This is a genomic window from Pelomonas sp. Root405 (assembly GCF_001425165.1).
Taxonomy (GTDB): Bacteria; Pseudomonadota; Gammaproteobacteria; order Burkholderiales; family Burkholderiaceae_C; genus Pelomonas.
The window spans coordinates 56,180-111,832 of the sequence record NZ_LMDU01000018.1 but is presented as its reverse complement, the minus strand read 5'-3'; the positions used below and the strand labels follow the sequence as shown (position 1 = coordinate 111,832).

The 55,653-nt window shown below is 67.5% G+C and carries 51 protein-coding genes, 1 tRNA gene and 2 pseudogenes (2 of these 54 only partly in view); 30 read left to right on the top strand and 24 right to left on the bottom strand.

Translation table 11 applies throughout. The features are described 5' to 3' along the window. A protein-coding gene (locus ASC81_RS25910) for an ATP-binding protein (protein ID WP_056274248.1) crosses the window boundary here: on the bottom strand, window positions 1-1,361 show its 5' portion. Its footprint begins 493 nt before the window's first position; only the first 1,361 of its 1,854 coding nucleotides appear in the window; it begins with the start codon at window positions 1,359-1,361; the stop codon falls past the left edge of the window. Between the two features lie 298 nt (window positions 1,362-1,659). Between ASC81_RS25910 and ASC81_RS25905 the strand changes: the two genes are divergently transcribed. Genes ASC81_RS25905 through ASC81_RS25890 form a run of 4 tightly spaced genes read left to right on the top strand, consistent with a single transcriptional unit; the run spans window position 1,660 to window position 5,202 of the window. Next, on the top strand, window positions 1,660-2,583 hold the full coding sequence (locus ASC81_RS25905; RefSeq protein WP_056274245.1) for a branched-chain amino acid ABC transporter permease: 924 nt from the start codon (window positions 1,660-1,662) through the stop codon (window positions 2,581-2,583). A gap of 12 nt (window positions 2,584-2,595) precedes the next feature. Further along, window positions 2,596-3,678: a branched-chain amino acid ABC transporter permease gene (locus tag ASC81_RS25900; RefSeq protein WP_056274242.1), complete on the top strand. Its 1,083-nt coding sequence runs from the start codon at window positions 2,596-2,598 to the stop codon at window positions 3,676-3,678. A 10-nt stretch (window positions 3,679-3,688) separates the two neighbouring features. Beyond that, window positions 3,689-4,474 carry an ABC transporter ATP-binding protein gene (locus ASC81_RS25895; protein ID WP_056274240.1) on the top strand — a complete coding sequence of 262 codons (786 nt, stop codon included), beginning with the start codon at window positions 3,689-3,691 and terminating at the stop codon, window positions 4,472-4,474. A 14-nt stretch (window positions 4,475-4,488) separates the two neighbouring features. Then, window positions 4,489-5,202, top strand: a complete 714-nt coding sequence (locus ASC81_RS25890; protein ID WP_056274237.1) for an ABC transporter ATP-binding protein — start codon at window positions 4,489-4,491, stop codon at window positions 5,200-5,202. Window positions 5,203-5,221: 19 nt separating this feature from the next. Here ASC81_RS25890 and ASC81_RS25885 read toward each other — a convergent pair whose 3' ends face one another. The 6 genes and pseudogenes from ASC81_RS25885 to ASC81_RS25865 all read right to left on the bottom strand — a co-directional run bounded on the left by ASC81_RS25885 (window position 5,222) and on the right by ASC81_RS25865 (window position 10,233). Continuing rightward, complete coding sequence (locus ASC81_RS25885) at window positions 5,222-5,611, bottom strand: thiol-disulfide oxidoreductase DCC family protein (protein ID WP_056274235.1); 390 nt, start codon at window positions 5,609-5,611, stop codon at window positions 5,222-5,224. Continuing rightward, window positions 5,608-6,168 (bottom strand): DUF4166 domain-containing protein, encoded by a 561-nt coding sequence (locus ASC81_RS27610; protein ID WP_200946991.1) that lies wholly within the window; start codon window positions 6,166-6,168, stop codon window positions 5,608-5,610. Before ASC81_RS27610 ends, ASC81_RS25885 begins: the two co-directional genes overlap by 4 nt. After that, window positions 6,154-7,263 (bottom strand): annotated as a pseudogene (locus tag ASC81_RS25880) (saccharopine dehydrogenase NADP-binding domain-containing protein); the annotation flags it as partial. The gene ASC81_RS27610 and the pseudogene ASC81_RS25880, both read right to left, overlap by 15 nt. Before the next feature lie 69 nt (window positions 7,264-7,332). Continuing rightward, entirely contained in the window at window positions 7,333-8,388 is a 1,056-nt protein-coding gene (locus tag ASC81_RS25875) for a Glu/Leu/Phe/Val dehydrogenase dimerization domain-containing protein (RefSeq protein WP_056274232.1), read from the bottom strand. An 85-nt stretch (window positions 8,389-8,473) separates the two neighbouring features. Continuing rightward, window positions 8,474-9,202 (bottom strand): 2OG-Fe dioxygenase family protein, encoded by a 729-nt coding sequence (locus tag ASC81_RS25870; protein ID WP_056274229.1) that lies wholly within the window; start codon window positions 9,200-9,202, stop codon window positions 8,474-8,476. Next, the gene (locus tag ASC81_RS25865; protein WP_056274225.1) at window positions 9,202-10,233 is read right to left on the bottom strand and encodes a CDP-6-deoxy-delta-3,4-glucoseen reductase; all 1,032 of its coding nucleotides are present in this window, start codon (window positions 10,231-10,233) and stop codon (window positions 9,202-9,204) included. Before ASC81_RS25865 ends, ASC81_RS25870 begins: the two co-directional genes overlap by 1 nt. A 74-nt stretch (window positions 10,234-10,307) precedes the next feature. Between ASC81_RS25865 and ASC81_RS25860 the strand changes: the two genes are divergently transcribed. Next, entirely contained in the window at window positions 10,308-11,168 is an 861-nt protein-coding gene (locus ASC81_RS25860; protein ID WP_369820878.1) for an NAD-dependent epimerase/dehydratase family protein, read from the top strand. Here the strand turns inward: ASC81_RS25860 and ASC81_RS25855 are convergent. Together ASC81_RS25855 and ASC81_RS25850 are read right to left on the bottom strand one after the other, a co-directional pair. Beyond that, a complete protein-coding gene (locus ASC81_RS25855; RefSeq protein ID WP_056274218.1) occupies window positions 11,165-11,746 on the bottom strand; it encodes a rhomboid family intramembrane serine protease in 582 nt (193 codons plus the stop codon). The genes ASC81_RS25860 and ASC81_RS25855 overlap by 4 nt on opposite strands. A gap of 97 nt (window positions 11,747-11,843) precedes the next feature. Further along, a tRNA-Leu gene (locus ASC81_RS25850) sits at window positions 11,844-11,928 on the bottom strand. A gap of 93 nt (window positions 11,929-12,021) precedes the next feature. Here ASC81_RS25850 and cysM point away from each other — a divergent pair. Genes cysM through ASC81_RS25835 form a run of 3 tightly spaced genes read left to right on the top strand, consistent with a single transcriptional unit; the run spans window position 12,022 to window position 13,680 of the window. After that, window positions 12,022-12,918, top strand: coding sequence for a cysteine synthase CysM (gene cysM, locus ASC81_RS25845; protein ID WP_056274216.1), 897 nt, complete (start codon window positions 12,022-12,024; stop codon window positions 12,916-12,918). Then, the gene (locus ASC81_RS25840) at window positions 12,915-13,448 is read left to right on the top strand and encodes an NUDIX domain-containing protein (protein ID WP_056274213.1); all 534 of its coding nucleotides are present in this window, start codon (window positions 12,915-12,917) and stop codon (window positions 13,446-13,448) included. Before cysM ends, ASC81_RS25840 begins: the two co-directional genes overlap by 4 nt. 4 nt (window positions 13,449-13,452) lie before the next feature. After that, window positions 13,453-13,680 carry a sulfurtransferase TusA family protein gene (locus tag ASC81_RS25835; protein ID WP_056274210.1) on the top strand — a complete coding sequence of 76 codons (228 nt, stop codon included), beginning with the start codon at window positions 13,453-13,455 and terminating at the stop codon, window positions 13,678-13,680. Window positions 13,681-13,729: 49 nt separating this feature from the next. Here the strand turns inward: ASC81_RS25835 and galU are convergent, their stop codons facing one another. Beyond that, the gene (gene galU, locus ASC81_RS25830; protein WP_056274207.1) at window positions 13,730-14,623 is read right to left on the bottom strand and encodes a UTP--glucose-1-phosphate uridylyltransferase GalU; all 894 of its coding nucleotides are present in this window, start codon (window positions 14,621-14,623) and stop codon (window positions 13,730-13,732) included. Between the two features lie 132 nt (window positions 14,624-14,755). On the opposite strand from galU, the gene ASC81_RS25825 reads away from it, so the two are divergent. Continuing rightward, a complete protein-coding gene (locus tag ASC81_RS25825; RefSeq protein WP_056274204.1) occupies window positions 14,756-15,700 on the top strand; it encodes a D-isomer specific 2-hydroxyacid dehydrogenase family protein in 945 nt (314 codons plus the stop codon). Here the strand turns inward: ASC81_RS25825 and ASC81_RS25820 are convergent. Continuing rightward, complete coding sequence (locus tag ASC81_RS25820; RefSeq protein ID WP_056274201.1) at window positions 15,694-18,522, bottom strand: valine--tRNA ligase; 2,829 nt, start codon at window positions 18,520-18,522, stop codon at window positions 15,694-15,696. The two genes, ASC81_RS25825 and ASC81_RS25820, sit on opposite strands and share 7 nt — an antisense overlap. A 159-nt stretch (window positions 18,523-18,681) precedes the next feature. On the opposite strand from ASC81_RS25820, the gene ASC81_RS28320 reads away from it, so the two are divergent. The 3 genes from ASC81_RS28320 to ASC81_RS25805 are packed head-to-tail and all read left to right on the top strand — an operon-like array spanning window position 18,682 to window position 20,907. Beyond that, window positions 18,682-19,158, top strand: a complete 477-nt coding sequence (locus tag ASC81_RS28320) for a Spy/CpxP family protein refolding chaperone (protein ID WP_056274199.1) — start codon at window positions 18,682-18,684, stop codon at window positions 19,156-19,158. After that, on the top strand, window positions 19,136-19,834 hold the full coding sequence (locus ASC81_RS25810; RefSeq protein ID WP_056274494.1) for a response regulator transcription factor: 699 nt from the start codon (window positions 19,136-19,138) through the stop codon (window positions 19,832-19,834). The genes ASC81_RS28320 and ASC81_RS25810 overlap by 23 nt, the downstream gene beginning before the upstream one ends. Then, a complete protein-coding gene (locus tag ASC81_RS25805) occupies window positions 19,831-20,907 on the top strand; it encodes an ATP-binding protein (RefSeq protein ID WP_056274196.1) in 1,077 nt (358 codons plus the stop codon). The genes ASC81_RS25810 and ASC81_RS25805 overlap by 4 nt, the downstream gene beginning before the upstream one ends. 24 nt (window positions 20,908-20,931) lie before the next feature. On the opposite strand, the gene ASC81_RS25800 is transcribed toward ASC81_RS25805, so the two are convergent. From ASC81_RS25800 to ASC81_RS25790, 3 genes and pseudogenes are all read right to left on the bottom strand, one after another. Beyond that, a complete protein-coding gene (locus tag ASC81_RS25800; RefSeq protein ID WP_056274193.1) occupies window positions 20,932-21,909 on the bottom strand; it encodes a GMP reductase in 978 nt (325 codons plus the stop codon). 528 nt (window positions 21,910-22,437) lie between these two features. Further along, window positions 22,438-23,040 (bottom strand): annotated as a pseudogene (locus ASC81_RS28030) (NUDIX domain-containing protein); the annotation flags it as partial. Between the two features lie 34 nt (window positions 23,041-23,074). Further along, window positions 23,075-24,385 (bottom strand): DUF3422 family protein, encoded by a 1,311-nt coding sequence (locus ASC81_RS25790; RefSeq protein WP_056274188.1) that lies wholly within the window; start codon window positions 24,383-24,385, stop codon window positions 23,075-23,077. 91 nt (window positions 24,386-24,476) lie between these two features. On the opposite strand from ASC81_RS25790, the gene ASC81_RS25785 reads away from it, so the two are divergent. The 7 genes from ASC81_RS25785 (at window position 24,477) to ASC81_RS25755 (ending at window position 31,113) form a co-directional block, all read left to right on the top strand. Further along, window positions 24,477-25,610, top strand: coding sequence for a beta-ketoacyl-ACP synthase III (locus ASC81_RS25785; protein WP_056274184.1), 1,134 nt, complete (start codon window positions 24,477-24,479; stop codon window positions 25,608-25,610). Then, window positions 25,610-27,043, top strand: a complete 1,434-nt coding sequence (sbcB, locus tag ASC81_RS25780; protein ID WP_056274183.1) for an exodeoxyribonuclease I — start codon at window positions 25,610-25,612, stop codon at window positions 27,041-27,043. The genes ASC81_RS25785 and sbcB overlap by 1 nt, the downstream gene beginning before the upstream one ends. A 106-nt stretch (window positions 27,044-27,149) precedes the next feature. After that, entirely contained in the window at window positions 27,150-28,082 is a 933-nt protein-coding gene (locus tag ASC81_RS25775; protein WP_056274181.1) for a GGDEF domain-containing protein, read from the top strand. A gap of 245 nt (window positions 28,083-28,327) precedes the next feature. Continuing rightward, a complete protein-coding gene (locus ASC81_RS25770; RefSeq protein WP_056274178.1) occupies window positions 28,328-28,600 on the top strand; it encodes a hypothetical protein in 273 nt (90 codons plus the stop codon). 120 nt (window positions 28,601-28,720) lie between these two features. Further along, window positions 28,721-29,584 (top strand): hypothetical protein, encoded by an 864-nt coding sequence (locus ASC81_RS25765; protein WP_056274176.1) that lies wholly within the window; start codon window positions 28,721-28,723, stop codon window positions 29,582-29,584. A gap of 25 nt (window positions 29,585-29,609) precedes the next feature. Beyond that, window positions 29,610-30,173 carry a sigma-70 family RNA polymerase sigma factor gene (locus ASC81_RS25760; RefSeq protein WP_056274173.1) on the top strand — a complete coding sequence of 188 codons (564 nt, stop codon included), beginning with the start codon at window positions 29,610-29,612 and terminating at the stop codon, window positions 30,171-30,173. Then, entirely contained in the window at window positions 30,166-31,113 is a 948-nt protein-coding gene (locus ASC81_RS25755; protein ID WP_056274170.1) for an ankyrin repeat domain-containing protein, read from the top strand. Before ASC81_RS25760 ends, ASC81_RS25755 begins: the two co-directional genes overlap by 8 nt. 67 nt (window positions 31,114-31,180) lie before the next feature. Here the strand turns inward: ASC81_RS25755 and ASC81_RS25750 are convergent, their stop codons facing one another. The 5 genes from ASC81_RS25750 to ASC81_RS25730 form a co-directional block, all read right to left on the bottom strand. Next, on the bottom strand, window positions 31,181-33,772 hold the full coding sequence (locus ASC81_RS25750) for a bifunctional aconitate hydratase 2/2-methylisocitrate dehydratase (protein WP_056274168.1): 2,592 nt from the start codon (window positions 33,770-33,772) through the stop codon (window positions 31,181-31,183). A gap of 33 nt (window positions 33,773-33,805) precedes the next feature. Further along, a complete protein-coding gene (locus ASC81_RS25745) occupies window positions 33,806-34,225 on the bottom strand; it encodes a type II toxin-antitoxin system VapC family toxin (RefSeq protein ID WP_056274165.1) in 420 nt (139 codons plus the stop codon). Further along, window positions 34,222-34,482 (bottom strand): AbrB/MazE/SpoVT family DNA-binding domain-containing protein, encoded by a 261-nt coding sequence (locus tag ASC81_RS25740; RefSeq protein ID WP_056274163.1) that lies wholly within the window; start codon window positions 34,480-34,482, stop codon window positions 34,222-34,224. The genes ASC81_RS25745 and ASC81_RS25740 overlap by 4 nt, the downstream gene beginning before the upstream one ends. Before the next feature lie 104 nt (window positions 34,483-34,586). Then, complete coding sequence (locus ASC81_RS25735) at window positions 34,587-35,168, bottom strand: hypothetical protein (protein WP_056274161.1); 582 nt, start codon at window positions 35,166-35,168, stop codon at window positions 34,587-34,589. A 125-nt stretch (window positions 35,169-35,293) separates the two neighbouring features. Beyond that, window positions 35,294-36,295: a CoA ester lyase gene (locus ASC81_RS25730; protein ID WP_056274160.1), complete on the bottom strand. Its 1,002-nt coding sequence runs from the start codon at window positions 36,293-36,295 to the stop codon at window positions 35,294-35,296. A gap of 138 nt (window positions 36,296-36,433) precedes the next feature. Between ASC81_RS25730 and ASC81_RS25725 the strand changes: the two genes are divergently transcribed. Next, on the top strand, window positions 36,434-37,999 hold the full coding sequence (locus ASC81_RS25725) for a methyl-accepting chemotaxis protein (RefSeq protein ID WP_056274157.1): 1,566 nt from the start codon (window positions 36,434-36,436) through the stop codon (window positions 37,997-37,999). A 57-nt stretch (window positions 38,000-38,056) separates the two neighbouring features. Here the strand turns inward: ASC81_RS25725 and ASC81_RS25720 are convergent, their stop codons facing one another. Then, window positions 38,057-39,043: a malate dehydrogenase gene (locus ASC81_RS25720; RefSeq protein WP_056274154.1), complete on the bottom strand. Its 987-nt coding sequence runs from the start codon at window positions 39,041-39,043 to the stop codon at window positions 38,057-38,059. A gap of 103 nt (window positions 39,044-39,146) precedes the next feature. On the opposite strand from ASC81_RS25720, the gene ASC81_RS25715 reads away from it, so the two are divergent. From ASC81_RS25715 to ASC81_RS25675, 9 genes are all read left to right on the top strand, one after another. Continuing rightward, window positions 39,147-39,863: a GntR family transcriptional regulator gene (locus ASC81_RS25715; RefSeq protein WP_056274151.1), complete on the top strand. Its 717-nt coding sequence runs from the start codon at window positions 39,147-39,149 to the stop codon at window positions 39,861-39,863. A 90-nt stretch (window positions 39,864-39,953) separates the two neighbouring features. Beyond that, window positions 39,954-40,382, top strand: a complete 429-nt coding sequence (gene sdhC / locus ASC81_RS25710) for a succinate dehydrogenase, cytochrome b556 subunit (protein ID WP_056274148.1) — start codon at window positions 39,954-39,956, stop codon at window positions 40,380-40,382. Window positions 40,383-40,401: 19 nt separating this feature from the next. Next, complete coding sequence (gene sdhD, locus ASC81_RS25705) at window positions 40,402-40,761, top strand: succinate dehydrogenase, hydrophobic membrane anchor protein (protein WP_056274144.1); 360 nt, start codon at window positions 40,402-40,404, stop codon at window positions 40,759-40,761. Continuing rightward, window positions 40,761-42,548 carry a succinate dehydrogenase flavoprotein subunit gene (sdhA, locus tag ASC81_RS25700; RefSeq protein ID WP_056274141.1) on the top strand — a complete coding sequence of 596 codons (1,788 nt, stop codon included), beginning with the start codon at window positions 40,761-40,763 and terminating at the stop codon, window positions 42,546-42,548. The genes sdhD and sdhA overlap by 1 nt, the downstream gene beginning before the upstream one ends. A gap of 29 nt (window positions 42,549-42,577) precedes the next feature. After that, entirely contained in the window at window positions 42,578-43,279 is a 702-nt protein-coding gene (locus tag ASC81_RS25695) for a succinate dehydrogenase iron-sulfur subunit (RefSeq protein ID WP_056274139.1), read from the top strand. Between the two features lie 24 nt (window positions 43,280-43,303). Continuing rightward, complete coding sequence (locus tag ASC81_RS25690; RefSeq protein WP_369820877.1) at window positions 43,304-43,555, top strand: succinate dehydrogenase assembly factor 2; 252 nt, start codon at window positions 43,304-43,306, stop codon at window positions 43,553-43,555. Between the two features lie 35 nt (window positions 43,556-43,590). Further along, complete coding sequence (gene gltA / locus ASC81_RS25685) at window positions 43,591-44,901, top strand: citrate synthase (RefSeq protein ID WP_056274134.1); 1,311 nt, start codon at window positions 43,591-43,593, stop codon at window positions 44,899-44,901. A gap of 154 nt (window positions 44,902-45,055) precedes the next feature. Further along, complete coding sequence (locus ASC81_RS25680; protein ID WP_056274131.1) at window positions 45,056-45,979, top strand: ribokinase; 924 nt, start codon at window positions 45,056-45,058, stop codon at window positions 45,977-45,979. A gap of 21 nt (window positions 45,980-46,000) precedes the next feature. Continuing rightward, window positions 46,001-47,311: a TRZ/ATZ family hydrolase gene (locus ASC81_RS25675; RefSeq protein ID WP_056274126.1), complete on the top strand. Its 1,311-nt coding sequence runs from the start codon at window positions 46,001-46,003 to the stop codon at window positions 47,309-47,311. A gap of 6 nt (window positions 47,312-47,317) precedes the next feature. On the opposite strand, the gene ASC81_RS25670 is transcribed toward ASC81_RS25675, so the two are convergent. Beyond that, window positions 47,318-50,266, bottom strand: a complete 2,949-nt coding sequence (locus ASC81_RS25670) for a TonB-dependent receptor domain-containing protein (RefSeq protein ID WP_056274122.1) — start codon at window positions 50,264-50,266, stop codon at window positions 47,318-47,320. A gap of 205 nt (window positions 50,267-50,471) precedes the next feature. Between ASC81_RS25670 and ASC81_RS25665 the strand changes: the two genes are divergently transcribed. Then, window positions 50,472-51,518, top strand: coding sequence for a LacI family DNA-binding transcriptional regulator (locus ASC81_RS25665; protein WP_056274119.1), 1,047 nt, complete (start codon window positions 50,472-50,474; stop codon window positions 51,516-51,518). Here ASC81_RS25665 and ASC81_RS25660 read toward each other — a convergent pair. The 3 genes in view from ASC81_RS25660 to ASC81_RS25650 are tightly spaced (at most 5 nt apart) and all read right to left on the bottom strand, a layout consistent with a single transcriptional unit that may run on beyond the window. Further along, window positions 51,510-53,840, bottom strand: a complete 2,331-nt coding sequence (locus ASC81_RS25660) for a GH36-type glycosyl hydrolase domain-containing protein (RefSeq protein WP_056274116.1) — start codon at window positions 53,838-53,840, stop codon at window positions 51,510-51,512. The two genes, ASC81_RS25665 and ASC81_RS25660, sit on opposite strands and share 9 nt — an antisense overlap. A gap of 5 nt (window positions 53,841-53,845) precedes the next feature. Continuing rightward, window positions 53,846-55,201, bottom strand: coding sequence for an MFS transporter (locus ASC81_RS25655; protein ID WP_082536833.1), 1,356 nt, complete (start codon window positions 55,199-55,201; stop codon window positions 53,846-53,848). Then, window positions 55,198-55,653: the 3' portion of a gluconokinase gene (locus ASC81_RS25650; RefSeq protein ID WP_056274111.1), read on the bottom strand. The gene runs 54 nt beyond the window's last position; the window shows 456 of its 510 coding nt (coding positions 55-510); its start codon lies off the right edge, out of view; it ends in the stop codon at window positions 55,198-55,200. The genes ASC81_RS25655 and ASC81_RS25650 overlap by 4 nt, the downstream gene beginning before the upstream one ends.

The following is a 55,653-nucleotide window of genomic DNA, read 5'->3' as shown; positions in this document are numbered from 1 at the left end:
CGCGCGAAGCTTTTGAGCTGCCGCGTGATCTGGCTCATGCGCTCGACCATGTCGTCCATCAGCTGCAAATTGGTGGCGACCGCGTCCTGGCGGCCGGTTTCCAGCAGGCGGATGGAATTGCGCGCCAGGGCGCGCAGTGCCGTCAGCGGCTGGTTGACCTCGTGCGACAGGCCGGCGGACATCTGGCCCAGCACCGCCAGCTTGCTGGCCTGCAGCAGCTCGCCCTCGGTCTGCAGGCGCTGGGCGATCTGGGTCTTCAACGCGTCATTGGTCTGGCGCAGCTCGGCCGTGCGGCTGTCCACCAGCTGCTCCAGTTGTGCGTGAGTCTGGCGCAGGTCGGCCTGGGCCTGCGTCAGCTGCCGCAGCGCACGCCGGCGTGACGACAGATACAGGGCGAGCAGCCCGATGCTGGCGCCGAAGGCGGCACCACCCCAGGCGGCGAGTTGGGCCCGCTGACGCACCTCGGTCAGGTCCGACAGCGCGACAAGCCGCAGGCCCAGCGGCACGATCTGGCGTTGCTGGGCCAGCATGGGCTTGGCACCCGAGGAACCGGGCAGGGGCAGCTTGACCTGCTGGCCCTGGTGCACTTCCAGCGACGCGGGCAGGTCCAGGTCGGGGCCGATGGGCTGCGGATAGCGCGCGCTGGCCTGCAGGGCCTGGCGGCGCGACGGGTCGGCATGGTCGAGCACCGCGTACTTCCAGGCCTGCACCGAACTCATGATGACGACGTCCTGGTCGTCGGCCACGAGGATGCGCTCACCCTGCGAACGCAGGCCGAGGTCGATCCAGGTGGCCTCCAGCGGCGCGAGGTTGAAGCGCACGACGATGACGCCCGCGGCCGCGCCCGTCTGGCGCAAAGGGTGCAGCAGGTAGAAGTCGGTGCTGCCGGTGTTGGGGTCGGCGGCGAAGAAGTGGCTGCGACCCTGGGCCAATGCCTCGCTGAGGCGGGCCGGCGGCGCCAGCGCCTCGCTGGCGGACAAGACCTGGCCCCCGGGCGCGGCGACGAAGATCTGGTGGGTGCCGGCGCGCACATTGACGCGCGCCAGCATCTGGCTCGCGTCGCGGCGGGCCCGTGCGTCGTCTGGGGCCTGCATCAGCGCTTGCAGCGTCGGCGCGATGGCCAACAGGCTGGGCAGCGACGCATGCCGCCCCAGCTCGGCGGCCAGGTTGGACGCGTAAAGCTCCAGTCGCTCGGTACTGAGCGCCGAGAGCTGGTCGCGGCCGCTGCGTTCACTCAGTCGGTGCGCAAGCACGAAGCCGAGCACCATCAACAGGCCGGTCAGGAAGAGATGGAAGCCTGGCCGGCTCAGCAGCCGGAGCAGGCGCAGCGCGCGGGGGCGGAAGGAGTCGGGCACGGCCATGGCAGAGGGGCGTGTAGTTTGCCCACGCCGGGCCGGCCTGGACACGGCCCGAGAGGGTTTTTTAGGGGCTGGCGGAGAACCGCCTGCCGGCCGTGCGGTTTGTGCGGATTTCCGCCCAGCTTGGGCTGCTCCACACTCGTGAAATCCGACCGCTGCTGCCCCCGTGGGCCGGATCGAACGGTTGGCAGTTTCAAGCCGTCGGTGAATACCCTTGAAACGCCGTGATTGGCACGAGGGTTGCGATTTGACCCAGGTCGCGTGGCGCATGCTGCGCCCAACAAAATCTACTGGAGCCCTCATGGAGACTCTGATTCAACAGATCATCAACGGCCTGGTGCTGGGGAGCATGTATGCCCTCGTCGCGCTGGGCTACACGATGGTCTACGGCATCATCAACCTCATCAATTTCGCGCATGGCGAGATCCTGATGGTGGGCGCCATGGTCAGCTGGACGCTGGTCACGCTGTTGGCGGATTCCGGCATTCCCGGCTGGATGCTGATGCTGATCGGGCTGTCCGCCGCGATCATCATCTGCTCGATGCTGAACTATGCGGTCGAGAAGATCGCCTACCGGCCGCTGCGCAATGCGCCACGCCTGGCACCGCTGATCACGGCGATGGGCATGTCGCTGCTGCTGCAGGTGCTGGCCATGATCATCTGGAAGCCGAACCCCAAGCCCTTCCCGCTGCTGCTGCCGACGACGCCGTTCGACCTGGGCGGCCCCGTCATCACCGTTACGCAGTGCCTGATTCTCGGCCTGACGGTCTGCATCCTGGCCGCGCTGATGTACCTGGTCAACTTCACGCGGCTGGGCCGGGCGATGCGCGCCACCGCCGAGAACCCGCGCGTGGCTGGCCTGATGGGCGTCAAGCCCGACTTCATCATCTCGACCACCTTCGTCATCGGCGCGGCGCTTGCCGCAGTCGCCGGCCTGATGTGGGCGGCCAACTACGGCACGGTGCAGCACACCATGGGCTTCATGCCCGGGCTGAAGGCCTTCACCGCCGCCGTGCTGGGCGGCATCGGCAACCTCGCCGGTGCGGTGGTCGGTGGCTTGCTGCTGGGCCTCATCGAGGCCATCGGCGCAGGCTACCTGGGTGACCTGACCGGCGGCGTGCTGGGCAGCCACTACGCCGACATCTTCGCCTTCGTCGCCCTCATCCTCGTGCTGACGCTGAGGCCGTCGGGCCTGCTGGGCGAACGCGTTGCAGATCGCGCCTGAGGAGCCAAGACCATGCAAACCAAGAAAATCATCACCTTCCTTCTCGCGGCCGTGGGGCTGCTCGTCGTGCCGCTGTTCGCGCAGCAGCTCGGCAACGGCCCGGTGCGCATCATCGACCTGGCCCTGCTCTACGTGCTGCTGGCGCTGGGCCTGAACATCGTCGTGGGCTATGCCGGCCTGCTGGACCTCGGCTACGTGGCGTTCTACGCGGTCGGCGCCTACATGTTCGCGCTGATGGCCAGCCCCCACCTGAGCGAGAACTTCGAGGCCATCCGGGCTGCCTTCCCCGCAGGCCTGCATTCGCCCTTGTGGATCGTCATTCCGGCCGCTGCGGCGCTGGCGGCCTTCTTCGGCGTCATGCTGGGCGCGCCGACTTTGAAGCTGCGTGGCGACTACCTCGCCATCGTCACGCTGGGCTTCGGCGAAATCATCCGCGTCTTCCTGAACAACCTGGAGCACCCGATCAACGTGACCAACGGCCCGCGCGGCATCGGTCAGATCGACTCCTTCCGCATCTTCGGCGTGGACCTGGGCAAGTCCTGGGAGGTCTTCGGCTTCACGTTGCCGTCGGTGACGCTGTATTACTACCTCTTCCTGGCCCTGGTCGTGGCGGGCGTGGTGATCTGCTACCGCCTGGAGCAGTCGCGCATCGGCCGCGCGTGGATGGCCATCCGCGAGGACGAGATCGCCGCCAAGGCCATGGGCATCAACACCCGCAACCTCAAGCTGCTGGCCTTTGGCATGGGTGCCACCTTTGGCGGCGTGTCGGGTGCGATGTTCGCGAGCTTCCAGGGCTTTGTGTCGCCCGAGTCCTTCAGCCTGCAGGAGTCGGTCATGATCGTCGCCATGGTGGTGCTCGGCGGCATCGGCCACATCCCGGGCGTCATCCTCGGCGCGCTGATGCTGTCGGCCCTGCCCGAGGTGCTGCGTTATGTCGCCGGCCCGCTGCAGCAGATGACTGACGGCCGCCTGGATGCATCCATCCTGCGCCAGCTGCTGGTGGCCCTGGCCATGATCGGCATCATGCTGGCCCGCCCGCGTGGCCTGTGGCCGGCGCCCGAGCATGGCAAGGCGGCTCCGGCCGCCGCAAAGTGAGGAGGACGACATGAGCCAACATGACAACATCGTTCTCAACGTCAACGGCGCATCCAAGCGCTTCGGCGGGGTGCAGGCCCTGTCTGACGTGGGCATCCAGATCCAGCGCGGCCAGGTCTATGGCTTGATTGGCCCCAACGGCGCCGGCAAGACGACCTTCTTCAATGTCATCACCGGCCTGTACACGCCGGATGGCGGCAGCTTCGTGCTGGGCGGCACGCCCTACACCCCGCAGGCCGTGCACCAGGTGGCCAAGGCCGGCATCGCGCGCACCTTCCAGAACATCCGCCTGTTCCCCGACATGACGGCGCTGGAGAACGTCATGGTCGGCCGCCATGTCCGTACCCACTCCGGCCTGATCGGCGCGGTCTTCCGCACGCCCAAGTTCAAGGCCGAGGAGGCCGCCATCAAGTCGCGCGCCCAGGAGCTGCTGGACTATGTCGGCATCGGCAAGTACGCGGAGTTCAAGGCCCGCACCTTGAGCTACGGCGACCAGCGCCGCCTGGAGATCGCCCGCGCACTGGCGACCGACCCGCAGCTGATCGCCCTGGACGAGCCGGCCGCCGGCATGAACGCCACCGAGAAGGTCGTGCTGCGCGAGCTGATCGACCGCATCCGCAACGACGGCCGCACCATCCTGCTCATCGAGCACGACGTGAAGCTGGTCATGGGTCTTTGCGACCGTGTGACGGTGCTGGACTACGGCAAGCAGATCGCCGAGGGCACGCCCTACGACGTGCAGCGTAACGAGAAGGTGATCGAGGCCTACCTCGGCGCCGGTCACAAGAACCACTGAAGGGAACGAACAACATGGCACAAACCCTTCTCAAGGTCAGCGGCTTGAAGGTCGCCTACGGCGGCATCCAGGCCGTCAAGGGCGTCAGTTTCGAGGTGAACGAGGGCGAGCTGGTGTCGCTGATCGGCGCCAACGGCGCCGGCAAGACGACGACGCTGAAGGCCATCACCGGCCTGCAGCCGCCGGCCGCCGGCAGCATCGAATACCTCGGCAAGCCCATCAAGGGCCAGGGCGCCTGGGACCTGGCCAAGCAAGGCCTGGTCATGGTGCCCGAGGGCCGCGGCACGTTCACGCGCATGACCATCATCGAGAACTTGCAGATGGGCGCCTACAACCGCAAGGATGGCGAGATCCAGGCGGACATGGACAAGGTATTCGGCCTGTTCCCGCGCCTGAAGGAGCGCGCCAAGCAGCTGGCCGGCACCATGTCCGGCGGCGAGCAGCAGATGCTGGCCATGGGCCGCGCGCTGATGGCCCGGCCCAAGGTGCTGCTGCTGGACGAACCGTCTATGGGCCTGTCGCCCATCATGGTGGACAAGATCTTCGAGGTCGTGAACGACATCCACCAGCAGGGCGTGACCATCCTGCTCGTCGAGCAGAACGCCAGCCGCGCGCTGCAGCTTGCCAACCGCGGCTACGTGATGGAGTCGGGCGAGGTGACGATGGAAGGCGAGGGCAAGGCCCTGCTGAACGACCCCAAGGTGCGCGCGGCCTACCTGGGCGAATAAGCGGCATCGCCCGCCCGGTTCAATCCAGGAACCGGGCGGCGTGCTCGGGTGCAGGGCGCAGGCAGACGTCGGAGCGCCCGAACCAGCGATAGCGGTTCCTTGCGACCCACCGGTACAAGGGATCCCGCACGAAGCCCGGCACCAGCCACGTGATCCAGGCCAGGCGCCAGGGCCAGCCCAGGCCGTCCAGCACGCGCAGGATTGCCGCGGTGTGCTGCCAGGCGCGCGGTCCGTCGACCAGCAACAGCGTCTGCAGACCTTCCGGCTTCAAGCCTTCGGCCGCCAGCAGCCGCTGGCCCACTGCACCCTGCATGGAGGCGAAGCGAAAGCTGGCCGCGCGGTTATGGCGCAGGATGAACTGCACCCAGCCATTGCAGAGCAGGCATTGGGCGTCGAAGACGATGATCACGAGGGCGCCTCGCCGAGGTCGAGGTGGCCGCGGTAGCTGGCGACGGTGCCGAGCAGCGGCAGCCTGGCGGCCACCCGGAAGTGCAGCTTGTTCTCGCTGCCGGACTCTTCGGCCACGACCTCGGGCATTAGCCACCGCGGGCAGGGAATGCCCAAGAAGCGCAGGCGTTCGAGCCGCATCTTCAGCGCACCTTCGACGACGCTCAGCCCGAAGGTCAGCCGGGCGGCGCCCAGCTTTTCCTCGATCTTGCCGGCGACCAGGCGCATGCGCGAGGTCATGGTCCGCGTCGGGAAATGGCGCGTCCAGCATTCGCCATGCGGGCTGGCGTCGAGCTCGAACCTGAGTGCGCCGCTGCCCTCCCGCAGTGGCGTGCCCAGGCAGCGCGCCAGCAGCCGCGCCAGTGCCGAGCCGGGCGCCTCGGTCTCCACCCAGCCGTGCAACACGGTATGCCCGGTCAGCCGATGAAACCTCGACAACGCCGGCGGCAACGCCGCATAGCTCGGGCCCAGGACATGTTCGTACAGGCTTTGGTGGTCGACGGGCGGCGCTTCGTTCATGGTGATGTGCAGTCCCTCGGATTCTCGGGCGAAGTCTTGCAGCGACAGCAGGCCCACGCAGGCCCTGGCACCGGTCAGCCCGGCATCGCCCTGCTGCAGCCTGCGAACCAACGCTGCCGCGGCCAAAGTGGGCACGAAGGGGCCGTCGCCCTGCGTCGCGACGAGGTGCCAGGTGCGCGTGCGCCTGATGCCCTCGGGGGTCTCGCCGCTCACGCTGACATGCATGGCGCCGGCGTCCGACCCGAGCGCGCTGAAACGGTCGGCGATGCGCTTGAGCAGCGCGGCGTGGCGCGACCAGTCGGTGACGACGCCGAGCCGGGTCAACAGCGCCATCACATTCATGCCGCGGTGCAGGAAGGGCAGTTCAAGCCCGGCGCCAAAGATGATCGAGGGGCGGCCGGCAAAGCGCGCGGGCAACAGGACCAGGTCCGGCACATCGCAAGGCGACAGCAGCCGGTCGCCCACCGGCGCCGGATAGCTGTGCCGGCGGCTGCCGGTCCAACCAAAGCTCGTGCGGCTGGCCGGTGACGGCAACGGCTTGCCGCAGTAGCTGAGGATGGCGCTGACCGTCGCCAGGCCGCGCTCGGTGCGGTTGCCCGGGCTGATGCCGATGTCGAGATGATTGATGTGGACCAACCCGCGTGCCAGTTCGTTCGCCACTGCATCGGACAGCGCAGGCACCGAACTCGCACCGCTGATGACGCTCAGGCCGCGGGCATGAGCCGCCTCATCCAGGCTGCCGATGCCGTTGACGAACTCACGGCTGTCGGCTAGGTCGATGTAGTGCGAGCCGGCCTCGATGCAGGCCCTGGCGACCTGGTATCCCTGCCCCTGGAACGGCCCCGACGTGTGAATCGTGACCTGGGGTTCCATCGCCTTGAGCTTGTCGGCCAAGGCAGGGGCATGCACATCCAGGGCGGTGCAGCTCAGTTTTGCATGCGCCTGATGGCTTAGCCCATCGATCAACGCCTGGCCACGAGCCACAGAACGGCCGGCCACGGTGATGTGCAGGCCTGGCTGCCCAGCCAGCCGCGCTACAAGCCGGCGCCCGAAGAAGCCATATCCGCCGATGACCAGTACGCGATAGGGAAGCATGCAGCAGTCTAGGCATGCGAAAACGCCCGGGGGGACGGGCGTCTCGATGCGAGGGGCGAGAGGCTGGGCTCAGCCAAGCCGGACCAGCTTGGACCGTGCCCAGTCGTCGGCCACGCGGGCGGGCGTCGAGTCGGCTTTCTGCACGCGTTGCAGCAGCTCTTCGACGCGTTCAGCGATCTTGCTGACCTCGGCCATCACGGCCGTCTCCTCGCCCTCGTTGCGGTACTCGCGGGCGACGCTGATGATGCCGCCGGCATTCACCAGGTAGTCGGGCAGGTAGCAGATGCCCCGGCGCTGCAGCGCGTCGCCGTCGGCGGCCGTGGCGAGCTGGTTGTTGGCCGCGCCGGCAATGAGCTTGGCGCGCAATGTCGGCACGGTCTGCTCGTTGAGCGAAGCGCCCAGCGCGCAGGGCGCCAGCACGTCGACGTCGGCGGCGAGGATGTCCGCCACGCTCACGGCCGTCGCGCCGAACTGCGCCACCGCGCGCTCGACCTTGGCGGCATCGACGTCGGCGACCACCAGCCTGGCGCCGGCCTTGTGCAGGAACTCGGCCAGATGCCAGCCGACGGCGCCCAGGCCTTGCAGCGCGACGCGCACGCCGTCCAGCGAGGAGCGGCCCAGGACCAGGCGGGCACCCGCCTGGATGGACACGAACACGCCCCAGGCCGTCTTCGGGCTGGGGTCACCACCGAAGGCGCCTTCGCGCGGGATGCCGCTCACATAGGACGTTTGCGCCTGCATGCCGCGCATGTCGGCAGTGGTCGTGCCGACGTCCTCGGCCGTGATGTAGGCGCCGTTCAGCGACTGCACGGCGCGGCCGAAGGCGGCGAAGAGGGCAGCGCGGTCGAACTGACCCTCGGGCTTGAGGATGACCGCCTTGCCGCCGCCGAAGGGCAGGTCGGCGAGCGCGTTCTTCAGGCTCATGCCCTGGGACAGGCGCAACGCGTCGTTCAGCGCGGCGAGTTCACTGTCGTAGTGCCACAGGCGGCATCCGCCGAAGGCGGGACCGCGGGCGGTGCTGTGCACGGCGAGGATGGCCTTGAGGCCGGTGGCCGGGTCGGTGGCGAGCAGCACGCGCTCGTGGGCGGCTTGCTCGGGCAGGCCGAAGAGGGAGGTGGGGTTCATGACGGTCGGCGCTTTTGGCGCGGCAGTGAAAGAAGAACGGCCACGCTTTTGGCGCGGCCGTCGACAGTTTATCGGCGCATCGCGGTCAGGGGCCCTGGAAGCCGCCGCTTCGGAGGGTGATGACCAGCGTGTCGCGCCAGCCGCGCTCGCCCGCGGTGATGGGCTGGATGGGCGTGGTCTCGTGGATGACGCGGGCGTCGTCCAGCAGCAGCGTCGTCCACGGTTCGGTCATCGTGAAGCGCTGGCCGGCCGGGCCGTGCGCCTCGAACACACGCGACTCGCCGCCCTTGACGCCGTGGCGGCCAACGAAGAGGACGGCCACCAGGTCCACGCCGTCACGGTGGGCGCCCTCGGGCGTGGGCCGGCCGATGCCGTCGCTGGTGTCGATGCGGAAGGGATGGGCTTCGATGAACCAGGGCTGCTCGCCCTTGAGCGCCGAGGCCGTTTTGGCCAGGCCCAGCAGCAGGGCGGTCCAGGCGGGTGAATTGACCATCTCCTGCGCCAGCGGCACGAACCAGCGCTGGATGCCGCCGTGCAGTGCGTTGTAGTCCAGCGGCTGCCAGTGGGCGCGGTGAGGGCTCAGCGTCAGCATGCCGCCGTCGGCGACGAAGCAGCCATGACGCCGGAAGCGGTAGCGGCCGCCGTCGCGCAGATAGCCGTCGGGCGGCAGGTCGTCCCAGCAGGGCTTGAGCGCGTCGAGGTCGGCGGCGCAGGCGCCCAGCGCATCTAGCGAAGCCGGCGCGAGGACGGCCTCCCCATCGCGCCTGAGCGCGTCGACCAGTTCAGCGGGCGGCGTCCACGGCGGCTCGAACATCAGTGCTTGTCCGCTTCTGACGTGAAGGCGTCCGCATAGAACTCGCTGTCAGGCAACCCGCACTGCGCAACGAAGTCTTTGTGCGCGGAGTCGACCATGATGGGCGCACCGCAGGCATAGACCTGGTGGCCCGACAGGTCGGCCAAGTCTTCCATGACGGCTCGGTGCACGAAGCCAGTGCGGCCCGTCCAGCCCTCGTCGGGCTCGGACAGCACCGGCACATAGGTCAGCTGCGGCCCCACATTGGCAGATTCGGCAGCGATCAGTGCCGCCCAGTCGTTCAGGTAGAGGTCGGCCTGCTTGCGCGCCCCCCAGTACAGCACCATGGGGCGCTTGGACTCGATATGACGCGCGCGCTCGATGATGGCCTTGATGGGCGCAAAGCCGGTGCCGCTGGCCAGCAGCACGATGGGCTTGTCGCTGTCCTCGCGCAGGAAGAAGCTGCCGAACGGACCCTCCATGCGCAGGATGTCCTTCTCCTTGAGGGCGCCGAAGACATGGTCGGTGAACTTGCCGCCGGGCATGTGGCGGATGTGCAGCTCGATCTGGCCCGGCAGCGTGTGCGGCGCGTTGGCCATCGAGTAGCTGCGGCGCGAGCCGTCGCGCAGGATGAATTCGACGTACTGGCCGGCCCGGAACTGGAAGTTCTGGTTCGCCGCGAGCTGCATGGTCAGCACGGCCACGTCGGGTGCCGGCCGCAGCATCGCGGCGACGCGCGTGGGCAGCTTCAGCACCGGGAACTCGCCGGCGCCGGGCACGGTGCGGGCCTCGACGGTGCAGTCGGTCTGGGGCCGTGCGCAGCAGGTCAGCACGAACCCTGCGGCCTCTTCCTCCGCCGAGAGCGCCTTGGGCTGGTGGTTGCCGTGGATGACGGCGCCTTCGAGCAGCTTGCTCTTGCAGGAGCCACAGGCGCCGTCCTTGCAGCCGTAGGGCAGGCCGACGCCGTTGCGGATGGCGGCGGCAAGCAGGGTGTCGTCGCCCTCGGTCTGGTAGACGCGGCCGGCGGGCTGGATCGTGATCTGGTGGGACATGGCTTCCTGAAAAGCAGCGGCCCCGCGCGAGATCCCGGGGCCGTAGACTGCGCCGCATTTTGCCCGAGGCCCGTTTGACCCCACGACTTCTGATCATCGGCTGCGGCGACGTCGGCCTGCGCGTGCTGGGGGCGCTGGCCGGCCGCTGGCGCGTTTTCGCGTTGACCTCCCAACCGGCGCGCGCGGCCGAACTGCGCGCGGCCGGGGCGGTGCCGCTGATCGGCAATCTCGACGAGCCAGCGACGCTGGCGCGGCTGGCCGGCCTGGCGGACCGGGTGCTGCATCTCGCGCCACCGGCCCGCACGGGTGCGTCGGACTCACGCACCCGGCACCTGCTGGCCGCCCTGGCATGCCGGCCGCCGGAAGTCCTGGTCTATGGCAGCACGACCGGCGTCTATGGCGATTGCGGCGGTGCGCTGATCGACGAGACCCGCGCGCTGAACCCGGGCACCGACCGCGCGCAACGCCGCGTCGACGCCGAGGCCCAGCTGCGCGCCTTCGGCCGCCACCATGGCACGCGCGTCAGCCTGCTGCGCATTCCCGGCATCTATGCGCGCGACCGCGAAGGCGGCCATCCCCGCGAGCGCCTGGCACGCGGCACGCCGGTGCTCAGGCGCGAGGACGATGTGTTCACCAACCACATTCACGCCGACGACCTGGCCCGTGCCTGCTTGCTCGCGCTGCTGCGCGGCCTGCCGCAGCGGGCGGTCAATGTCTGCGACGACAGCAATCTGCTGATGGGCGACTACTTCGACCTTGCTGCCGACCTCGCCGGCCTGCCACGGCCCGAGCGGATCTCACGCGCCGAAGCCGCCGAGCGCATGAGCGCGATGCAGCTGAGCTTCTGGAGCGAATCCCGCCGGCTGGGCAATGCCCGTCTGAAGCGTGAGCTGCGGCTGCGGCTGCGCTATCCGACGCCGGCGGAAGGGCTCTAACCGCGGCGGCGCGGCGAGCGCCAGTGACGGATCAGCAGCCAGGCGCCGAGCATGCCGCCGAGGTGTGCGAAGTGCGCCACGCCGCTGCTGCGGTTGAAGCCGAGGATGAGTTCCAGCCCGCCGAAGATCGCGACGAAGTACTTGGCCTTCATCGGGATGGGCGGGATCAGCGGCACGATGATGCGGTTGGGAAACAGCATGCCGAAGGACAGCAGCAGGCCGAAGATGGCGCCCGAGGCGCCCACCGTCGGCGAGCGGGCGCCGATGAACCAGGTGAAGAGCAACTGCACCAGGGCGGCAGTCAGCGCGCTGGCGATCAGGATCTGCGTGTAGCGCTTCGGTCCCCAGACCCGCTCCAGCTCGCCGCCGAACATCCACAGGCCCAGCATGTTGAACAGCAGGTGCGTGAAGTCACCATGCAGGAAGGCATAGCTCAACAGCTGCCAGGGCATGAAGGCGCCCGAGGCCAGCGGCCACAGCTCGAACCAGAAGGCGAGGCTGGGAAAGAGGATGAAGAAGCAGAAGACACCGACGCAAGCCAGCAGGAAGGCTTTGGTGACCGTGGGCAGCGGAGGCATGAGGGTGGGGCGGCGCGCCCTCAGGGGGCGCATGCACCGGGAGAGCCGGCGCTTACCGTTTTGAGTATGCCAGCACATGCCGGCCTGCTGTTTCGCCTGGTGCCCGGGGCCGGACTCGAACCGGCACACCTTGCGGCGGGGGATTTTGAGTCCCCTGCGTCTACCGATTTCGCCACCCGGGCCCGTCGGAAACAGCTTCTCGCTGGAGGCAGCGAGGGGCTGGATTATGCACTCGCCAAGGCTCGGGTTTCGCGTGCGCTGCCACAATCAGCGTCATGAACTATCTGACCCTCGAAGACGTCATCGGTGCGACGCCGCTCGTGCGCCTGCAGCGACTGCCCGGTGACGATGCGCGCGGCAACGTGATCCTGGCCAAGCTCGAAGGCAACAACCCGGCCGGCTCGGTGAAGGACCGGCCCGCCATCAGCATGATCAAGCGCGCCGAGGAGCGCGGCGAGATCAAGCCCGGCGACACCTTGATCGAGGCAACGTCGGGCAATACCGGCATCGCGCTGGCGATGGCCGCCGCGATCCGCGGCTATCGCATGGTGCTGATCATGCCGGAGGACCTGTCCATCGAGCGTGCACAGACGATGAAGGCCTTCGGTGCCGAGCTGATCCTGACGCCCAAGACCGGTGGCATGGAATACGCCCGCGACCTGGCCGAGCAGATGGCCGGCGAAGGCAAGGGCCGCGTGCTGGACCAGTTCGCCAATGCCGACAACCCGCGCGTGCATTACGAGACCACCGGCCCCGAGTTGTGGACGGACACCGGCGGGCGCATCACCCATTTCGTCAGCGCGATGGGCACGACCGGCACCATCACCGGCGTGTCGCGCTACTTGAAGGAGAAGAACTCGGCCGTGCGCATCGTCGGCGCGCAGCCCGCCGAGGGCTCACGCATCCCCGGCATCCGCAAATGGCCCGAGGCCTACCTGCCCAAAATCTATGAGCCCAGCGGCGTGGACGAACTGGTGCTGGTGAGCCAGAGCGATGCCGAAGACATGGCGCGCCGCCTGGCCCGGGAGGAAGGCCTGTTTGCCGGCATCTCGGCCGCCGGCGCGTGCTGGGTCGCGCTGCAGATCGCGCGCCGCGTCGAGAACGCGACCATCGCCTTCATCGTCTGCGACCGTGGCGACCGCTATCTGTCGACGGGTGTGTTTCCCGCATGAAGCCGTATCGCTTCTGCCCCGACTGCGCGACCGAACTGGCCCTCATCACGCAAGCCGAGGATGGCGGCGACAAGGAGCGCCTGCGCTGCCCGGCCTGCGGCTTCACGCACTGGAACAACCCGACGCCGGTGCTGGCCGCGGTCATCGAATGCACGGACCGCAACGGGCAGGTGCTGCTCGCCCGCAATGCAGCCTGGCCGGGGCGCTTCTTCGGTCTGATCACCGGTTTCATGGAATCCGGCGAGACGCCGGAGGAGGGCATCCGCCGTGAGATCGCCGAGGAAACCTCGCTGGAGGTCGACAGCCTGAGCCTGCTCGGCGTCTGGGACTTCCAGCGCATGAACCAGATCATCATTGCCTACCATGCGGCGGCGCGGGGCGACATCCGGCTGTCGCCGGAACTGGCCGAGTACAAGCTGATTGCGCCTGAGGATGTACGCTGCTGGCCGCAGGGCACCGGCCAGGCGCTGGCCACCTGGCTGCGCTCACGCGGCATCGAGCCGCAGTGGATGGATTTGAAGAAAGACTGAAGCGATGGATGTCCAACGCGAAATTGACACCCGGGGCCTGAACTGCCCGCTGCCCATCCTGAAGGCCAAGAAGGCGCTGGCCGAGATGCAGAGCGGCGAGTTGCTGCGCGTCGTCGCTACCGACCCCAGCTCGACGCGCGACTTCCAGGCCTTTGCGCGCCAGACCGGCAATGAATTGGTGGAGCAGAACTCGTCAGGCGACGAGTTCATGCATGTCTTGCGCAGGCGCTGAGCGGGGGGGGCGGTCGGCCGGGAACAGGGCGGGTCTGCCCCGCAATGCCTTAAAGGTCGAGACCCTGCAGGAATTCCTTGAAGCCGGGGCCGAGCTGCGCATGGGCCAGGGCCAGCTCCACATTCGCCTGCAGGAAGCCTTCCTTGCTACCGCAGTCATAGCGCTTGCCGTCATAGCGATAGGCAAACACCTTTTCGCGACGCAGCAGGCCGGCGATGCCATCGGTCAGCTGGATCTCGCCGCCAACGCCGCGCGGCTGGTTGGCGATTTCGTGGAAGACGCCCGGCGTCAGGATGTAGCGGCCGGCCACGCCCAGGCGCGACGGCGCCTCCTCGGGCGCCGGCTTCTCAACGATGCGGTTGACGTCCATCAGGTTGTCGTTGACCTGGGTGCCGGCGACGATGCCGTAACGGCGCGTGTGTTCGGCGGGCACTTCTTGTACGGCGAGGATGGAGGCGCGCCAGTCGGCGAACTGCTCGACCATCTGCTTGAGGATCGGCCGATCCGGGGTCGGTCCCACCATCAGATCGTCGGCCAGCAGCACGGCAAACGGCTCGTTGCCGACCAGTCGTTGGCCGCAGAGCACCGCATGGCCAAGGCCGAGGGCCTGGGCCTGGCGCACATAGATGCATTCCATGTCGTCGGGCTTGACGCTGCGCACGACGTCCAGCAGGTCCTGCTTGCCGGATTTTTCGAGGGCCACTTCGAGCTCGAAGGTCATGTCGAAGTGGTCTTCGATGGGCCGCTTGTGGCGGCCGGTCACGAAGATCATTTCCCGCACGCCAGCGGCATAGGCTTCTTCCACCGCGTACTGGATCAGCGGCTTGTCGACAACCGGCAGCATTTCCTTGGGCTGGGCCTTGGTGGCCGGCAGGAAGCGCGTGCCGAGGCCAGCGACCGGAAAAATGGCTTTGGTGATCGGCGATTTGGGCGAAGAGGCCATGAACGTAAACTCGTTTGACGGGGGGCGCGCGGATTCTGTCATGCAGGGTGTGACGGTCTGCGTAGGACGCCGGCCCTATCCCTGAAACGAACACCCCGGCGCCCGCCCGCCAGTCGGCTGGACGCCACACTCATGACTGTCCTGATCCTCGAACCGCTGGAAGCCGATGTGGTGCAGTGGCTTGCCGAGCGCCACGACGCCCGTTTTGCGCCCGAACTCATCGGAGACACGGATGGCCTGTTCGACGCCTTGCGCGACTCGCGCGCGCTGATTGCGCCGCCCGAGGTCCGCATCGACGCCAAGCTGTTGCGCAGTGCGCCGACACTGCTGGCCATCGGCCGCGCCAGCGGCGGCGCCGAGAACATCGACCTCGATGCTTGCCGCAAAGCCCGGGTGGAAGTTGTGCGCTCCCAGGCCTCAACGGCCAGTGCCGAGGCGGAGTTCGCCATCGGCGCGCTGTTGAGCCTGCTGCGCCGCGTGCCCATCGAGGGCAGCGACGGCCTCAAGGTCGGTCGCGAGCTCGGCTGTTCGACTGTCGGCCTGCTGGGCCTGACGCCGGCGGCCCAGGTGCTGACGCAGCTGCTGCATGCCTTCGGTTCGCGCGTCGTGGGCTACGACCCCGCCCTGCATCCCAGCGACGCGACCTGGGCGCGCTGGGGCATCGAAGCCGTCTCCTTGAGCGAGCTGGTGGCGCAGAGCGACGGCCTGGTGCTGCTGCTGCCTTATTTCGAGCGCTTCCGCGGCCTGATCGGCGAGCGCCACTTGGAAAGCGCCCGTGCCGGCCAGGTCGTCGTCGGCTTGAGCCATTCCGGCCTGATGGACGAGGCAGCGCTGGCCGGGGCATTGCGCAGTGGCAAGCTGCGCGCGGCCTGGTTCGACAGCCTGGAGCCGGGCTGGCTGGAATCCGGCCGGGCGCTGCACGGCATCGCCACGCTGCAGGTCACACCGCGCCTGGCGGGCACGACGCGCGAGTCCCGGGTGCGTGCGGCCTGGGCGGTGGCGCGCTGCCTTGACGAGCTGCTGCGCCCGTCGCCGGCGGGCAACAAGGCCCCCGTGAAAGCAGCCGACGTCTACTGAGCGGGCAAGCGGGCGAGCTGCTCGCGCAGGCGCAGCACCGTCTCCTTGAAGCCGGCCACGCGCGCGCGCTCCTGCTCCACGACGGCGGCCGGTGCACGGGCGACGAAGCTCTCGTTGCCGAGCTTGGCTTCGGCCTTGGTGATCTCGCCTTCCAGGCGCGTGGCTTCCTTGGTGAGGCGGGCGCGCTCGGCCTCGACGTCGATCTCGACCTTCAGCGCCAGCTTGGCCGCGCCGTACACCAAGACAGGTGAGGTGGCGCTCTGCCTGGCGAACTCGGCGTCGTCGGCGATCAGCTCGACGGCGCTGAGCTTGGCCAACACCTTGAGCACAGCAGCTGCTTCGGACAGGAAGCTCAAGTCACCGCCCACCAGCAGAGGCACGCGGTCGCTCGGGCTCAAGGCCATTTCTCCGCGCAGGCTGCGCGTGACGCCGACGACTTCCTTCAACTGGGCCATCCAGGCATCGGCCTTCGCGTCAATGCGCTCGGGTTGGCTGACCGGGTAGGCGGCCTGGCCAATGAAGTCGGTCGCCTTGCGGCCGGCCACCGGCGCGACGGTCTGCCACAGCTCCTCGGTGATGAAGGGTGCGATGGGGTGCAGCAGGCGCAGCGTCGTCTCCAGCACGCGGATCAGCGTGCGGCGGGTGGCGCGCTGCTGGCTCTCATCTCCGGCATCCTTGGCGGTCTGGATCTGCACCTTGGCGATCTCCAGGTACCAGTCGCAATACTCGTCCCAGACAAAGCTGTAGACCGCGTTGGCGACATTGTCGAGGCGATACTCGGCAAAGCCTTGGGCGGCGGCAGCCTCGACACGTTGCAGCTCGCTGCTGATCCAGCGGTCGGCCTGGCTGAACTTCATATAGCCCGGCGGGCACTGGCCCTGCTCGTGCGCGAGGCCGCAGTCCTGGCCTTCGGTGTTCATCAGCACGAAGCGCGTGGCGTTCCAGAGCTTGTTGCAGAAGTTGCGATAGCCCTCGCAGCGCTTGGTGTCGAAGTTGATGTTGCGACCCAGGCTCGCATACGACGCCATCGTGAAGCGCAGTGCGTCGGCGCCATAGGCGGGCATGCCTTCGGGGAACTCCTTCTTCACGCGGGCCGCGACCTTGGGCGCCGTCTCGGGCTTGCGCAGGCCCAGCGTGGATTTCTGGATCAGCGTGTCGAGGTCAACCCCCTGGATCAGGTCCACCGGGTCCAGCACATTGCCCTCGCTCTTGCTCATCTTCTGGCCCTGCGAGTCGCGCACGAGGCCGTGGATGTAGACGTCCTTGAACGGCACCTGGCCGGTGAAGTGAGTCGTCATCATGATCATCCGGGCGACCCAGAAGAAGATGATGTCGTAGCCCGTGACGAGCACCGAGGAGGGCAGGAACAGCTCCTGCTCCAGCGTCTTCTCGGGCCAGCCAAGTGTGGAGAACGGCACCAGCGCCGACGAGTACCAGGTGTCCAGCACGTCGGGGTCGCGCGTCAGCTCGCCCAGGTAGCCGGCGGCCTTGGCGCGGGCCTGTGCCTCCTCCTCGCTGCGCGCGACGAACAGCTCGCCGCCCGCGCCGTACCAGGCCGGGATCTGGTGGCCCCACCAGAGCTGACGCGAGATGCACCAGTCCTGCAGGTTGCCCATCCAGTGGTTGTAGGTGTTGACCCACTGCTCGGGGTGGAACTTGACCGCGCCGGTCTCGACGGCGGCAATCGCCTTGTCGGCGATGCTCTTGCCGTCGGCACTGGGTTTGGTGACGGCGACGAACCACTGGTCGGTCAGCATCGGCTCGATGACCTGGCCGGTGCGCTCGCAGCGCGGTACCTGCAGCTTGTGCTTCTTGACCTCAACGAGCAGGCCTTGCGCTTCCAGATCGGCCACGACGCGCTTGCGGGCGACGAAGCGGTCCAGGCCGCGGTAGGTCTCGGGCGCGTTGTCGTTGATCTTGGCCTGCAGGTCCAGCACCGTGATCACGGCCAAGTTGTGGCGCTGGCCGACGGCGTAGTCGTTGGTGTCATGCGCCGGCGTGACCTTGACGACGCCGGTGCCGAACTCGCGGTCCACGTAGTCATCGGCGATCACCGGGATCTCGCGGTCCGTCAGTGGCAGCTTGACGAGCTTGCCGATCAGCGCGGCGTAGCGCTCGTCCTCGGGGTGGACCATGACGGCCGTGTCACCGAGCATGGTTTCGGGACGCGTCGTCGCCACGACGAGGGAGCCGCTGCCATCCGCCATCGGATAGCGGATGTGCCACAGCGAGCCGTCTTCCTCTTCGCTCGTCACTTCCAGGTCCGACACGGCGGACTGCAGCACCGGGTCCCAGCTCACCAGGCGCTTGCCACGGTAGATCAGGCCTTCCTCGTACAGCCGCACGAAGGTCTCGACGACGACGCCCGAGAGCTTCTCGTCCATCGTGAAGTATTCATGGCCCCAGCTGACCGAGTCGCCCAGGCGGCGCATCTGGCCGGTGATGGTGTTGCCCGACTCCTGCTTCCAGTCCCACACGCGCGCGACGAAGTTCTTGCGGCCCAGGTCATGGCGGCTGGTGCCCGCGGCCTGCAACTGGCGCTCGACGACGATCTGCGTGGCAATGCCGGCATGGTCGGTACCCGGCACCCACAGCGTGTTGTCGCCCTTCATGCGGTGGTAGCGCGTCAGCGAATCCATCACCGTCTGGTTGAAGGCGTGGCCCATGTGCAGCGTGCCGGTCACATTGGGCGGCGGCAGCTGGATGCTGAAGGAGGCTTTTGCCGGGTCCAGCGTCGGCTCGTACAGGCCGGCGGCTTCCCACTTGGGGCCCCACTGGGCTTCCAGGGCGGCGGGTTCAAAGGACTTGGCGAGTTCGGTCACGGGGCGTGGTCGTCAGCGGTGGGAAGCGGCGGATTTTATGGGCGGGCGTCGATACAAAACGAAACGCGGCGATACCGCGTCGAGATGCTCTCTGCAGAGGCGCTCGGAATGATGACGACGTCCCAACCACTGGGCTGAACAAGCCCGCGGAGCCTCCCCATGAACTTCTTTCGTCGCTGGCACGCCCACCATGAATTTCGCCATCACTTTGGGGACGGCCATCACGGCCATCATTTCAGCCGCCATGCTGACGGCTTCGCCCACCTGCTGCTGGCCCGAGTCGGCGCAAGGCTTGACCTGGACGACGCGCAGCGCCGCCGCTTTGCCGCCTGGGTCGAGCAGGTGCAGCAGCAGCGCGACGCGTTGACGGCGCTGGCTCGCGCACCGCAACTGGCCGCCCTGGTCGCGGGTGAGCAGTTTCAGCGCGAGCAGGCACAGCAGCTCCTGCATGCCAGGCTGGATGCAATGCGTGCCGCCGGACCCGATGTGATTGATGCCTTCGCCGAGTTCTTCGATTCGCTGGACGACGAGCAGCGCCAGGCGATGCGCTTCATGACCCAGCGCAGCGGGGCCGCCGGCGCCTCGCAGAGTGCCGGGCAGAATGGGCCGCGACATGCACCGACTGCTGCTGATTGACGATGACGAGGCGCTGGCCGGGCCGCTGACGCAATACCTGGCCCGCTTCGACTTCCAGCTCGAAGCCGTCACGCGGCCCAGCGCCGCGCTGACGCGCTTGGCCGCTGAGCGCTTCGACGCCCTCATCCTCGACGGCATGCTGCCCGAGATGGACGGCTTCCAGTTCTGCAAGCGTCTGCGTGGCGGCAATGACGCCTGGCGCGACATGCCCGTGCTGATGCTGACCGCGCGCGGCGACCTGACTGACCGGGTCGTCGGCCTCGAACTGGGCGCCGACGACTACCTGCCCAAGCCCTTCGAGCCGCGCGAACTGGCGGCGCGCCTGCAGACCATCCTGCGGCGCACCCGGCTGGTGGCGGCCGCTGCGCCTGCAACGAGCGGCAGGCTGAGTTTCGAGGGCCTGGAAATCGACCCGACCCGCCGCGAGGTGCTGGGCGCCAACGGCGCCATCGAGCTGACGGGTACCGAGTACGAGCTGTTGCTGATGCTGGCCCGGGAGCCCGGCCGGGTGTTCTCGCGCGATGACATCCTGAACCGGCTGCGCGGCCAGGAGGCCGAGCTGTTCACGCGTGCGGTCGACATCCTCGTCAGCCGGCTGCGGCGGAAGCTGGAACCGCTGGCGGCGCTGAAGACACTGCGCAATGCCGGCTACTGCTTCGCGCTGCCAGTCAGATGAAGCATCACCCGTATGACCACCGCTGGCGCGAGCATTGCGAGCGCAGGCAGAAGAAACGCGCCCAGCGCTTCAGCCGCGACCGCGCGTGGCGCTGGCGGGCGCATGAGCGCTGGCACCAGCGCTGGCATCGTCAGCGCGCGCAGTTCAAGCATTCGCTGGGCGCCCGCCTGATCGCCGTCTTTCTTGTGCTGGCCGTGGCCAGCAGCGTCATCCTGTGGGGGGCCATGGGCAACCCCTACGGCCTGCTGTGGGCGGTGCCGGCGGTGCTGCTGGTCACCGGCTGCGCCTTCGGCGCCATCCGCCACATGGTGGGCCCCCTGCATGCGCTGGCTGTTGGCGCCGAGGCCTTTGGCCGCGGCCAGTTCTCGCATCGCGTACCGGTCATCCATCGTGACGAGATCGGCGACCTAGCCACGCGCTTCAACCAGATGGCGGCCGACATCCAGGCCATGCTGGACGGCAAGCGCGCGCTGCTGCTGGCCATCAGCCACGAGTTGCGCAGCCCGCTGACCCGGGCACGTCTGCACGCCGAGATGGTCGGCGAAGGCGAGTCGCGCGATGCGCTGCTGGACGAGCTGGCGCAAATGCGCGACCTGATCACGGCGCTGCTGGAAAGCGAGCGCCTGGGCAGCGGACACAGCGCCCTGCAGCTCGTCGACTGCGATCTGGCGGAACTGGCCCGCGAGCAGGCGCAGCCGGGCGTGGTGCTGCACATCGAGGCCGATCTGCCGACCTTGAAGCTGGACCGGCTGCGCGTCCAGCTTCTGCTGCGCAACCTCGTCCACAACGCGTTGAGGCATAACGACTCAGCGCGTGGCGACGTGCAGGTCTCGCTCCGCCAAGAGGGAGGCGGCGTTCGCCTGTGCGTGCGCGACTTCGGCGCCGGTGTGCCGCCCGAAGCCCTGGCGCAACTTGGTCAGCCCTTTTACCGTCCCGATGCTGCTCGAAGCCGGCACGAGGGCGGTGTGGGCCTCGGGCTGTGCCTGTGCCGCCTGGTGGCCGAGGCGCATGGCAGCGGGCTGGCGCTGAGGAACGCCAGCCCGGGCTTCGAAGCGAGCGTGCGTTTTAGCTAGGGCAAGCTGCCGCTTCGCGGGCGGTCACATGAACAGATGTTCGCCGGCGTTTTCCCCGCCGAGGATCACGTAGTTGACCTTCTTCAGGTCGGCCAGCTGCGTGCCGCCCGAGTAGGAGATCGAGCTTTGAAGGTCCTCCTGCATCTCGCGCAGCGTGTCGCCGAACTTGCCCTTCACCGGCTCCAGGATGCGCTTGCCCTCAACGTGCCGGTACTCGCCCTTGTTGAAATCCGACGCCGAGCCGTAGTACTCCTTGTAGAGCTTGCCGTCGACCTCGACCGTCTGGCCAGGTGACTCCTCATGGCCGGCGAACAGCGAGCCGATCATGACCATGCTGGCACCGAAGCGCACGCTCTTGGCGATATCGCCGTGGTGGCGGATGCCGCCGTCGGCCACGATGGGCTTGGTGGCCACGCGCGAGCACCACTTCAGCGCCGACAGCTGCCAGCCGCCGGTGCCGAAGCCGGTCTTGAGGCGCGTGATGCAGACCTTGCCCGGGCCGACGCCGACCTTGGTCGCGTCGGCGCCCCAGTTCTCCAGGTCGATGACGCCCTCGGGCGTGCCGACATTGCCGGCGATGACGAAGGTCTCGGGCAGCTTCTGCTTGATGTGGCCAATCATGCGCTGCACGCTCTCGGCATGACCGTGGGCGATGTCGATGGTCAGGTAGTCGGCGCCGACGCCCTCGGCCGCAAGCCGGTCGACCAGCTCGAAATCGGCCGGCTTCACGCCCACACTCAGGGATACGAGCAGACCCTTGTAGCGCATGTCCTTGGCATAGGCCAGGCTGTCGAGGTCGAAGCGGTGCATCACGTAGAAGTAGCCCTCGCGGGCCAGCAGCTCGGTGATGGGCTCGTCCACGACCGTCTTCATGTTGGCCGGCACGACCGGCAGCTTGAAGCGGTGGGGGCCGAACTGCACCGAGGTGTCGCAGTCCGAGCGGCTTTCCACGCGGCAGCGGCGCGGCAGCAGCAGGATGTTGTCGTAGTCGAAGATTTCCATGTTCAAGATCGCAAGTTGCGGCGCGCGTTATTGCAGTGCGTGCCTGGGCTGCGAGCGCTTGACTGGCTCTGCCGGCTCCGTCGTCCGTTTTTGCAGCGGACAAAAAAAACCGGACGCCAAATTTGGGCCCGGTGATTGATTCTACGCAGGCCGCGCGACCAAGGACGCAATGCCGTAATGCACGGGCAGGCCGCAGGCCAAGGCAGCCTTGACCATCGCGTCGGCGCCGGCCGACTCGCCACCTATGCGCAGCAGCGCATCGCAGCGCTCCAGCACCGCCTGGGCGTGAGGATGGAAGAAGCGATCCCAGACCGCATCGCCGCGCCGGCCGCCGGCGGCCTCGATCAGCGGCAGCGTGACCCACTCGCCCAGCAGCGGCACATGGCCCAGTTCGGCCACCTGCACGGCGGCGTCCTGCATCGCCCGGACGTTCGCGGCGATGGCTTCTTCACGGTCGCCGGTGCCGCTGCGGTAGGGCCCGGCGATGAAGACCAGCGACGGACCCTGTCGCGCCGGCGGGCCGAAGACATGGCGCTCGGCCCAGCGCAGCAGCATGATGGTCTTGGCATCGACGATCACGCCGGCCTCGACCTGGCGCATGGCCTCATCGAAGCCCAGCTCGAAGCGGGCGATGTCCTCGCCTTCGTCGACAAGGCCGCCGCCTTCGCCAACGAGGTCGGTGTCGTCGTACTCGGCCGCGAAGAAATGCAGTTTCTCCGTCACCGAGCCGGGGCTCATGTAGGCCTCGAACAGCGCCTGCGGCTCGCGCAGATGCACGCCGGCCTCCTGCTCTGCCTCGGCGCGGATGCAGCTGACCGGGTCCGCCTCGTCCAGCAGTCCGGCGACCGTCTCCACCATCAGCTGCTGCCAGCCGTTGACGAAGACGGGGTAGCGGAACTGCCGCGTCAGCAGCACGCAGCGGCGCTGGCGCTGGTAGAGCAGGATGGTGGCGCCATTGCCACGGTCGTAGGTCTCGCGGTCCTGCGTCTGCCACTCGCCATTGCTGCGCAGGAAGTCGAAGCGGGTGGTCTTGAGCGTGTACCAGTTGTCGGACAGCAGCTTCACCTGCTGCACGCGCACACGCTCGGCCAGCGGCAGGTCGGTGATGCGGGATTCGGTGTCTGTCGGCATGGGTGGGTTGGGCGGTGTCACTGGCGCGGCTCCGTCAGTGCTGGTTGAAGATCTTGCGATGGATGCGCCGCGTGGTCTGCCAGACGGCCAGCAGCACGATGGGAATCGCCGCGCCGGCTGCCAGCTCGGGGTTGAACGGCAACCAGCCCTCGGCCTTCAGCGCCTTCGCACCATAGAGCAGCAGGCTGACGACGTAATAGGTGATGGCCGCCAGCGACAGGCCTTCGACGGTTGCCTGCATGCGCAGCTGGGTGCGCTGGCCTTCGCCGAGCTGGGTCAACAGCTGCTGGTTCTGCGCCTCGGTGGCGATGTCGACGCGCGTGCGCAGCAGGGCGCTGGCGCGTGAGATGCGCTGCGACAGCCCGGCCAGGCGTTGGGCCGTCGCGTTGACCGTGGCGATGGCCGGCGAGAGCCGGCGTTGCATGAATTCGCCCAGCGACTGCGTGCCCGCCACCTTGCCCTCGTGCAGCTCGGCGATGCGCTGATCGACGATCGCCTGGTAGGCCTGGGTCGCGGCAAAGCGGTATTGGTGCGAGGCCGTCGCGTGTTCTATGCGCGCGGCCGTGGAGATCAGGTCGTCCAGCAGCTCGCCTTCCGAGGCACCGCGCTGCTCCAGCCGCGCGGTGATGTTGGCCAGCGTGGCCTCCACCTCGGCCAGCGTCGCGCCCAGCGATTTGGCCGCGGGCAGGCCGCGCAATGCCATCAGCCGGTAGGTTTCCAGCTCCAGCAGGCGCTGGCAGATGCGGCCGGCGCGGGTCTCGGGCGTGCCAGGCTCGGCCAGCACGACGATGTGCTCGAAGCCGGTGGCGCGCAGGCAGAAGTCGGTCACCACCAGGGAGTGCCCGCCCATGGTCGACGCGACGACGGCATGCGCGCCGAACCAGGCGCGCGCTTCGGCCAATGCGCTGGGCGCGAAGGTCAGCGGCCGCTCGATCATGACGAGCTTGATGGCCGCAAAGGTGCGCCCCGGGATGCGGCCCAGCCAGTCGCTGGCCACGCGCAGCGTCAGCGCGTCCAGCGTCTGCGCGCTGGGCTCGGCATCGGCGGGCAGGGGCTGCACTACCGCGTAGCGCGTGAACTCTGCATGCCGCTCCCACTTCAGCGAGAACTCGCCGCAGCGCAGGCGCAGGAAGTTGGCATTCAACGCATCGGCCGCCAGGGCGTGCTGGCCGGGCAGGCGCTGCAGGTGGGCATGCTCGTCGGCCCGGCTGACACCGTCGTTCAGCACGGCGACGTGGACGATGACGGCCGGCAGCCGGATGCGCGCCGGCGGCCGGGCATGCACCTCGTTGTGCAAGGCCAGACGCAAAGCATCGTCGGGAGGTAGCAGGCTGTCTTCGTTCATGGCCCCAGGCTAGTGCGTAGAGAGGGCGGCAAGCCGTCTCGATAAACTTTCAGGCTTCGTACTTCATCAGGCGGCGGCTTCCGTCTTCAATATGCAAGCTTCATTCCCGGCCGTGGTCATCAGCGGCACCGGCCTGTACCGCCCGCCCCATGTCATCACCAATGCCGAGCTGGTCGAGGCGTTCAACGCCTATGCCGACCTGCAGAACGCCGAGCACGCCGAGGCCATAGCCGCCGGTGAGCGCACCGCGCTGACGCATTCCAGCGTCGAGTTCATCGAGAAGGCCTCAGGCATCAAGCAGCGCTATGTCATCGACAAGGCCGGCGTGCTGGACCCGACGCGCATGTACCCGCGCTTCACGCCGCGCGGCGACGACCAGATCTCGCTGATGGCCGAGATCGCCGCCGACGCCGCCCGCAAGGCGCTCGAACAGGCCGGCAAGACCGGCGCCGACATCGACGCCGTGCTGTGCTCCAGCGCCAACATGCAGCGCGCCTACCCCGCGATGGCGGTCGAGATCCAGCAGGCGCTGGGCGCCGGCGGCTATGGCTTCGACATGAACGTGGCCTGCTCGTCGGCCACCTTCGCGCTGGAGCAGGCGGTCAACGCGGTGCGCTCGGGCGCGAGCAAATGCGTGCTGGTCGTCAACCCCGAGATCACGTCCGCCCACCTGGAATGGCGCGACCGCGATTGCCATTTCATCTTTGGCGACGTCTGCACGGCCGTCATCATCGAGCGTGCCGAGACCGCGACCGGCGCCGATCAGTGGGAGATCCTCGGCACCCAGCTCGCCACGCAGTTCAGCAGCAACATCCGCAACAACTTCGGCTTCATGAACCGCGCCGAGGACCGTGACCCGAGCGACCGCGACCTGACCTTCTACCAAGAGGGCCGAAAGGTCTTCAAGGAAGTCGTGCCCATGGCCGCCGCCCACATCGAGGCCCACCTCGGCAAGCTCGGTCTGGCGCCGGCACAGATGCGCCGCTACTGGCTGCACCAGGCCAACCAGGGCATGAATCAGCTCGTCATCAAGAAGCTGGTCGGCGCCGACGCCGGCAGCGATGTCGCGCCGCTGATCCTGGACGAATACGCCAACACCGCCTCGGCGGGCTCCATCATCGCTTTCCACCAGCACCGCGCCGACCTGGCCGCAGGCGATACGGGCGTCATCTGCTCGTTCGGCGCGGGTTACTCCATCGGCAGCGTCGTGGTGAAAAAGCGCTGATGAGCGACCTGACCTTCTTCTGGCACGACTACGAAACGTTCGGTCGCGTGCCGCGGCGCGACCGCCCGGCCCAGTTCGCCGGCCTGCGCACCGATGCCGAGCTCAACGAGATCGGCGAGCCGCTGATGCTGTTTTGCCAGCCCGCGCCCGACTACCTGCCCGATCCCGAGTCCTGCCTGCTGACCGGCATCCTGCCCCAGCACTGCCTGCAGCACGGCGTGCCGGAACATGAGTTCGCCGCCGCCATCGAGACCGTGCTGGCGCTGCCGGGCACGGTCGGCGTGGGCTACAACTCCATTCGCTTCGACGACGAGGTCACGCGCCACCTGTTCTGGCGCAACCTCATCGATCCCTATGGCCGTGAATGGCAGAACGCCTGCGGCCGCTGGGACCTGCTGGATGTCGTGCGCTGCGCCTACGCGCTGCGGCCCGAGGGCATCGTGTGGCCCAAGCACGAGGACGGCCGCCCCAGCTTCAAGCTTGAACACCTGACCCTCGCCAACGGCGTCGCCCACGAGGCGGCGCACGATGCGCTGTCGGACGTGCGGGCCACCGTGGCCCTGGCGCGCAAGTTGCGCCAGGCTCAGCCCAAGCTGTGGGACTTCTGCGTCAAGCTGCGCGGCAAGCAGGCGGTGTGGGACGAGATCGGGATCGGAAAGCCGTTCCTTCACATCTCCGGCATGTACGGCCCCGAGCGCGGCTGCATCGCCGTGGTCTGGCCACTGGCGCCGCACCCGACGAACAAGAACGAACTGATCGTCTGGGACTGCTCGGTCTCGCCGGAAGAGCTGCTGTCGCTGAACGCCGCCGCCATCCGCGAGCGCATGTTCAGCAAGCAGGACGCTCTGCCGGAAGGCGTGACCCGGCTGCCGATCAAGACCATCCACGTCAACAAGAGCCCCATCGTCATCGGCAACCTGAAGACGCTGCAGCCTGCGATGGCCGAGCGCTGGGGCCATGACATCGAGGCCCAGCTCGTCCACGCGCGGCTGTTGGCCGAGAAAGGCCGGTTGTTGGACGGCCTCTGGGCCGATGTGTTCCAGCGCGAGCCGTTCGAGGCGGCCGATGTGGACGAAGACCTCTACGGCGGCTTCATCGGCAACGAAGACCGTCGCGCGCTCAATCGCGTGCGCACCACGCCGCCGGAGCAGCTCGCCGAGCGCGCCGCCCAGGGCAAGCTGGCCTTCCAGGACGGCCGGCTGGACGAGCTGGTGTTCCGCTGGCGCGCCCGCAACTTCCCGACCACGCTCTCCATCGAAGAGGCCGAGCGCTGGCAGGCTCACATGGCCGCGCGGCTGCATGAAGGCGAGGGCGGCGCTCAAACGCTGGCGGCGTTCATGGAGCGCATCGACCAGCTTGGCGAGGCGGCCGATGAGCGCGGCGAGGAGATCCTTTCGGCGCTGTACGACTACGCCGAGCAGATCGCGCCTTGATGCCGCGCGGCAGCGATGCGTGGCGTCTGACAGCGTGATCAGCGTCATGGCCGAAAGCCGGCAGTCCTGCGATAGTCGGGCCTAGAAGATCGACCCGGAGACTCCCATGAGCAGCGCCGCCCCCGACCGTCAAGTGGACCCCACCGCCGCCCGGCTGCGTGCCTTGCTGGTACGCGCACCCACCGCCGTCGCCTTTGTCGCCGGCCAGCGTTTCGAAGTCGTCAGCGAGGAGTTCAATCACCTATTCGGCTTTGGCGACGACAGTGATCTGTCCGGCCAGGGCACGCGGGCTGTCCACACGACCGACATGGCGCACACCGCTTTCAGCGAACGCGCCGCCGCCGCCTTTGCGGCCGGCCGCCCGCTGGACGAAGAGATCGAGTACGTCAAGCGCGACGGCCACCGGTTCTGGGGCCGGCTGCAGGCGACGCCGGTGCACTGGGAAGCGCCGGCGGGCGAGGCCTTGTGGATCGTCGAGGACGTCACGGCCGCACGCGCCCAACGCCTGCAGCCCACCTGGACGGCCAAGCACGACAGCGTCACCGAACTGGCCAACCGTCGCGAGTTCGAGCGGCGCCTGGGCGAGCATGTGGGGAGCCGCCGCGGCGACCCGGTGTCGGTGCTGTGGCTGGACGTGGACAGGTTTGGCGACGTCATCAAGGACATGGGCACCGAGGTAGGCGACCATTTCCTGTATGGCCTGGGGCAGATGCTGATCAGCAAGGTGAGGGCATCGGACCTGGTCGCGCGGCTGGAGGATGACCATTTCGCCATCCTGCTGCCCGACTGCGACCAGCACTACGCCCAGATCATTGCCGAGAAGGTTCGCTCCGCCGTGGCCGGCTATCGGCTGCGCTGGGGTTTGCACCGCACGCGGGTCAAGGCGTCGCTGGGCGTCGTGCAGATCCACTCGACCCTGACGACGGTGGACGCCGTGCTGGGCGCTGGTGCGCTGGCTTGCACCGAGGCCAAGGCGGCGGGTGGCGACAGCGTGCGGGTCTTCGTCTCAGCCGGCGGTTTCGAGGAACTGGCGGGCTGATCGGCGGCCCCTCGTCCAAGGCGTACCTTGGCCGGTCCCCCGAGGGGACGGCGATGCCTGCGGTGTTGAGCCGCTCGCACATCGCCAGGCGAGCCGGCTTGGGAGCGGCCCAGCGCTCGGCCCGGAACAACTGCACGCTCGGCGCCGCGGCGGTCCCCGGAAATGCGGGGTTTTTTGCCGAATGTTCTAAAGTTCGCTCCACCCCGGCCGATGTAGCGGTCAGAGCGCTTGAAAGCTGAATCCCGATGAACGTCGCTATGTCCACCGCCCTGTCCGGCATTTCTGCCGCGAACGAGCGCCTGCGTGCCTCGGCGTCCAACATCGCCAACCTGGCGGCCGGCAACCAGTCGCGCCCCAGCGTCGAGCCGACGAATGTCGACAAGATCCCCCAGCGCGAGATCAACCCGGCCAACGAAGTCGTGGAGCAGCAGTCCGCTGCCTACGCCTTTGTCGCCAACCTGAAGGTGCTGCAGACGCAGATCAACACGACGGGCGCGTTGCTGGACATCAAGGCCTGAGCGGCCCGCCACCAACGACACAAGCGGCCTCGGGCCGCTTTTTCTTTGTCTGCCAACTTTGTTCACCCCGTTGGCGGTGCCGCTCCGTACAAGCAGAGGTCCCCACCCCAAGGATTCGCCATGAGTTCGCTGCATCGCCCGCGCCGCCGTATCGCCTTGCTCCAACTGGCAGCGTTGACGGGCCTCGCCGGCCTGCACGCCAGCTGCGCCGCCGTCGTGTCACCGCCGCTGCTGGACATGCAGCTCATCGACCGCGACAGCGGCGCTGCGCTGGCACGCTACGCCAGCCGAGGCCGGCAGTTCAGTCCGGGCGCGCCCGGCGCGCGCTATGCCATCCGGCTTAGCAATCGCAGCGCGGAGCGGGTGCTGGTGGTGCTGGCGGTGGACGGCGTCAATGCGATTACCGGCGATACGGCGGCATGGAGCCAGTCGGGCTATGTGCTGGACGCGGGCGAGAGTCATGACATCACCGGTTGGCGCAAGAGCGACAACCACATCGCGACCTTCGAGTTCACGTCGCTGGCCGACTCCTATGCCGCACGCACCGGGCGGCCGGCCCACGTGGGAGTGGTCGGCGCGGCGGTGTTCCGGGAGTTGGTGGTCGCTGCGCCGGCCCTGCAGAATTCCGTGGCCCCGCCCGCCGCTGCAGCGCCCAGCCTCTTGAGCCGGCTGAACAGTGCCGCGGCCGATGCCGCCCAGGCCGCGCCAGCGCGCGAAAACGCGGGGCGTGCCGAGGCCGAGCGCTCGGCGAGCGCCAAGCTCGGCACCGGTCATGGCGCGTCGGAGTGGTCGCCCATCCGGCACACCGGCTTCAAGCGCCGCACCAGCCGGCCCGAGCAACTGCTGGAGATCCACTACGACAGCCAGGCCAATCTGATCGCCGCGGGCGTCATGCCGAGGTCGTTCGCCACGTCGCCTGGACTGCCACACGCCTTTCCCAACAGCAGCGCTGGCTATGTGCCGGACCCGCCGGCGCGTTGGTGAGGGCGGGGCGTAGCATCCGCGCCGCATGGCCGAGAGTGAACCCGCCGATGAAGTGCTCATCGCCAGCTATCTGCGCGGCGACGTGCGGGCGTTCGACCGGCTCTATCGCCGGCACGACCGCAGGACTTTCGCGTTCGTCCGCCAGATGCTGCATCCCACGGACCGCGCCACGGTGGAGGACCTGCACCAGGAAGGCTGGCTGGCCGTGGCAGCCAAGGCCGGGAGCTTTGCGCCGACCAAGGCCAGGTTCTCGACCTGGCTCTACACCGTGCTGCGCAACCGGGTGCTGGACCATTGGCGGGCCCACCCGAAAGCTGGAGACGACGAGACCGACATGGATCAACTGGCTTCACCTGCGGCGGGGCCCGAGCAACGTCTGGTCGACAAGCGTCTGGTGCAGGCCGTGGAACGCGGCTTGCTGGGCTTGTCGGTCGAGCAGCGCGAAACCTTCCTGCTTTTCACCGTGGTCGAACTCAGCCTGACCGAGATTGCCGACGTGACCCAGGCCCACCCCGAAACCGCCAAGACCCGGCTGCGCTATGCGCGCGAGGCGCTACGGCATCGTCTGCGTGAGTGGTGCGATGGCTGAGTTCGATCCCATTCCGCCCAAGGACGCGGATGAGGCCGCGTACGCCCAAGCCCTGCTCGACGACGACGCGAGCCGCGCGCATCGCCGCGCTCGGCTGATGGCGGCGCTGCCTCGGCCGGAGGTGGCCGCAACGGTGCTGGTCTCCGACAACAGCCTCGCCTGGCGGTGGCGCCCCTATGCGCTAGGCGTGCTGATGACGGGACTGCTGGTGGCGGCCGTGCTGGTCTTGAAGGGGCACAACGCCGAGCCGCGACAGGAAGCCGATCCGCGGCTGGCGGCCGCCCAGCCCGCGTCGACCGCCGCCGTGGTGGCTCAAGCCGACCCGGTGGTCGCGCCGCCGCCGGCGCCCGCTGCCGAAGCGCCCCGGGCGGTGGCCAAGGGCAGCCCGGCCAAGCCAAGTGCCGTGCAACCCGCGCCCGTGATCGTCGCCGATGCAGCTTTGCCGCATGCGCAGCGAGAGATTGAGGCGAGCGCCGCCGCCGGGGCCGAAGCTGATGCGCGGCCGGCCGCGCCGGTGATCGCTGCGGCGTCAGCCGAGGCGTCCCACCAAGCCGCAACCTTGGCGCGGTCCGGTGCGCTTTCAAACAGAATCGCCGCCCAGCGAAGCTCGGCGCCTCACATCGTGCAGAGCCTGGCCGCTTCAGACGCTGCGGCATCGACGAAGGCCATCACGTCAGCCAATGCCTTGCTGCTGGCGGCAGTCCAACGCGCCGATCTGTCAACGGCACGCTCCGCCCTGCAGGTGGGCGCCTCGGTCCACCGGCGCGATGCGCAGGGTCACACGATGCTGATGCTGGCCGCGCGCAGTGGCTCACGTGCGATGGTGGACTTGCTGTTGTCCGCCGGCGCCCGCCAAAACGACCGCGATCCTCAGGGCTGGACGGCCGCCGAGCATGCGCTGGCGCAAGGGCACAGCGACCTGATCGACGCGTTGCGCTGAGCGCTGCGAAGGCAACAAAAAGCCCGCCGGGCTTGCGCGCGGCGGGCTGGCTTGAAGCCCTTCAGGCTCAGGCCGTCACGGCCTTGGCGGCGTCGGCGTACTCCTCGATCTGGTCGAAGTTCAGGTACTTGTAGACGCTGGCCGTGTCCTTGTTGATGATGCCCATCGCCTCGTGGTACTCCTGCACCGAGGGGATGTGGCCCAGCTTCGAGGCAATGGCCGCCAGCTCGGCCGAGGCGAGGAACACGTTGGTGTTCTTGCCCAGGCGGTTGGGGAAGTTGCGGGTCGACGTGGACACCACGGTCGCGCCCTCGCGCACCTGGGCCTGGTTGCCCATGCACAGGCTGCAGCCCGGCATCTCGGTGCGCGCACCGGCCGTGCCGAAGGCGGCGTAATGGCCTTCCTTGATCAGCTCGCTCTGGTCCATCTTGGTGGGCGGGGCCACCCACAGCTTGACCGGAATGTCGCGCTGGCCGCCCAGCAGCTTGGCCGCGGCGCGGAAGTGGCCGATGTTGGTCATGCACGAGCCGATGAAGGCCTCATCGATCTTGGTGCCGGCGACTTCGGACAGCGTCTTGGCGTCGTCCGGGTCGTTGGGGCAGCAGAGGATGGGCTCCTTGATGTCGGCCAGGTCGATCTCGATGACGGCGGCGTATTCGGCGTCCTTGTCGGCTTCGAGCAGCTCGGGCTTGGCCAGCCAGGCCTCGACCTTCTCGATGCGCCGCTGCAGCGTCTTCGCGTCGGCATAACCGTCGGCGATCATGTTCTTCATCAGCACGACGTTGCTGGTGAGGTATTCCTTGATCGGCGCGGGGTTGAGCTTGATCGTGCAGCCGGCCGCCGAGCGTTCGGCGGAGGCGTCGCTCAGCTCGAAGGCTTGCTCGACCTTCAGGTCAGGCAGGCCTTCGATCTCGAGGATGCGGCCCGAGAACACGTTCTTCTTGCCAGCCTTGGCCACGGTCAACAGGCCGGCCTTGATGGCGTACAGCGGGATCGCGTGCACGAGGTCGCGCAGTGTCACGCCGGGCTGCATCTGGCCCTTGAAGCGCACCAGCACCGACTCCGGCATGTCCAGCGGCATCACGCCCGTGGCGGCGCCGAATGCGACAAGGCCCGAGCCCGCGGGGAAGGAAATGCCGATGGGGAAGCGGGTGTGCGAGTCGCCGCCGGTGCCGACGGTGTCGGGCAGCAGCAGGCGGTTCAGCCAGCTGTGAATGACGCCGTCACCCGGGCGCAGTGACACGCCGCCGCGGTTGCTGATGAAGGCCGGCAGCTCGCGGTGGGTCTTGACGTCCACGGGCTTGGGGTAGGCCGCGGTGTGGCAGAAGGACTGCATGACCAGGTCGGCCGAGAAGCCGAGGCAGGCCAGGTCCTTCAGCTCGTCGCGGGTCATCGGGCCGGTCGTGTCCTGCGAGCCGACCGTCGTCATCTTGGGCTCGCAATAGGTGCCCGGGCGCACGCCGTGGCCCTCGGGCAGGCCGACGGCGCGGCCCACCATCTTTTGGGCCAGCGTGAAGCCGGCCTTGGTCTCGGCGGGCGGCGCCGGCAGGCGGAACAGCGTGGACGCGGGCAGGCCGAGGAACTCGCGCGCCTTGGCGGTCAGTGAGCGACCGATGATGAGGTTGATGCGGCCGCCGGCGCGCACTTCGTCGAACAGCACGTCGCTGCGCAGCTTGAACTCGGCCACGGTTTCGCCGTTCTTCACGAGCTTGCCGTCGTAAGGCAGCACGTCGATGACGTCGCCCATCTCCAGCTTGCCGACGTCGACCTCGATGGGCAGCGAGCCGGAGTCTTCCTGGGTGTTGAAGAAGATCGGCGCGATCTTGCCGCCGAGCGTGACGCCGCCGAAACGCTTGTTCGGCACGAAGGGAATGTCCTGACCCGTGGCCCAGACCACCGAGTTGGTGGCCGACTTGCGCGAGGAGCCGGTGCCGACGACGTCGCCGACATAGGCGACCAGATGGCCCTTCTTCTTCAGGTCCTCGATGAACTGCATCGGGCCGCGCTTGCCGTCTTCCTCGGGCTTGAACGCCGCGTCGGGCCGCGTGTTCTTCAGCATTGCCAGGTAGTGCAGCGGGATGTCCGGGCGGCTCCAGGCGTCAGGCGCGGGGGACAGGTCGTCGGTATTGGTCTCGCCGGGCACCTTGAAGACGGTGACGGTGATCTTCCTCTCGACTTCAGGGCGCGAGGTGAACCACTCGGCGTTCGCCCAGGACTGCATCACCTCCTGGGCCTTGGCGTTGCCGGCCTTGGCTTTGGTGGCGACGTCGTTGAAGAAGTCGAACATCAGCAGCGTCTTCTTCAGGCCTTCGGCTGCGACGCCAGCGACTTCGGGGTCGTCCAGCAGCTCGATCAGCGGATGCACGTTGTAGCCGCCCACCATGGTGCCCAGCAGCTCGGTCGCCTTGGCCTTGGAGATGAGGCCGACGCTGACGTCGCCATGCGCGACCGCGGCCAGGAACGAGGCCTTGACCTTCGCGGCATCGTCAACGCCCGGGGGCACGCGGTGAGTCAACAGGTCCAGCAGGAATTCGCCTTCACCGGCCGGCGGCGCCTTGATCAGCTCGATCAGTTCGGCCACCTGCTTGGCTTCCAGGGGCAGGGGCGGAATGCCGAGGGCGGCGCGTTCAGCAACGTGTTGGCGGTAGGCGGTGAGCATGGGAGAACTCCTGAAACGGGGGACGAAAAGGAATCAAGCCTTGGGCGCGATGACGCGCAGGCCCTTGAAGTAATCACGAAAGAAGCCGGCGTCGCGGGTGATCAGTCCCTGGCATTGCAGCAGGGCATGGGCACCGATGAGGAAGTCGGGGACGGTACGCTTGATGTCGTGGGGAGTGGCGGTCGTCGGCAGCCGCTGACGGTAGCGCCGCTGCATTTCGCCGGCCCGCAGCGCGGCGCGCAGTTCCAGCGGCGAAAAGCCGATCCCGATGGCTTCCAGCGTCTCCAGGACGATGTCGCTGTGTCCGAGTCCGGCCACCACCTCGCTGACGACGACCTCGCAAGCGACGACAGGGCCAGTCGACAGCGCGCCGCGCAGCAGTCGCTCGGCTTCATCCGCGGATGGCCCGTCGCCGATGTAGTCGACGAGGATGGAGGTGTCGACTGCAATCACTCAGTCTCGTCCGGTGGGGGATAGGGGTCGCCGGGGGCACGGCCGCGCAACTCGCGCATGACGTCATCCGTCGTCGTGCCGGCGGGCAGCTTGATGCGGCCGCGCATCTTGGACAGCGCATCACCCACGTCCTTGCGCAGGATGATGCGGCCGCCGTCCAGCTCGACCTTGAGCGTCGTGCCCTTGGTCAGGCCGAGGGCATCCCGGACGGCCTTGGGCAGGGTGATCTGCCCGCGTTCGGCAACAGTGGCTTCCATGGCGCCTCCAGCGGCTGAGCCGCTGCGAAGGCGCGTCTCAGGTATGCATCAGAAAGTATGCATTCATTCTACATACCGGAGGCTAGGGCATCAACCCGGATGAGTCACTTGGCTGCCGGCGCGATGCCCAGGCTGCTGCGTGCGGCGGCGGCGGCCTGCGCTTCGGGATCGTTGATCAGCGCGGCCTTAGCGGCGGCCATCTGCTTCTCCTGCTCGGGGTGGATGCACTCGTCCACCAAGCGCTGGCCGATCTTGGTGTCCAGCAGCATGGATTTGTTGGCGATCTGGATCATCAGCGTGCGGCCAGTCACGTCTTCCAGGCGCAATGCGCCGGTGGACGACAGCACCGGTTTCATGGTGAAAACCTGCTTTTGCCAGGCCACGTTGACGTAGCCCGCAACCTCGGGGTGCTTCTCGATGTGGATGTTCTGCTTGAACTCGCAGGCGTAGTCGCCCAAGTGGGCGCGCTCGGACGCCGCCAGCTGCGCTTCGTCAGCGTCGATGAGCACCGGCGCCGGCGGGGGCTCAGGCGCCTTCTTCGGGAGCGGCTTGGCTGCAACTGTCTTGGGCTTGACCGCAGGCTTGATGGGTTTGACAGGCTTGGCGGGCGCCGTCTGGGCCAGAGCGGGGAGGGTGGCGCAAAGGATCAGGGCAGCGGCGCAGCCGCGAAGCGAGGAAAGCAGCATCGGGTATGTCGGGTGGAGAGGTGAAAGGTGGCGGGTGCGGCGCATGGTGGCTGCAATCCGGCCGCGCAACGGTGAAGAGTTGTTGGGATTGTCCGGCGTACCGGACGCCCCCTTCGCTCCGTGCTTTACCCGATGGATACGGGGAAAAACGCCGATCGGGCTTCGGCCGGCAGCGCGCGCCCCGTGCGTTGTGCGCGTTCGAGCACGGTCCAGAAATACCGATAACTGGCGCGGTCGTGCAATCGGTCACGGAAGGAAATCGGCGCCCATTGCTGGCTTTGCGCCGCCAGCAGCAGTTCGGCCGCCTCGGCGATCTCGTCGGCGGCCGGCGCGAAGGCTTCGACGATGGTGCGGATCTGGTCGGGGTGGATGCTCCACATGCGCGTGTAGCCAAACTCGCGCGCGGCGCGGCGGGCCGCGCCGGCCAAGGCGGTGGCATCGCGGAATTCGGTGACGACGCAGTGCGAAGGTGTCTTGCCAAAGGCATGCGCGGCTGCAGCGATTTCCAGCTTGGCGCGCACGACCAGCGGGTGCTCGAACTGGCCGGGCAATTCCATCGCGGCCTTCGGGATGGCGCCGCCGTGGGCGGACACGAAGTCCATCAAACCGAAGGACAGCGACTCGATGCGCGGATGGGCGGCGATGCGGAAGACCTCCCGCAATGCGCCGTGGGTCTCGATGAGCACCTGCAGCGGCAGCTTCGGTTGGCCGTGGCGTTCGCAGGCAGCGTCGATGGCAATGGCCGCGCGGTCCACGTCGGCGGCGCTCTCAGGCTTGGGGATCATCAAGTAGGCCAGGCGCTGGCCGGCCTTGCTGAGCAGCGTGTCGACGTCGGCCTCGAAAGCCGCATGGCCGAACGGGTGGACGCGCGCGCCGACGCGGCCGAAGCGGTTGGCGGCGCTGGTCGCCAACTCGGCAATCAACAGCGCGTGCTCGGCCTCGCCACCGACCGGGGCGCCGTCCTCGGCGTCCAGCGTGATGTCGAAGACCGGGCCCAGCTCGGCCTGCAAGGCCAGGCTTTTGCGCATGCGGGCCTCGACGCCGCAATAGTGGTCGACGACTGGCAGCGCGGTGCGCGGCGTTTCATTGCCGAACAAGGCTTTGCTTGGGTGGAGGAGGGCGCTCATCACGCCACTGTACTCAGCGCAGGAGACGCATCAGCGTGATGGTGGTCGCGGATTCGCGAGGTTCTAAAGGCTTCATGCACTGTTCCGCCTGAGCCATGCGTGACAGCATGAGCGACCAACGACACGTGGAGACACCCCATGATCAAGCTCGAATCGCTCAGCTGTTCCCGCCGCCTGGCGTTACAGACCTTGGGCGCAGTGCTGGGCGTGCTGCTGGTGGCCGGCTTCCTGCTGTTCTCGGAGCGCGCCCTCATCATGAACGAGCGTCAGCAGGCGGTTCGTCAGGCGGTGGAAGCCGCGCATGGCGTCGTCGCGCATTTTCACGCCCAGGTGGCCGCCGGCAAGCTGGCGGATGACGACGCCAAGAAGGCGGCTCTGGCCGCCGTGAAGGGCCTGCGCTACAGCGGCAACGAATACTTCTGGATCAACGACAACACGCCGGTCATGGTCATGCACCCCATGAAGCCGGAGCTTGACGGCAAGCCGCTTTCGGCCAGCAAGGACCCGACCGGCAAGGCGCTGTTCGTCGAGATGGTCAACATCGTCAAGGCGCAGGGCGGCGGCTTCATTCCCTACATGTGGCCCAAGCCTGGCAGCGACCAGCCGGTGCCGAAGGAGTCCTACGTGAAGGGCTTTGCGCCGTGGGGCTGGATCATCGGCTCGGGCGTCTATGTCGACACCGTCAACGACGCCATCCTGCAGCGCGTGTGGAAAGTGGGCCTCGGCGTGCTGGCGCTCGTCGCCCTGCTGCTGACCCTGGGTCTGGCGATCACCCGCAGCATCACCCGACAGTTGGGTGGCGAACCTGCCACGGTCAACGCGATCACGCGCCGGCTGGCCGAGGGTGATCTCGGTGTCGACATCGAACTGCAGGCCGGCGATCACGCCAGCGTGATGCAAGGCGTCAGCGCGATGCGCGACAGCATGGCCAGCATCGTCAAGCAGGTGCGTGACGGATCGGAGTCGGTCGCCAATGCCAGCTCGGAGATCGCGAGCGGCAATCAGGACCTCAGCGCCCGCACCGAAAGCCAGGCCAGCGCGCTTCAGCAGACAGCGGCGTCCATGGATGAGCTGGGTGCGACGGTGCGCAACAACGTCGACAACGCCCAGCAAGCCAACCAGCTGGCGCAGAACGCCTCGCATGTGGCGGCCGAGGGCGGTCAGGTCGTCAAGCAGGTCGTCGACACGATGAAGGGCATCAACGACAGCTCGCGGCGCATCGGCGACATCATCTCGGTCATCGACGGCATCGCCTTCCAGACCAACATCCTGGCGCTCAACGCCGCCGTCGAGGCTGCGCGTGCAGGCGAGCAAGGGCGCGGCTTCGCGGTCGTGGCCGGCGAAGTGCGCTTGCTCGCAGGCCGCAGTGCCGAGGCGGCGCGAGAAATCAAGAACCTGATCTCGCAGAGCATGGAGCGGGTCGACCGCGGCAACACGTTGGTCGACCAGGCCGGCGCGACGATGGACAGGGTGGTCAGCAGCATCCAGCGTGTGACCGACATCATGGGCGAGATCAGTTCGTCGAGCGCCGAGCAGAGTTCGGGCGTGTCGCAGGTCGGGGCGGCCGTCACCCAGATGGACCAGGCCACTCAACAGAACGCCGCGATGGTGGAGCAGATGGCTGCGGCGGCCGACGGGCTGAAGGTGCAGGCCCAGCAACTGGTGGAGACGGTGTCGACCTTCCGCCTGCCCGCGACGCGCTGAACGGCACGGCAACGAAAAAGGCCTCCCGAGGGAGGCCTTTGTTCTTGCTGAAGTGGCTTACAGCAGGTGCTTGACGCCGTCCTGCTCGTCCGTCAGTTCCTTCAGCGTCTTGTTGATGCACTCCTGCGAGAAGGCGTCGATCTCGATGCCTTGCACGATCTTGTACTCGCCGCCTTCGCAGGTGACCGGATAGCCGAACATGACTTCCTTGGGGATGCCGTATTCGCCGCCCGACGGGATGCCCATCGTGACCCACTTGCCGTTGGTGCCCAGGGCCCAGTCGCGCATGTGGTCGATGGCGGCGTTGGCGGCCGAGGCGGCCGAGGACAAACCGCGAGCGGCAATGATGGCCGCGCCGCGCTTGCCGACGGTGGGCAGGAAGACCTCGCGGTTCCACTGCTCGTCGTTGATCAACTCCTTCACCGACTGGCCGTCGATGGTGGCGTTGCGGTAGTCGGCGTACATCGTGGGCGAGTGGTTGCCCCACACGGTCAGCTTCTCGATGGCGGCGACGGCCTTGCCGGTCTTGGCAGCCAGTTGGCTGGCGGCGCGGTTGTGATCCAGGCGCAGCATGGCGGTGAAGTTCTTGGCCGGCAGGTCCGGGGCCGACTTCATCGCGATGTAGGCATTGGTGTTGGCAGGGTTGCCCACCACCAGCACCTTGACGTTGCGCGAGGCGACGGCGTTGAGCGCCTTGCCCTGCGTCGTGAAGATGGCGCCGTTGATCGACAGCAGCTCGGCGCGTTCCATGCCCGGGCCGCGCGGGCGCGAACCGACCAGCAGCGCGTAGTCGGTGTCCTTGAAGGCGGTCATCGGGTCGCTGTGCGCTTCGATGCCGGCCAGCAGCGGGAAAGCGCAGTCTTCCAGCTCCATGATGACGCCCTTGAGCGCGTTCTGGGCCTTCTCGTCGGGGATCTCCAGCAGTTGCAGGATGACGGGCTGGTCCTTGCCCAGCATCTCGCCGGAGGCGATGCGGAACAGCAGGGCATAGCCGATCTGGCCTGCTGCGCCGGTGACGGCGACGCGAACGGGTTTCTTGCTCATGGAGATCTCCGGGGACAGTTGATAAAGCTGACGTCGAGGGGCGCCAAGCGCGCCGCCTGAAGGCGGGCAAGTGTACGGGCATACCCTGTGCTGCAATGCGCCCATGCCCAAGTCGCCAGCCCCGCTGTACGAGCAGATCCGCCAGTTGATCGTGGCCGCACTCGCCGCGGGTGAGTGGCGGCCTGGCGACGCCCTGCCCAGCGAGGCGGCGCTGGCCGAGCGCTTCCACGCGAGCCCGGGCACGGTCAGGCGGGCGCTGGACGAGTTGAGCGCCGAGCATGTCGTCGAGCGCCGCCAGGGGCGCGGCACTTTCGTTGCCACACACACCGCACCGCGCAACTCCTATCGCTTCCTGCGGCTGGTTGCCGATGACGGCGTGACCGGCTTCACGCGCGAACTGCTGCATTGCCGGCGCGCCCGCGCCACGGCCGAGACGGCGCGGGCGCTGCAACTGCGCACTGCCGAGCCGGTCATCGAGATCAGGCGGCTGTTGCTGCGCCGCGGTCGGGCCGTGGTGCTGGACGACCTGTGGCTGCCGCTGCGCCACTTCGAGGGCTTGAGCGGCGAAGTGATCGACGCCTATCCGGGCACGCTCTACGCTCTCTTTGAGGAGCGCTACCAAGTGCACATGGTGCGCGCCGAGGAGAAGCTGCGCGCGGTTTCTGCCCGCGCCGAGGCGGCAGAACTGCTGGGCGTGCCGGACGGCGCGCCGCTGCTCAGCGTGGAGCGCGTGGCCTACACCTACGGCGATCGCGCGGTCGAACTGCGGCGTGGGCTCTACCACACGCAAGCCGACCACTACCTCAACGAGTTGAACTGAAACTGACAATGCCGCACTGCAGCAAGCACGAAGCTTGGTCTTTGTCTCTGACCTAGAATCTTTCGGTTTCACATTGATTACGGGCTCGACATGGCGGAAAGCGCGAAAGCAAGACCGGTTTACCGAAATATTCACGTCACGCAGATCGTCAGTTATCGACTCCCGCCGGCCGGCATCGTCTCCATCCTTCACCGCATCAGCGGCTTCGTGTTGTTCGCGTTGCTGCCGTTCGCGATTTGGATGCTGGACACCAGCCTGAGCACGGAAATCTCGTTCGAGACCTTCACGAATGTCTTCGTGGCTGGCTTCGCCGGTATCCCGGGCTGGTTCGTCAAGCTGGTGACGTTGGGGCTGATCTGGGGCTACCTCTTCCACTTCATCGCCGGTGTGCGTCATCTGTGGATGGACGCGACGCACAGTGTCAGCAAAGCCCAGGGCCACAGCTCGGCGCTGGTCACGCTGGTCCTCAGCACGCTGCTGACGGTGCTGCTGGGTGCCAAGCTGTTCGGCCTCTATTGAGCCCCCGAGGACAACAACAATGACTACTTACGGTTCCAAGCGCATCGTCGTCGGTGCGCACTACGGCCTGCGTGACTGGCTGGCGCAGCGCATCACCGCGGTGCTGATGGCGATCTTCACGGTCGTGCTGCTGGCCCAGGTGCTGATGCCCGGCGAACTCGGCTACGACCGCTGGGCGGCGATCTTTTCGCAGCAGTGGATGAAGCTGCTGACCTTCGTGACCATCCTGTCGCTTGCGTATCACGCCTGGGTCGGCATGCGCGACATCTGGATGGACTATGTGAAGCCCGTCGGCGTGCGGTTGACGCTGCAGGTGCTCACGATGGTTTGGCTTGTGGGATGCGCCGGTTGGGCGATCCAGGTTTTGTGGAGACTCTGATGGCGCAGCTTGCGACCCGTAAGTTTGATGTGGTGATCGTCGGAGCCGGCGGCTCCGGCATGCGCGCCTCGCTGCAGCTGGCTCTGGCCGGCTTGAATGTGGCCGTCCTGTCCAAGGTCTTCCCGACCCGCTCGCACACCGTTGCTGCGCAGGGCGGCATCGGCGCCTCGCTTGGCAACATGAGCGAGGACAACTGGCACTACCACTTCTACGACACCGTCAAGGGGTCCGACTGGCTGGGCGACCAGGACGCCATCGAGTTCATGTGCCGCGAGGCGCCCAAGGTCGTGTACGAGCTTGAGCACTTCGGCATGCCCTTCGACCGCAATGCCGACGGCACCATCTACCAGCGCCCGTTCGGCGGCCACACCGCCAATTACGGCGAGAAGCCCGTGCAGCGCGCCTGCGCCGCGGCCGACCGCACCGGCCACGCGATGCTGCACACGCTGTATCAGCAGAACGTCAAGGCGCGCACGCAGTTCTTCGTCGAATGGATGGCGCTGGACCTGATCCGCGACGCCCAAGGCGACGTGGTCGGCGTGACCGCGCTGGAGATGGAGACCGGTGAGGTCCACATCCTGCAGGGCAAGACCGTTCTGTTGGCCACCGGCGGTGCCGGCCGCATCTTCGCCGCCAGCACCAACGCCTTCATCAACACTGGCGACGGCCTGGGCATGGCAGCGCGCGCCGGCATCCCGCTGGAAGACATGGAGTTCTGGCAGTTCCACCCGACGGGCGTGCACAACGCCGGCGTGCTGCTGACCGAAGGCTGCCGCGGCGAAGGCGCCATCCTGCGCAATGCCAACGGCGAGCGCTTCATGGAGCGCTATGCGCCGACCTTGAAGGACCTGGCACCGCGCGACTTCGTGTCCCGCTGCATGGACCAGGAGATCAAGGAAGGCCGGGGTTGCGGTCCGAATAAGGACTACATCAACCTCGACATGACCCACCTTGGCGCCGAGACCATCGCCAAGCGCCTGCCGTCGGTGCTGGAGATTGGCCACAACTTCGCCAACGTCGACATCACCAAGGAACCGATCCCCGTGGTGCCGACCATCCACTACCAGATGGGCGGCATCCCCACCAACATCCACGGCCAGGTGGTGGCGCCCAAGGACGGCAATTCCAACGAGATCATCAACGGCCTCTACGCCGTGGGCGAATGCGCCTGCGTCAGCGTGCACGGCGCCAACCGCCTGGGCACCAACTCGCTGCTCGACCTGCTGGTGTTCGGCCGTGCCGCCGGCAACCACCTGGTGGCGGCCAACCTGGGCAAGCAGTCGCACAAGGGTCTGCCGGCCGACGCGGCGGACCGTTCGCTGGCCCGCCTGGCCCGCCTGGACGGCAGCAGCAGCGGTGAATACGCCCAGGACGTGGCCAACGACCTGCGTGCCGCGATGCAGCAGCATGCCGGCGTGTTCCGCACCCAGGCCATGCTCAACGAAGGCGTGTCCAAGATCGCGGCGATTGCGGACCGGGTCAAGAACATCACGCTCAAGGACAAGTCCAAGGTCTTCAACACGGCGCGTATCGAGGCGCTCGAAGTGGAGAACCTCATCGAGGCCGCCCAGGCCACCATCGTCTCGGCCGCCGCCCGCACCGAGAGCCGCGGCGCCCACACGGTGAACGACTACGGCGACACGCCGGCCCATCCCAACGGACGCAACGACGAGCAGTGGATGAAGCACACGCTGTGGTACTCGGAGGGCAACCGCCTGGACTACAAGCCGGTCAACCTCAAGCCGCTGACCGTTGAATCGGTGCCTCCCAAGGTCCGCACCTTCTGACGGCCTGCCGACCAAGGACTCAACACATCATGAAGCGCACTTTCCAGATTTATCGCTACGACCCGGACAAGGACGCCAAGCCCTACATGCAGACCCTCGAGGTCGAGCTGGACGGCTCTGAGCGCATGCTGCTGGACGCCTTGAACAAGCTCAAGGCTGTCGACCCGAGCCTGTCGTTCCGCCGCTCCTGCCGTGAAGGCGTCTGCGGCTCGGACGCGATGAACATCAACGGCAAGAACGGCCTGGCCTGCCTGACGAATATGCGCACGCTGCCGGGCACCATCGTGCTCAAGCCGCTGCCGGGCCTGCCCGTCGTGCGCGACCTCATCGTCGACATGACGCAGTTCTTCAAGCAGTACAACTCGATCAAGCCTTACCTTGTCAACGACAACGTGCCGCCCGAGACCGAGCGGCTGCAGTCGCCCGAGGAGCGCGACGAGCTCAACGGCCTGTACGAGTGCATCCTGTGCGCGAGCTGCTCGACGAGCTGCCCGAGCTTCTGGTGGAACCCCGACAAGTTCGTCGGCCCGGCCGGGCTGCTGCAGGCCTACCGCTTCATCGCCGACAGCCGCGACGAAGCGACCGCCGAGCGCCTGGACAACCTCGAAGACCCGTACCGCCTGTTCCGTTGCCACACCATCATGAACTGCGTGGACGTCTGCCCCAAGGGCCTGAACCCCACCAAGGCCATTGGCAAGATCAAGGAATTGATGGTCCGCCGCGCGGTCTGACGAGCGATGAGTGAAGTGGCTTCGATGATCGACGAACGCGCGCTGTCCAAGCTGCGCTGGCGTTGCCGCCGGGGCCTGCTCGAGAACGATCTGCTGATCGAGCGCTTCTTCAACCGCCACGCCGGCGGCATCAGCGTCAGCCATGCTGACGGACTGACTGCACTGATGGACCTGGGCGACAACGACCTGCTCGACTTGTTACTGCGCCGCAAGGAGCCCAGTGGTGAAATCGACACTGCTGCGGTGCGCGAGGTTCTCGCCGAGCTGCGACCCTGACTCCCGTTTTTTAAAGCCTCCCAAAGGACCGCACCATGACCCCGTCGGACGTGAAAGCCACCCTGTCGTTCTCAGACGGCAGCCCCTCGATGGACCTGCCCCTGTACAAGGGCAGCATCGGCCCGGATGTCATCGACATCCGCAAGCTCTACGCGCAGACCGGCAAGTTCACCTACGACCCGGGCTTCCTGTCGACCGCGTCGTGCAACTCGACCATCACCTACATCGACGGCGACAAGGGTGAACTGCTGTATCGCGGCTACCCCATCGAGCAGCTCGCGGTGAACTGCGATTACCTCGAGACCTGCTACCTGCTGCTCTACGGAGAGCTGCCCAACGCGGCCGAGAAGGCCAACTTCGAAGACCGTGTGATGCACCACACGATGGTCAACGAGCAGATGCAGTTCTTCCTGCGTGGTTTCCGCCGTGACGCCCACCCGATGGCCGTCATGACCGGCCTGGTGGGCGCGCTGTCGGCCTTCTATCACGACAGCACCGACATCAATAACCCCGAGCACCGCGAGATCGCGGCGATCCGCCTGATCGCCAAGATGCCGACGCTGGTGGCCATGGCCTACAAGTACACCATCGGCCAGCCCTACATCTACCCGAAGAACGACCTGAGCTACGCCGGCAACTTCATGCGCATGATGTTTGCCACGCCCTGCGAGGACTACAACCCGAACCCGGTGCTGGTGCGGGCGATGGACCGCATCTTCACGCTGCACGCCGACCACGAGCAGAACGCGTCAACGTCGACCGTGCGCCTGTGCGGCTCGTCCGGCACCAACCCGTTCGCGGCCATCGCAGCCGGTGTGGCCTGCCTGTGGGGCCCCGCCCACGGCGGCGCCAACGAGGCCTGCCTGAACATGCTGGGCGACATCCAGAAAGCAGGCGGCGTCGCTCGCATCGGTGACTTCGTCAGCAAGGTCAAGGACAAGAACTCCGGTGTCAAGCTGATGGGCTTTGGCCACCGCGTCTACAAGAACTACGACCCGCGCGCCAAGCTGATGCGCGAGACCTGCCACGAGGTGCTGAGCGAGCTGGGACTGGAGAACGACCCGCTGTTCGAGCTGGCGATGAAGCTGGAAAAGATCGCGCTGGAAGACGAGTACTTCGTCGCCCGCAAGCTTTATCCGAACGTCGACTTCTACTCCGGCATCGTGCAGCGCGCCATCGGCATTCCGGTGCCGCTGTTCACGGCCATCTTTGCGCTGGCCCGCACGGTCGGCTGGATCGCCCAGCTCAATGAGATGATCGGCGACCCCGAGTACAAGATCGGCCGCCCGCGCCAGCTCTTCGTCGGCGCCGCACCGCGCGACGTCAAGCCCATCGCCCAGCGCTGATCCGCTCACGCCTCACCCGTGAACCCCTCGGTCCCCCGAGGGGTTCTTTCATTTTTAGGGTTCTTAGCGCTTTCACGTGGATCGCCGGGGAGACTGGCATCGTGCCGACACCGGGCATCATGGCTGAACGCGCAAAGAACCTAGTGGAGACTCGATGTCGGCACCTGAGATCCTCGTCCTCGGCAGCGTCAACCGCGACCTCATCGTGCATGCGCCGCGCCTGCCGTTGCCCGGCGAGACGTTGCGCGGCCAGAGGTTTGGCTCATGCCTTGGCGGCAAGGGTGCCAACCAGGCAGTGGCTGCGGCGCGCCTGGGCGCCCGGGTGGCCTTGGCTGCGCGCGTCGGCTTGCTGGAGAACGGCGCGGCGATGGTTGAGCAGCTGAAAGGCGAGGGCGTTGACACCCGTGCCATCGCGCAGCCTGCCGGCGAGGTGCCCGGCGTCGCGCTGATCGTCGTCGGCGCCGAGGATGCCGAGAACCAAATCGTCACCGTCGCGGGCTCCAACGGCACGCTGCCGCTGGACCAGGTCGAAGCCCTTGACATGACCGGCCTGCGCTGGCTGGTGGCCCAGCAGGAGTTGCCGCTGGCCAGCATTGCCCGCGCCTTCGAGCGCGCCCGCGCCGCTGGCGTCAAGACCGTGTTGAACGCCGCGCCGTTCCGACCCGGCAGCGAGAGCCTGCTGCACCTCGTCGACCTGCTGGTCGTCAACTCGCTGGAGGCCCAGGCCCTCGTCACGACGCTGGGCGGCGGTGCGGCGGAACCCGGCGTGTTGGCCCAGGCCCTGCGTGACAAGGGCCCGGGCGCCGTGCTCGTGTCCCTCGGCGCCGACGGCCTGTGCTGGGTCGATGCCGATGGCCCGCGCCATGTCGCCGCGCGGCCCGTCAAGGCTGTCGACACCGTGGGCGCCGGCGACACCCTCGTCGGCGCTCTCATCACGGCGCTGGCCGAAGGCCAACCGATTGCCAACGCGCTCGCCTTTGCCCAGGCCGCCGCGGCCCTGGCCGTGTCGCGCCCCGGCGTGCAGGATGCGATGCCGCGCCGCGCCGAAGTCGATCAACTGCTCGCCACGACAAGCTGAATCCCACAAGGAGAACAAGAGATGTCCCAGACCCTGCTGCTGCCCCGCTGGCTGCTGACGATGAAGCCCGGTGAACCCGTGCTCGACAACCACGCGCTGCTGATCGACGGCGAGCGCATCGCCGCCGTCGGCCCGCGCGAGACGCTGCTGGCGCAGTACCCGCAGGCCGAGCGCGTCGAGCTGCCCGAGCAGATCCTGATTCCTGGCCTCATCAATGGCCATGCGCACTCCGCCATGACGCTGCTGCGCGGCGTTGCCGACGACGTGCCGCTGATGGACTGGCTGCAGAACCACATCTGGCCGCTGGAGAAGAAGTGGGTCAGCGAAGCCTGGACGTATCTCGGCAGCAAGCTCGCCGCCGCCGAAGGCCTGCGCAGCGGCACGACCTACATCAACGACATGTACTTCTTCCCGACTGCGATGGCACGCGCCGCCGTGGACTCGGGCGTGCGCGCGGCCGTGTCGATGAACGTCATCGACTTCCCGACCGGCTATGCGTCCGGCCCGGACGACTACATCGCCAAGGGCATCGCCGCCTACGAGCAGTACAAGGGTGAGAAGCTGCTGGACTGGACCAGCGCGCCGCATGCGCCGTACACGGTGTCCGACGAGACCTTCATCAAGTTGCGCGACTTGGCCGAGAAGCTCGACATCCAGATGCACTGCCACATCCACGAGACGGCAGGCGAGGTCGAGGACGGCATCAAGGCGCATGGCGTGCGCCCCATCGCGCGGTTGGACAAGCTGGGGCTGTTCAGCGAGCGCATGGTGGCCGTGCACATGGTCCACCTCGACGAGGCCGAGATCGAGCTGATGGCCCGGAAGGGCGTGCACCTCGTGCACAACCCCAACTCCAACCTCAAGCTCGCTTCGGGCGTGATGCCGCTCAAGGCGCTGGAGACGGCGGGCGTCAACACCATCCTCGGCACCGACGGCGCCGCGTCCAACAACCGCCTCGACATGTTCGGCGAGATCCGCTCGGCTGCGCTGCTGGCCAAGGGGATCACCGGCGACCCGACCGTCGCATCCGCACGCACGGCGCTGGAGATGGCCACCCTCCGCGCCGCCAAGGCCATGGGCCGTGCCGATGACCTCGGCTCGCTGGAAGTCGGCAAGCTGGCCGATTGCGTCGCCGTGTCGCTGGACAGCATCGAATGCCAGCCGGTCTACAACGCCGCGGCGCAGCTGGTCTACGTGGCCGGCCGCGAGCAGGTCAGCAACGTCTGGGTGGGCGGCCGCCAGGTGCTGCGCGACCGCCAGCCGACGACCATCGACGTGCCCGCGCTGCTGGCCGAGGTGCGCGATGTCGTCGGCCGCATGCAGGCAGGCTGACCGACCTCAGAACTGCATCCGCGCACCGACGCGGTACTGCCGCCCCAGGACGTCGTACAGGAAGGGGTTGATGCCATAGCCCGTGCCCGTCTGCGGTGCGGCGACCGGGTCGACGTCGGTGAGGTTGTCGACCTTGAAGTACACGCTCAGGTTCTTGTTGAGCTTGTACGAGCCGCCGATGTCCCAGTAGAAGGCGCCCTTCATCTGGTTGTTCAGGATGGTGGGGCGCGTGACGGTCGAGACCGGGCAAGTGGTCTGGCACTCGATGTACTCGTTGCTGTAGACGCCGTCGCTGATCCAGCGCTGCGACAGCGTCAAGCTCGCCGTGTCGTTCTCCCAGGATTGCGAGAACTGGCCCTTCCACTTCGGCGTGTTGCCCAGGTTCACGCCGGCTGCCTCGCTCGGGATGGTGCCGACGACGCCGGAGTTGGTCTTGAAAGTCCTGGTGTGCGTCGCCAGGCCGCGCAGCGTGACGCTGCCTGGCAGGCCCAGGCCGCCCAAGTTGAAGCGGTAGACGCCTTCAAGGTCGAAGCCTTTGTTGCGCATCGACGCGAGGTTGAAGGCCTGCAGCGTCACGTACTTGGTGGCGCTGACGAGGTCCATCGCCGCGCAGATCTCCTGGTTGCCGGCGTTGCACAGGTCGACCTCCTGCTGCGCGGTCAGCGAGGAGATGACGTCGTCGACCTTGATGTCGAAGTAGTCCACCGACGCGCTGAAGCCCGGCGCCCACTTGGGCTGCGCCAGCACGATGCCAAGCGTGGTGTTGCGGCCGATCTCCGGGCGCAGCTGCGTGTTGCCGATGGTGCGCTGCTGGACGGTCAGCGTCGTGCCCTGGTGGTTGACCGTGTTGTTGACGACCAGCGGCGCGGCGAACAGCTCGCTGAGGTTGGGCGCTCGCACGTCCTTGGACGTGACGGCGCGCAGGCGCAGGCCGTCGATGCCGGTCTTCCAGGTCGCGCCGAGCTTCCAGCTGTCGACGTTGCCGGAGGTGCTGTAGTCGGTCTGGCGGCCGGCAATGTTGAAGCTGGCTTCGCCCAGCGTGGCGGACTTGAACAGCGGCAGGTTGAGCTCGATGAAGGCTTCCTTGACGTGGTAGGCGCCCTTGGCGTTGTGGTAGTTGCCGGCGTACCAGTTGTTGCCGATGGCGGTGTTGAGCAGCGGGTCGGCCGGGTACTGGGGCGTGTTGGGCGTTTCGGGGAAGACGCCGTTGCCGTAGGGGTCGCCGATGACGTAGTACTGCTCGCGGCGCGCTTCGGCGCCGAAGGCCACGGCCACCGGGCCGGCCCACAGTGAGAACGGCTCACCGTTGATGTTGAAGGCAGCCACGGACTGGCGCTGGCGCGAATGCTGCTGCGGGCCGTTGGCAGGGGCGATGTAGGCCCAGGCCGCCGGGTCGATGGGCACATCGCCGATGACGTTCAGTGGCACGCAGCCCGACGCTGCGGCGGCCGGGTTGCGGCAGGTGATGCTGCCATTGGGCGCGCGGACGGCGTCGATGGCGGCGTTGTAGCGCGCGTTCAGCGTCATGTTGGCCACGCGGATGTCGATGGTGTTCTGCGCGTGGGCAGCGTAGGCGTCATAGGTCCACGGCTTGCCGAAGGCGTCGAACTTGCCGTTGGCGCCCACCACGCCACGCATCTGCGTGCGCACCGGGTTGACCTCGATGTCCTTGGGGAAGATCGCGTTGGCCACGCCGTACTGGAAGCTGGTGATGTTGTTGGCGGCGCAGGCCGCAACGATGGATGCCGGCAGGAAGGGGTTGCTGCACTGGATGGTCAGGTTGGCGTTCTTGGCCGCGCCGGGGTTGGGCGTGAAGAGCGAGTCGACCTTGCCGTAGTTCAGCGTGAAGAAGACCTCGTGGTCGTCGTTGAGTTCAAAGCTGCCGCGCGTGTAGGCCACCTGGCGCGTCATGTTCATGCCGAGCGTGGTGCCGCCGCCGACGGTGCCGCTGAGATCGCCGCCGATGCAGAAGGGCGTGATGCAGCCCGTGACGGCGCCGGTGCCTGTGGGCACGCCGTTAGAGCCGTACTGGAACTGGATCGGCACGCCGCCCGGGCCGAAGGCGGTTCCCTGCAGCGGGCCGTTGGTGATGAGGCCGTACTTGGCGTATTGGAACTGCTGGGCGTTTTCGATGGAGATGTACTGCGGTTTGCCGTCGTTGGTCTGGGCGATGGGCCGAACCTGGAAGGCCGGGTTCTTGAACCAGTCGCGACCATTGGCGCCAGCGCCGCCGAAGCGCGGGGAGGGCACACCCTTCTCGCGGCTGTACTCGGCGCTGGCCGTCAGGTGCGCGCGTCCACCCAGGAAGCCGCGGCCCCACGCGGCCTGCAGCGTGCCGTTCTTGTCGTCGCCGTAGTTGGTCTGGCCGCCCTCGACATTGGCCTTGAAACCAGTGAAGCGCGTGTCGGTGATGAAGTTGACGACGCCGCCGACGGCGTCGGAGCCATAGGACGCTGAGGCGCCGCCGGTCACCACATCGACCTGCTTGACCAGCAGCTGCGGGAACTGGCTCACATCCGTCACGCCGGTCACGTTGGCGCCGACGACACGCTGGCCGTCCAGCAGCGTCAGCGTGCGGATGGGGCCCAGGCCGCGCAGGCTCAGCGAGCTCAGGCCCTGGATGCCGCTGCTGGTGCTGTTGGTGCTGGTGGTGCGACCGGTGCTGCCCTGCAGCGCGGGCAGCTCGGCGATGGCGTTGAAGAGGTTGGGCTTGGCGGTCTTCTCCAGGTCGGCGGCGACCATGCGTGTCGTGGGCGTCGGCTGGGTAAAGCCGCGCGCCGCGATGCGCGACCCCGTCACGACGACGGGGCTCAGCAGGTTGGAGCCGCTGGTAGAAACCTCCGGCTGCGCTTCGGCAGCGGGTGCAGCGTCCTGGGCGTGGGCCGCCACGGCCAGGCTGGCGCAGGCGCCGAGGGCGGCAAGGTGGATCAGGGTTCGATGGCCGGGGGTACGCATGTTTTGTCTCCTGGTTTGCTCGTTCAGTACGGAATGGATAGCGCTATCCGGTGCAATCAAAAAAAATGGCGATGGCCGACCCGTCGTTGCGGTGCTGGCGCTGCCATGCCTTGTTCGAACTGCCGTAAAGCTGGGCGGCCCGCTTCGGGATTGCGCTATCCTAGGAGCGCGATGACCCCGTCGATATGGGGGATAACATCTAGCCATGCCCCCTCGCAAGCCTGTTTCAGCCACCCCCACTCGAAGCACGCGGGCCACCGGCCGGGTCACCTTGGCGGACGTTGCGGAGGCGGCGGGCGTCAGCCCCATCACCGTGTCGCGCGCCCTGCGCGGCGAGCGCGCAGTGGCCCAGGAGCTTTGCGAACGGGTGCAGGCTGCCGCAACCGCGCTTGGTTACGTGCCCGACCCGGCTGCCCGTGCCTTGGCATCCAGCCGCAGCTCACATGTCGCCGTGCTCATCCCCAAGCTTAGCAACACACTGTTCGTCGAGCTGCTGGACGCCGTGCAGAACAGCCTGGTGCCGGCCGGCTATCAGACGCTGATCGGCGTGACCCACTACGACGCGGGTGAAGAGGAGGCGGTGCTGCGCAGCTTCCTCGCCCACCGCCCGGCCGGGCTGATCGTCACGGGCCGCGACCGCAGCCCGGCGGCGGCGGCGCTGATCGAAGGCAGCGGTGTGCCCTGCGTCCACGTGATGGAGATCGCGACCGAGCCCGGCAGCTACAGCGTCGGCTTCTCGCAACGGCAAGCCGGCCGCGCCATCACCCAGCACCTGCTCGATTCAGGCCGCCGCCACATCGCCTACGTGGCCGCCCAGCTCGACCCACGCACGCTGGAGCGCGGCGAGGGTTACCAGGAGGCGTTGGCGCAGGCGGGCATGGCCGGGCAGGTGCGCAAGGTGCTGAGCGCCGAGCCCTCGTCCATGGCGCTGGGCGGCGCGATGCTGGAGCGGGTGCTGCGCGAGGCGCCGGAGACCGACGCCATCTTCTTCTGCAACGATGACCTGGCCCAGGGCGCCTTGCTGGCGTCGCTGCGCCTGGGGATTGCCGTGCCGGACCGTGTCGCCGTGGCGGGTTTCAACGACCTGCCAGGCAGCGACCAGATGGTGCCGCCGCTGACGACCGTCGCCACGCCGCGCCGCCAGATCGGCGAGCAGGCGGCGCAGATGCTGATGAAGCTGATGCGCGGCCAGCCGGTGGACGAGCCGAACCTGGACTTGGGTTTCCAGGTGGTGAAGCGGGCCTCAGCCTAACTCGACGTCGAGGCGGTACTCGCGGCCGGCTTCGATGCGCCGCACCAAACCGTCGGGCAGGGGCTGACCATCCAGCAACACGCGGTTCACGCCTGTGCGCCGCACCTGCAAGTGGAAACGCGCGCCGCGGAACTCGCGCTCGGCGCTGAGGCTGTCCCAGTCCGACGGCAGCTGCGGCTCGACCAGCAGCCCCTCGGCATGCCCGCGCAGCCCGCACAGGCCTTCGATGACGCAGCGGTAGGCCCAGGCTGCCGTGCCGGTGTTGAACAGCTGGCTGGACCGGCCGGCGGTGCGCGGGTACTGCTGGTGGGCGCCGCGGTAGTAGTTCGGGATGAACACCGGCAACTGGCCGCGCTGCAGCAGGTCGGCTTGGTCGGGCCCGGGGATCATGCGGCGCAGCGCCTGCCAGGCGCGGTCGGCCTCGCCGACGTCGTACAGCGCATGGATGTAGAAGCTGGCCGCATGGTTGTAGACGGCGCCGTTCTCGGCCGAGCCCGGATGCTTCTGCGTGACGCGGCCGACGTCGTCGCGCATGCCGGCGTAGGGCGGCGCAAACATGGCGGTGCCGTGCGGCGTGTCGAGCTGTTCGTCGATGGCGGCGAGCATCTTCACGCGCTGCTCCTCGCTCGCGGCGCCGCTGAGCATGGCCCAGGACTGTGGGTTGAGGTAGATGCGGCCCTCGGTGTCGCTGCTGACGCCGAAGACGACATCGTCGTCGGTGATGCCGCGGGCGAACCAGTCGCCGTCCCACAGATGGCGGTTGGCGGCGTCGTTCAGCTCTTGCGCGGCGGCGCGCCAGCGAACGGCCGCATCGGCGCGACCGGCATCGGCGCTGATGCCGGCCCACAGCGTCATCGCGTAGGCCGCCGCGACGGTCAGCCAGCCCGACACCCCACGGCCTTTGTAGCCGACCATGTTCATCGGGTCGCACCAGTCGCCCTGGGCGATGAAGCTCAGGCCGCGCGCGTCGCGGTCCTGCTGCAGCCACGCCATGGCGGCATCCAGCCGCTGGGCGACGGTCAGGTCGTTCACGGCGACCTCGAGCAGCGCGAAGTCGCCGGTCTCATCGAGGTAGGCCTGCAGGCACACCGGCAGCCACACGCAATGGTCGGTGTGCGGCACCTGGTTGATGTACTTCAGCTCGGCGCCCTCGATCAGCAGGATGCCGTCGGGCATGGCGCCGTTGGCCTCCTGCTGGCTCAAGGCATGCAGCAGCGCCGCGCGCGTGACGGCGGGCGCGATGTAGGCCATGCCGAGGTTGTCCTGCAGGTAGTTGCGCGTCTGCGGGTCGGTGCTGAGGCGGTTGACGTCACCGTGATAGAAGACCTGGCGCGGCAGCCAGTGGTTGACGAAGCGGTCGAAGTCGGCGTCCGGCGTGGTGATGCGCAGGCAGCCGCGGCCACTGTCGATGTAGTCGGCGTAGGCGGCGCGGGCGCGGGCGAAGCCGGCTTCGCTGAGGTAGGTCTCGCGCATGCCGGCGATCTCGGCGTCATCCAGCGCCGGGCCGAACAGGAATCGATAGGTCTGGCTTCCACCAGCCGCCAGCGCCAGCCGGTACTGCACGCTGGCGACAGGCGTCTCGTACCGGGCATCACCGCCGGCCAACCGCTCGGCTTGCAAGGCGCTCGGCCGGTGCAGGCCGCCTTCGCCCTCGAACGCGCTCTGGCTGGCCTCCCAGCCGTCGGGCGTGTGCTCGCAGAGGAAATAGGTCTTGTCCTTGAGGGCCTGATTCTTGAAGTAGTCGGCGACCTTTTGATAGGGCGTGACGCTGCTGGCCACGATGCCGCCGAGGTCGGCGCGGTACTCGGCCGACTGGTTCATCCACGACATGTAGCCGATGGGGAAATAGGGCACGACGCTGATGCGGCGCGGGCGGCCGGACACGTTGGTGACGCGCAGCTCCCACAGCTCGGCGACATCGTCGGTGGGCAGGCCCAACGTCATCTCCACGCGCAGGCCCAGGTGCTCCACCGTCCAGCTGAGGTCATGCCGGCCGACGACGAAGCTGAAGCTGTCGAGCGCCGCCCGCACCGGCTCGTAGGGCGCTGAAAACAGCTCGCCGGTGTCTTCGTCCTTCACGTAGACGAAGCGGCCGGGGTGATGGGCGTAATAGGCCTGCTCCGGCTGCATGAAGGTCTTGGCCTCCAGGTTGGGCGCATGCGCATACTTGGCCGGTTCGGGCTGCATGAACTGCGCGGTGGCGTAGCCGCGGCAGGTCACCTGGATCATCATGCGGCGGTTCCAGAGGAAGCCGCCGGCCTTGGGCAGGGCGGTAGGGCTGGTGAGCTCGCAGCGCTCGCCGCCATGGATGTGACGGAGCATGTTCGTCAGGCCGGTGAAATGGAAGACTTGCGCGCGGCCAGTTCGGCCTGGATGCGCGCCATGGTCGGGTTGTCGAGGGTGTAGAACATCATGAGGACCGCCGCGATCAGCGTGAAGGCCGCCGGGATCACCGACATCAGCCAGACGATGCCGGCCTGGGATTCGGCCGACTGCGCGACGTTGGGCACGTAGCCCAGCACCGAGAACAGCGCGCCAATGACGGCGACGGCGACCGCCGTGCCGAGCTTCTGCGCAAACGAGCTCGCCGCGAAGGTCATGGCCGTGGCCCGGCGGCCGTTGCGCCATTCATTGAAGTCGGCCGAGTCGGCCAGCATCGAGAAGTTCAGCGGCGACTTCGGCCCCAGCGCCAGGCCCAGCGCGATCTGCAGCGCATACATCAGCCAGATCTGGTCCGCGTCGACGAACAGGAAGGCGGCCGACAGCACGGTGGAGATGAGCATCAGCACGATCAACAGCTTGCGCTTGTCGATGAAGCGCGTCAGCAGTGGCGTGCAGGCCGTGCCCGCGGCGGCGGCCAGCAGATAGGCCGGCATGAAGGTGGCGAGCAGGTCGGGGCGATTGACCACGTACTTGAAGTAGTAGGCCGCGCTGGTCATGCGCAGCGTGATGCTGAGCATGATGATGAGCGCCAGGAAGAACAGCAGGATCCACGGCAGATTGGCGCGCAGGTCGGCCAGGTCCTGGCGCACGGTCGACGGCGCGGCCTGCACCGGCTGCACGCGCTCGGTCGTCGCGCTGAATGTGAAGGCGAAGATCAGCGCGGCGGCGATGCCCCAGAACACCATCGTCAGCGTCCAGCCCAGCGCCGGGTCGCCGGCGCCGAACCAGGCCACCAGTTTGGGCGACACGAACGTGACGATGGTCCCGCCTGCGAAGCCGGCAACGAAGCGCGATGCGTTGATCGCGTTGCGCTCCCGCGCGTCACCCGTGATCACACCGGACAGCGCGCTGTAGGGCAGGTTGACGCTGGTGTAGACCGTCATCAACAGCAGATAGGTCACATAGGCCCAGACCAGCTTGCCGGTGGGGCCGAAGTCGGGCGTGGAGTAGGTCAGCACGCCACACACGGCCAGCGGCAACGGCATGAACAGCAGGTAGGGGCGGAACTTGCCCCAGCGCGTCTGCGTGCGATCGGCAAAGGCGCCGATCATGGGGTCGGTGAAGGCGTTGAAGATCTTGACGACGAACAGCATCGTTGCGGCCGCGGCGGCCGTGATGCCGAACACGTCGGTATAGAAGATCAGCAGGAAGGTCGAGATGTTGGTCCAGTAGAAGTTGAACCCCATGTCGCCCAGGCCGTAGCCGACGATCTCGCGCTTGGTCAGCTTGGGTGTCTTCATGATGTGGCGCCCAGCCATTGGCAGACATCCGCCTGCAGTTCGTCCAGCGGCTTCAGCGCGTCCAGCCGCAGCACGCCGGGCTCACCGACGGGCGGCTCCAGCGTCTCGAACTGGCTGTCGATCAGGCTGGCAGCAAAGAAGTGCGCGCTGCGTGCCTGGACGCGCCGGCAGGCTTCGGCCTTGGCGATGTCCAGGAAAGCGAAACGCAGCCCGGGCGATGCGCGGCGGAGCTGGTCGCGGTAGCTGCGCTTGAGCGCCGAGCACGCCACCACCGCGCCGCTCGGGTGCTGCTTCAACTGCAGGCACAGGCTGGCCAGCCAGCTGGCGCGGTCGTCGTCGTTCAAGGGAACGCCTTGCGCCATCTTGAGGCGGCTGGACTCGCTGTGAAAGTGGTCGCCCTCGACCAGCGGCCGGGCCATGCGGTCCGCGACACAGGCGGCCAGTGTGGATTT

Coding starts and splice junctions, on each gene's coding strand:
- ASC81_RS25805 (WP_056274196.1), top strand. CDS start 19,831: ATGAAGCATCACCCGTATGACCACCGCTGGCGCGAGCATTGCGAGCGC.
- sdhD (WP_056274144.1), top strand. CDS start 40,402: ATGACTACTTACGGTTCCAAGCGCATCGTCGTCGGTGCGCACTACGGC.
- ASC81_RS25765 (WP_056274176.1), top strand. CDS start 28,721: ATGAGTTCGCTGCATCGCCCGCGCCGCCGTATCGCCTTGCTCCAACTG.
- ASC81_RS25825 (WP_056274204.1), top strand. CDS start 14,756: ATGACTGTCCTGATCCTCGAACCGCTGGAAGCCGATGTGGTGCAGTGG.
- ASC81_RS25895 (WP_056274240.1), top strand. CDS start 3,689: ATGAGCCAACATGACAACATCGTTCTCAACGTCAACGGCGCATCCAAG.
- ASC81_RS25695 (WP_056274139.1), top strand. CDS start 42,578: ATGAAGCGCACTTTCCAGATTTATCGCTACGACCCGGACAAGGACGCC.
- ASC81_RS25740 (WP_056274163.1), bottom strand. CDS start 34,482: ATGGAAGCCACTGTTGCCGAACGCGGGCAGATCACCCTGCCCAAGGCC.
- ASC81_RS25800 (WP_056274193.1), bottom strand. CDS start 21,909: ATGGAAATCTTCGACTACGACAACATCCTGCTGCTGCCGCGCCGCTGC.
- ASC81_RS25680 (WP_056274131.1), top strand. CDS start 45,056: ATGTCGGCACCTGAGATCCTCGTCCTCGGCAGCGTCAACCGCGACCTC.
- ASC81_RS25890 (WP_056274237.1), top strand. CDS start 4,489: ATGGCACAAACCCTTCTCAAGGTCAGCGGCTTGAAGGTCGCCTACGGC.
- ASC81_RS25715 (WP_056274151.1), top strand. CDS start 39,147: ATGCCCAAGTCGCCAGCCCCGCTGTACGAGCAGATCCGCCAGTTGATC.
- ASC81_RS25730 (WP_056274160.1), bottom strand. CDS start 36,295: ATGAGCGCCCTCCTCCACCCAAGCAAAGCCTTGTTCGGCAATGAAACG.
- ASC81_RS25775 (WP_056274181.1), top strand. CDS start 27,150: ATGAGCAGCGCCGCCCCCGACCGTCAAGTGGACCCCACCGCCGCCCGG.
- ASC81_RS25655 (WP_082536833.1), bottom strand. CDS start 55,201: ATGAAGACACCCAAGCTGACCAAGCGCGAGATCGTCGGCTACGGCCTG.
- ASC81_RS25790 (WP_056274188.1), bottom strand. CDS start 24,385: ATGAACGAAGACAGCCTGCTACCTCCCGACGATGCTTTGCGTCTGGCC.
- ASC81_RS25670 (WP_056274122.1), bottom strand. CDS start 50,266: ATGCGTACCCCCGGCCATCGAACCCTGATCCACCTTGCCGCCCTCGGC.
- ASC81_RS28320 (WP_056274199.1), top strand. CDS start 18,682: ATGAACTTCTTTCGTCGCTGGCACGCCCACCATGAATTTCGCCATCAC.
- ASC81_RS25725 (WP_056274157.1), top strand. CDS start 36,434: ATGATCAAGCTCGAATCGCTCAGCTGTTCCCGCCGCCTGGCGTTACAG.
- ASC81_RS25675 (WP_056274126.1), top strand. CDS start 46,001: ATGTCCCAGACCCTGCTGCTGCCCCGCTGGCTGCTGACGATGAAGCCC.
- sdhC (WP_056274148.1), top strand. CDS start 39,954: ATGGCGGAAAGCGCGAAAGCAAGACCGGTTTACCGAAATATTCACGTC.
- ASC81_RS25720 (WP_056274154.1), bottom strand. CDS start 39,043: ATGAGCAAGAAACCCGTTCGCGTCGCCGTCACCGGCGCAGCAGGCCAG.
- ASC81_RS25690 (WP_369820877.1), top strand. CDS start 43,304: ATGATCGACGAACGCGCGCTGTCCAAGCTGCGCTGGCGTTGCCGCCGG.
- ASC81_RS25660 (WP_056274116.1), bottom strand. CDS start 53,840: ATGCTCCGTCACATCCATGGCGGCGAGCGCTGCGAGCTCACCAGCCCT.
- sdhA (WP_056274141.1), top strand. CDS start 40,761: ATGGCGCAGCTTGCGACCCGTAAGTTTGATGTGGTGATCGTCGGAGCC.
- sbcB (WP_056274183.1), top strand. CDS start 25,610: ATGAGCGACCTGACCTTCTTCTGGCACGACTACGAAACGTTCGGTCGC.
- ASC81_RS25900 (WP_056274242.1), top strand. CDS start 2,596: ATGCAAACCAAGAAAATCATCACCTTCCTTCTCGCGGCCGTGGGGCTG.
- galU (WP_056274207.1), bottom strand. CDS start 14,623: ATGGCCTCTTCGCCCAAATCGCCGATCACCAAAGCCATTTTTCCGGTC.
- ASC81_RS25870 (WP_056274229.1), bottom strand. CDS start 9,202: ATGTTCGAGCCGCCGTGGACGCCGCCCGCTGAACTGGTCGACGCGCTC.
- ASC81_RS25840 (WP_056274213.1), top strand. CDS start 12,915: ATGAAGCCGTATCGCTTCTGCCCCGACTGCGCGACCGAACTGGCCCTC.
- ASC81_RS25855 (WP_056274218.1), bottom strand. CDS start 11,746: ATGCCTCCGCTGCCCACGGTCACCAAAGCCTTCCTGCTGGCTTGCGTC.
- ASC81_RS25810 (WP_056274494.1), top strand. CDS start 19,136: ATGCACCGACTGCTGCTGATTGACGATGACGAGGCGCTGGCCGGGCCG.
- ASC81_RS25770 (WP_056274178.1), top strand. CDS start 28,328: ATGAACGTCGCTATGTCCACCGCCCTGTCCGGCATTTCTGCCGCGAAC.
- ASC81_RS25875 (WP_056274232.1), bottom strand. CDS start 8,388: ATGAACCCCACCTCCCTCTTCGGCCTGCCCGAGCAAGCCGCCCACGAG.
- ASC81_RS25755 (WP_056274170.1), top strand. CDS start 30,166: ATGGCTGAGTTCGATCCCATTCCGCCCAAGGACGCGGATGAGGCCGCG.
- ASC81_RS25785 (WP_056274184.1), top strand. CDS start 24,477: ATGCAAGCTTCATTCCCGGCCGTGGTCATCAGCGGCACCGGCCTGTAC.
- ASC81_RS25750 (WP_056274168.1), bottom strand. CDS start 33,772: ATGCTCACCGCCTACCGCCAACACGTTGCTGAACGCGCCGCCCTCGGC.
- ASC81_RS25835 (WP_056274210.1), top strand. CDS start 13,453: ATGGATGTCCAACGCGAAATTGACACCCGGGGCCTGAACTGCCCGCTG.
- cysM (WP_056274216.1), top strand. CDS start 12,022: ATGAACTATCTGACCCTCGAAGACGTCATCGGTGCGACGCCGCTCGTG.
- ASC81_RS25865 (WP_056274225.1), bottom strand. CDS start 10,233: ATGTCCCACCAGATCACGATCCAGCCCGCCGGCCGCGTCTACCAGACC.
- ASC81_RS25665 (WP_056274119.1), top strand. CDS start 50,472: ATGCCCCCTCGCAAGCCTGTTTCAGCCACCCCCACTCGAAGCACGCGG.
- ASC81_RS25735 (WP_056274161.1), bottom strand. CDS start 35,168: ATGCTGCTTTCCTCGCTTCGCGGCTGCGCCGCTGCCCTGATCCTTTGC.
- ASC81_RS25905 (WP_056274245.1), top strand. CDS start 1,660: ATGGAGACTCTGATTCAACAGATCATCAACGGCCTGGTGCTGGGGAGC.
- gltA (WP_056274134.1), top strand. CDS start 43,591: ATGACCCCGTCGGACGTGAAAGCCACCCTGTCGTTCTCAGACGGCAGC.
- ASC81_RS25760 (WP_056274173.1), top strand. CDS start 29,610: ATGGCCGAGAGTGAACCCGCCGATGAAGTGCTCATCGCCAGCTATCTG.
- ASC81_RS27610 (WP_200946991.1), bottom strand. CDS start 6,168: ATGAACGAAGCGCCGCCCGTCGACCACCAAAGCCTGTACGAACATGTC.